Source organism: Micromonospora sp. DSM 45708, from assembly GCF_039566955.1.
Taxonomy (GTDB): Bacteria; Actinomycetota; Actinomycetes; order Mycobacteriales; family Micromonosporaceae; genus Micromonospora.
In genome coordinates this window covers 6,779,209-6,836,879 of record NZ_CP154796.1, presented here as the reverse complement: position 1 = coordinate 6,836,879, position 57,671 = coordinate 6,779,209, and the positions used below count along the sequence as shown (strand labels likewise).

Annotated in this window: 52 protein-coding genes, 2 tRNA genes, 3 rRNA genes and 1 other RNA gene (2 of these 58 only partly in view); 35 read left to right on the top strand and 23 right to left on the bottom strand. The window is 70.2% G+C overall.

Annotation, left to right across the window (positions count from 1 at the left end; translation table 11 throughout):
- The 5 genes from VKK44_RS30075 to ffs form a co-directional block, all read right to left on the bottom strand.
- On the bottom strand, positions 1–465 hold the 5' portion of the coding sequence (locus VKK44_RS30075) for an ABC transporter substrate-binding protein (RefSeq protein WP_343444548.1). Its footprint begins 1,209 nt before the window's first position; 465 of the gene's 1,674 nt are visible here — the first part of the coding sequence; its start codon is at positions 463–465; its stop codon lies off the left edge, out of view.
- Between the two features lie 184 nt (positions 466–649).
- The gene (gene recR, locus VKK44_RS30070) at positions 650–1,243 is read right to left on the bottom strand and encodes a recombination mediator RecR (RefSeq protein ID WP_343444547.1); all 594 of its coding nucleotides are present in this window, start codon (positions 1,241–1,243) and stop codon (positions 650–652) included.
- A gap of 8 nt (positions 1,244–1,251) precedes the next feature.
- A complete protein-coding gene (locus VKK44_RS30065; protein WP_269694699.1) occupies positions 1,252–1,560 on the bottom strand; it encodes a YbaB/EbfC family nucleoid-associated protein in 309 nt (102 codons plus the stop codon).
- Between the two features lie 192 nt (positions 1,561–1,752).
- Positions 1,753–4,404 (bottom strand): DNA polymerase III subunit gamma and tau, encoded by a 2,652-nt coding sequence (locus VKK44_RS30060; protein ID WP_343444546.1) that lies wholly within the window; start codon positions 4,402–4,404, stop codon positions 1,753–1,755.
- Between the two features lie 107 nt (positions 4,405–4,511).
- Positions 4,512–4,601: signal recognition particle sRNA small type (ffs, locus tag VKK44_RS30055), an RNA gene on the bottom strand.
- 81 nt (positions 4,602–4,682) lie between these two features.
- Here ffs and VKK44_RS30050 point away from each other — a divergent pair.
- The 8 genes from VKK44_RS30050 (at position 4,683) to VKK44_RS30015 (ending at position 14,093) form a co-directional block, all read left to right on the top strand.
- A tRNA-Ser gene (locus VKK44_RS30050) sits at positions 4,683–4,767 on the top strand.
- Between the two features lie 292 nt (positions 4,768–5,059).
- Positions 5,060–6,805, top strand: coding sequence for a glycosyl hydrolase (locus tag VKK44_RS30045; protein WP_343444545.1), 1,746 nt, complete (start codon positions 5,060–5,062; stop codon positions 6,803–6,805).
- Positions 6,806–7,116: 311 nt separating this feature from the next.
- On the top strand, positions 7,117–8,259 hold the full coding sequence (locus VKK44_RS30040; RefSeq protein ID WP_343444544.1) for a helix-turn-helix transcriptional regulator: 1,143 nt from the start codon (positions 7,117–7,119) through the stop codon (positions 8,257–8,259).
- Positions 8,260–8,279: 20 nt separating this feature from the next.
- Entirely contained in the window at positions 8,280–8,795 is a 516-nt protein-coding gene (locus VKK44_RS30035; RefSeq protein WP_343444543.1) for an NUDIX hydrolase, read from the top strand.
- Positions 8,796–9,100: 305 nt separating this feature from the next.
- Positions 9,101–9,715 (top strand): hypothetical protein, encoded by a 615-nt coding sequence (locus VKK44_RS30030; RefSeq protein ID WP_343444542.1) that lies wholly within the window; start codon positions 9,101–9,103, stop codon positions 9,713–9,715.
- Complete coding sequence (locus VKK44_RS30025; RefSeq protein ID WP_343444541.1) at positions 9,712–10,242, top strand: hypothetical protein; 531 nt, start codon at positions 9,712–9,714, stop codon at positions 10,240–10,242. The genes VKK44_RS30030 and VKK44_RS30025 overlap by 4 nt, the downstream gene beginning before the upstream one ends.
- A 138-nt stretch (positions 10,243–10,380) precedes the next feature.
- The gene (locus VKK44_RS30020; protein WP_343444540.1) at positions 10,381–12,819 is read left to right on the top strand and encodes a hypothetical protein; all 2,439 of its coding nucleotides are present in this window, start codon (positions 10,381–10,383) and stop codon (positions 12,817–12,819) included.
- Between the two features lie 293 nt (positions 12,820–13,112).
- Positions 13,113–14,093 carry an HNH endonuclease gene (locus VKK44_RS30015; RefSeq protein WP_343444539.1) on the top strand — a complete coding sequence of 327 codons (981 nt, stop codon included), beginning with the start codon at positions 13,113–13,115 and terminating at the stop codon, positions 14,091–14,093.
- A 35-nt stretch (positions 14,094–14,128) separates the two neighbouring features.
- On the opposite strand, the gene VKK44_RS30010 is transcribed toward VKK44_RS30015, so the two are convergent.
- The gene (locus VKK44_RS30010; RefSeq protein ID WP_343444538.1) at positions 14,129–14,941 is read right to left on the bottom strand and encodes a hypothetical protein; all 813 of its coding nucleotides are present in this window, start codon (positions 14,939–14,941) and stop codon (positions 14,129–14,131) included.
- 18 nt (positions 14,942–14,959) lie between these two features.
- A complete protein-coding gene (locus tag VKK44_RS30005; RefSeq protein ID WP_343444537.1) occupies positions 14,960–16,168 on the bottom strand; it encodes a hypothetical protein in 1,209 nt (402 codons plus the stop codon).
- Positions 16,169–17,171: 1,003 nt separating this feature from the next.
- Here VKK44_RS30005 and VKK44_RS30000 point away from each other — a divergent pair.
- The 15 genes from VKK44_RS30000 to VKK44_RS29930 all read left to right on the top strand — a co-directional run bounded on the left by VKK44_RS30000 (position 17,172) and on the right by VKK44_RS29930 (position 28,267).
- Positions 17,172–17,405: a DUF6284 family protein gene (locus tag VKK44_RS30000; RefSeq protein WP_343444536.1), complete on the top strand. Its 234-nt coding sequence runs from the start codon at positions 17,172–17,174 to the stop codon at positions 17,403–17,405.
- A gap of 68 nt (positions 17,406–17,473) precedes the next feature.
- Positions 17,474–17,680 (top strand): hypothetical protein, encoded by a 207-nt coding sequence (locus VKK44_RS29995; protein ID WP_343444535.1) that lies wholly within the window; start codon positions 17,474–17,476, stop codon positions 17,678–17,680.
- Positions 17,680–18,048 (top strand): RRQRL motif-containing zinc-binding protein, encoded by a 369-nt coding sequence (locus VKK44_RS29990; RefSeq protein WP_343444534.1) that lies wholly within the window; start codon positions 17,680–17,682, stop codon positions 18,046–18,048. The genes VKK44_RS29995 and VKK44_RS29990 overlap by 1 nt, the downstream gene beginning before the upstream one ends.
- Positions 18,049–18,160: 112 nt before the next feature.
- Complete coding sequence (locus VKK44_RS29985) at positions 18,161–19,048, top strand: DUF2637 domain-containing protein (protein WP_343444533.1); 888 nt, start codon at positions 18,161–18,163, stop codon at positions 19,046–19,048.
- 90 nt (positions 19,049–19,138) lie between these two features.
- Positions 19,139–19,600, top strand: coding sequence for a Pycsar system effector family protein (locus tag VKK44_RS29980; RefSeq protein ID WP_343444532.1), 462 nt, complete (start codon positions 19,139–19,141; stop codon positions 19,598–19,600).
- Positions 19,601–19,620: 20 nt separating this feature from the next.
- Positions 19,621–20,001, top strand: a complete 381-nt coding sequence (locus VKK44_RS29975) for a hypothetical protein (protein WP_343444531.1) — start codon at positions 19,621–19,623, stop codon at positions 19,999–20,001.
- A 129-nt stretch (positions 20,002–20,130) separates the two neighbouring features.
- Positions 20,131–21,954 carry a DNA/RNA helicase domain-containing protein gene (locus VKK44_RS29970; protein WP_343444530.1) on the top strand — a complete coding sequence of 608 codons (1,824 nt, stop codon included), beginning with the start codon at positions 20,131–20,133 and terminating at the stop codon, positions 21,952–21,954.
- 179 nt (positions 21,955–22,133) lie between these two features.
- Positions 22,134–22,355, top strand: a complete 222-nt coding sequence (locus VKK44_RS29965) for a hypothetical protein (protein WP_343444529.1) — start codon at positions 22,134–22,136, stop codon at positions 22,353–22,355.
- Between the two features lie 89 nt (positions 22,356–22,444).
- The gene (locus VKK44_RS29960; protein ID WP_343444527.1) at positions 22,445–22,966 is read left to right on the top strand and encodes a MazG-like family protein; all 522 of its coding nucleotides are present in this window, start codon (positions 22,445–22,447) and stop codon (positions 22,964–22,966) included.
- The gene (locus VKK44_RS29955) at positions 22,963–23,439 is read left to right on the top strand and encodes a DUF6197 family protein (protein ID WP_343444526.1); all 477 of its coding nucleotides are present in this window, start codon (positions 22,963–22,965) and stop codon (positions 23,437–23,439) included. The genes VKK44_RS29960 and VKK44_RS29955 overlap by 4 nt, the downstream gene beginning before the upstream one ends.
- 101 nt (positions 23,440–23,540) lie before the next feature.
- Entirely contained in the window at positions 23,541–24,455 is a 915-nt protein-coding gene (locus VKK44_RS29950) for a bifunctional DNA primase/polymerase (protein WP_343444525.1), read from the top strand.
- The gene (locus VKK44_RS29945; protein WP_343444524.1) at positions 24,452–25,708 is read left to right on the top strand and encodes a DUF3631 domain-containing protein; all 1,257 of its coding nucleotides are present in this window, start codon (positions 24,452–24,454) and stop codon (positions 25,706–25,708) included. The genes VKK44_RS29950 and VKK44_RS29945 overlap by 4 nt, the downstream gene beginning before the upstream one ends.
- 103 nt (positions 25,709–25,811) lie before the next feature.
- The gene (locus VKK44_RS29940) at positions 25,812–26,015 is read left to right on the top strand and encodes a helix-turn-helix domain-containing protein (protein ID WP_343444523.1); all 204 of its coding nucleotides are present in this window, start codon (positions 25,812–25,814) and stop codon (positions 26,013–26,015) included.
- A 13-nt stretch (positions 26,016–26,028) separates the two neighbouring features.
- The gene (locus tag VKK44_RS29935) at positions 26,029–27,249 is read left to right on the top strand and encodes a tyrosine-type recombinase/integrase (protein WP_343444522.1); all 1,221 of its coding nucleotides are present in this window, start codon (positions 26,029–26,031) and stop codon (positions 27,247–27,249) included.
- Positions 27,250–27,388: 139 nt separating this feature from the next.
- Positions 27,389–28,267 (top strand): DUF4231 domain-containing protein, encoded by an 879-nt coding sequence (locus tag VKK44_RS29930; RefSeq protein ID WP_343444521.1) that lies wholly within the window; start codon positions 27,389–27,391, stop codon positions 28,265–28,267.
- Positions 28,268–28,393: 126 nt separating this feature from the next.
- Here the strand turns inward: VKK44_RS29930 and VKK44_RS29925 are convergent.
- A tRNA-Ser gene (locus tag VKK44_RS29925) sits at positions 28,394–28,480 on the bottom strand.
- 75 nt (positions 28,481–28,555) lie between these two features.
- On the opposite strand from VKK44_RS29925, the gene deoD reads away from it, so the two are divergent.
- Positions 28,556–29,263: a purine-nucleoside phosphorylase gene (gene deoD, locus VKK44_RS29920; protein WP_343444520.1), complete on the top strand. Its 708-nt coding sequence runs from the start codon at positions 28,556–28,558 to the stop codon at positions 29,261–29,263.
- A gap of 109 nt (positions 29,264–29,372) precedes the next feature.
- Here the strand turns inward: deoD and VKK44_RS29915 are convergent, their stop codons facing one another.
- From VKK44_RS29915 to VKK44_RS29900, 4 genes are all read right to left on the bottom strand, one after another.
- The gene (locus tag VKK44_RS29915; RefSeq protein ID WP_343447948.1) at positions 29,373–29,816 is read right to left on the bottom strand and encodes a nucleoside deaminase; all 444 of its coding nucleotides are present in this window, start codon (positions 29,814–29,816) and stop codon (positions 29,373–29,375) included.
- Positions 29,817–29,994: 178 nt separating this feature from the next.
- Entirely contained in the window at positions 29,995–30,519 is a 525-nt protein-coding gene (locus tag VKK44_RS29910) for a tRNA adenosine deaminase-associated protein (protein ID WP_343444519.1), read from the bottom strand.
- A 122-nt stretch (positions 30,520–30,641) separates the two neighbouring features.
- Entirely contained in the window at positions 30,642–30,812 is a 171-nt protein-coding gene (locus tag VKK44_RS29905) for a hypothetical protein (protein WP_343444518.1), read from the bottom strand.
- Between the two features lie 72 nt (positions 30,813–30,884).
- Positions 30,885–31,181 (bottom strand): hypothetical protein, encoded by a 297-nt coding sequence (locus VKK44_RS29900; RefSeq protein WP_343444517.1) that lies wholly within the window; start codon positions 31,179–31,181, stop codon positions 30,885–30,887.
- 209 nt (positions 31,182–31,390) lie between these two features.
- On the opposite strand from VKK44_RS29900, the gene VKK44_RS29895 reads away from it, so the two are divergent.
- On the top strand, positions 31,391–32,155 hold the full coding sequence (locus VKK44_RS29895; protein ID WP_343444516.1) for a M23 family metallopeptidase: 765 nt from the start codon (positions 31,391–31,393) through the stop codon (positions 32,153–32,155).
- 57 nt (positions 32,156–32,212) lie between these two features.
- A complete protein-coding gene (locus VKK44_RS29890; protein ID WP_343444515.1) occupies positions 32,213–33,283 on the top strand; it encodes a PHP domain-containing protein in 1,071 nt (356 codons plus the stop codon).
- 4 nt (positions 33,284–33,287) lie between these two features.
- On the opposite strand, the gene VKK44_RS29885 is transcribed toward VKK44_RS29890, so the two are convergent.
- Complete coding sequence (locus VKK44_RS29885; RefSeq protein WP_343444514.1) at positions 33,288–34,265, bottom strand: DMT family transporter; 978 nt, start codon at positions 34,263–34,265, stop codon at positions 33,288–33,290.
- A gap of 144 nt (positions 34,266–34,409) precedes the next feature.
- Between VKK44_RS29885 and VKK44_RS29880 the strand changes: the two genes are divergently transcribed.
- Positions 34,410–36,080, top strand: a complete 1,671-nt coding sequence (locus VKK44_RS29880) for a DUF885 domain-containing protein (RefSeq protein ID WP_343444513.1) — start codon at positions 34,410–34,412, stop codon at positions 36,078–36,080.
- 65 nt (positions 36,081–36,145) lie between these two features.
- Here VKK44_RS29880 and VKK44_RS29875 read toward each other — a convergent pair whose 3' ends face one another.
- From VKK44_RS29875 to nudC, 3 genes are all read right to left on the bottom strand, one after another.
- On the bottom strand, positions 36,146–37,663 hold the full coding sequence (locus VKK44_RS29875) for a DUF6114 domain-containing protein (RefSeq protein WP_343444512.1): 1,518 nt from the start codon (positions 37,661–37,663) through the stop codon (positions 36,146–36,148).
- Between the two features lie 80 nt (positions 37,664–37,743).
- Positions 37,744–38,295: a DUF6230 family protein gene (locus tag VKK44_RS29870; RefSeq protein ID WP_343447946.1), complete on the bottom strand. Its 552-nt coding sequence runs from the start codon at positions 38,293–38,295 to the stop codon at positions 37,744–37,746.
- 448 nt (positions 38,296–38,743) lie between these two features.
- On the bottom strand, positions 38,744–39,667 hold the full coding sequence (nudC, locus tag VKK44_RS29865) for an NAD(+) diphosphatase (RefSeq protein ID WP_343444511.1): 924 nt from the start codon (positions 39,665–39,667) through the stop codon (positions 38,744–38,746).
- A 188-nt stretch (positions 39,668–39,855) separates the two neighbouring features.
- Here nudC and VKK44_RS29860 point away from each other — a divergent pair, with 188 nt between their 5' ends.
- Positions 39,856–41,670, top strand: a complete 1,815-nt coding sequence (locus VKK44_RS29860) for a VanW family protein (protein WP_343447944.1) — start codon at positions 39,856–39,858, stop codon at positions 41,668–41,670.
- A 55-nt stretch (positions 41,671–41,725) separates the two neighbouring features.
- Here the strand turns inward: VKK44_RS29860 and VKK44_RS29855 are convergent, their stop codons facing one another.
- The 5 genes from VKK44_RS29855 to VKK44_RS29835 form a co-directional block, all read right to left on the bottom strand.
- On the bottom strand, positions 41,726–42,352 hold the full coding sequence (locus VKK44_RS29855) for an NADPH-dependent F420 reductase (RefSeq protein ID WP_343444510.1): 627 nt from the start codon (positions 42,350–42,352) through the stop codon (positions 41,726–41,728).
- Between the two features lie 209 nt (positions 42,353–42,561).
- Positions 42,562–42,678: ribosomal RNA gene (gene rrf, locus VKK44_RS29850) — 5S ribosomal RNA — on the bottom strand.
- Between the two features lie 84 nt (positions 42,679–42,762).
- A 23S ribosomal RNA gene (locus VKK44_RS29845) occupies positions 42,763–45,873 on the bottom strand.
- Between the two features lie 378 nt (positions 45,874–46,251).
- Positions 46,252–47,766: ribosomal RNA gene (locus VKK44_RS29840) — 16S ribosomal RNA — on the bottom strand.
- The 16S, 23S and 5S rRNA genes sit together here, the layout of an rRNA operon.
- A gap of 714 nt (positions 47,767–48,480) precedes the next feature.
- Positions 48,481–48,726, bottom strand: a complete 246-nt coding sequence (locus VKK44_RS29835) for an SCO4848 family membrane protein (protein WP_343444509.1) — start codon at positions 48,724–48,726, stop codon at positions 48,481–48,483.
- A 339-nt stretch (positions 48,727–49,065) separates the two neighbouring features.
- Between VKK44_RS29835 and VKK44_RS29830 the strand changes: the two genes are divergently transcribed.
- From VKK44_RS29830 to argS, 3 genes are all read left to right on the top strand, one after another.
- Positions 49,066–49,509, top strand: coding sequence for a PRC-barrel domain-containing protein (locus VKK44_RS29830; protein WP_343444508.1), 444 nt, complete (start codon positions 49,066–49,068; stop codon positions 49,507–49,509).
- Positions 49,510–49,802: 293 nt separating this feature from the next.
- Positions 49,803–50,861, top strand: coding sequence for a tryptophan--tRNA ligase (gene trpS, locus VKK44_RS29825; RefSeq protein WP_343444507.1), 1,059 nt, complete (start codon positions 49,803–49,805; stop codon positions 50,859–50,861).
- A 278-nt stretch (positions 50,862–51,139) separates the two neighbouring features.
- Positions 51,140–52,858, top strand: a complete 1,719-nt coding sequence (gene argS, locus VKK44_RS29820) for an arginine--tRNA ligase (RefSeq protein WP_343444506.1) — start codon at positions 51,140–51,142, stop codon at positions 52,856–52,858.
- Between the two features lie 203 nt (positions 52,859–53,061).
- Here argS and VKK44_RS29815 read toward each other — a convergent pair whose 3' ends face one another.
- Positions 53,062–53,343, bottom strand: a complete 282-nt coding sequence (locus tag VKK44_RS29815) for an SCO0607 family lipoprotein (protein WP_343444505.1) — start codon at positions 53,341–53,343, stop codon at positions 53,062–53,064.
- Positions 53,344–53,391: 48 nt separating this feature from the next.
- Entirely contained in the window at positions 53,392–54,534 is a 1,143-nt protein-coding gene (locus VKK44_RS29810) for a glutathione-independent formaldehyde dehydrogenase (protein WP_343444504.1), read from the bottom strand.
- Positions 54,535–54,788: 254 nt separating this feature from the next.
- Here VKK44_RS29810 and VKK44_RS29805 point away from each other — a divergent pair, with 254 nt between their 5' ends.
- The 4 genes in view from VKK44_RS29805 to VKK44_RS29790 are tightly spaced (at most 34 nt apart) and all read left to right on the top strand, a layout consistent with a single transcriptional unit that may run on beyond the window.
- A complete protein-coding gene (locus tag VKK44_RS29805; RefSeq protein WP_343444503.1) occupies positions 54,789–55,208 on the top strand; it encodes a TOBE domain-containing protein in 420 nt (139 codons plus the stop codon).
- A 34-nt stretch (positions 55,209–55,242) separates the two neighbouring features.
- Entirely contained in the window at positions 55,243–56,040 is a 798-nt protein-coding gene (gene modA / locus VKK44_RS29800; RefSeq protein WP_343444502.1) for a molybdate ABC transporter substrate-binding protein, read from the top strand.
- An 11-nt stretch (positions 56,041–56,051) separates the two neighbouring features.
- Positions 56,052–56,876, top strand: a complete 825-nt coding sequence (locus VKK44_RS29795) for an ABC transporter permease (protein ID WP_343444501.1) — start codon at positions 56,052–56,054, stop codon at positions 56,874–56,876.
- Positions 56,873–57,671, top strand: the 5' portion of a protein-coding gene (locus VKK44_RS29790; RefSeq protein ID WP_343444500.1) for an ABC transporter ATP-binding protein. 263 nt of this gene lie beyond the right edge of the window; only the first 799 of its 1,062 coding nucleotides appear in the window; the start codon lies at positions 56,873–56,875; its stop codon lies off the right edge, out of view. The genes VKK44_RS29795 and VKK44_RS29790 overlap by 4 nt, the downstream gene beginning before the upstream one ends.

Sequence of the window (57,671 nt, the reverse complement as noted above, 5' to 3'; positions counted from 1 at the left end):
CTTGGCGAAGCCGCCGAACGTGTCCGAGTAGTAGATCATCTGCGACTGGGCCGCGGCACCCTTCATGTTGAACCAGCGGTCGAAGTTGAAGCAGACCGCGGCGGCGTTGAAGTCGGTGCCGTCGTGGAACTTCACGCCCTTGCGGAGCTTGAAGGTCCACACCTTGCCGTCCGGGTCGTGCTCCCAGCTCTCCGCCAGGGCACCCTGAAGCTCGGCGGTGCCGGGCTTGTTCTGCACGAGGGTGTCGTACATCTGGCGGATCGGCCGGAACGACTCACCGTCGTCGTTGAAGATCGGGTCGAAGTTCTTCGGGTCCCCGGCACCGGCGAAGACGAAGGTGCCGCCGCTCTTGGCGCCGCTCCCACCCTCGTCGTCCCGGTCGCTCTTGGCGCACCCGGACGCACCGACCGCCAGGGCGGCCGCGGCCGCGAGGGCCACGGCCGTTTTCAGCCTGCTCGCCTGCATCTCTCACCTCTGTCATGCGCATGTATTCACGCCGAGCTGTGACTCAGTCCGTGAGCCGGAGGTTATGGCATGTCACACAGAAGAGGAACGGGCGAAGGGCAATCGCTATCAAGCCGACACCTTCCGAGGCCGCCTCACATCACGGCCCGGTGGCGGGCAGACCGCCCACCACCGGGCCGGCGACTCAGACCGCCCGGCGCCCCTCGAAGGCGCGGCCCAGCGTGATCTCGTCGGCGTACTCCAGGTCGCCGCCGACCGGGAGGCCGCTGGCCAGCCGGGTCACCGCGATTCCCATCGGCTTCACCATGAGCGCGAGATAGGTCGCCGTCGCTTCGCCCTCGGTGTTCGGGTCGGTGGCGAGGATCAGCTCGCGGACCTCGCCGCCGCTCAGCCGGGTCATCAACTCCCGGATCCGCAGGTTGTCCGGGCCGATGCCCTCCAGCGGGTTGATCGCGCCACCGAGCACGTGGTAGCGCCCGCGGAACTCGCCGGTCCGCTCGATCGCCACCACGTCCTTGGGCTCCTCGACCACGCAGAGCACCTCATCGGTACGCCGTGCATCGCGGCAGATCCGGCACTGTTCGGACTCGGCCACGTTGTAACAGGTCGTGCAGAACCGGACCAGATCCTTGACCTTGCGCAGCGCGCCGGCCAGCCGGTTGACGTCGGCCGGATCCGCCGACAGGACGTGGAACGCGATCCGCTGGGCGCTCTTCGGGCCCACGCCCGGCAGCCGGCCCAACTCGTCGATCAGATCCTGGATGGCGCCTTCATACATCTGTCGGCTCAGAAACCGGGCAGGCCGAGGCCGCCCATCCCGCCCGCGACCGGGCCCATCTTCTTCTCGGTCAGCTCCCGGGCCGCCTCGGCGGCGTTGTGCACGGCGGCGACGACCAGGTCCTCCAGCGTCTCCACGTCCTCCGGGTCGACCGCCTTCGGGTCGATCTTGATCGCCTTCAACTCGCCGGTGCCGGCGACGGTGGCGGTGACCAGGCCGCCGCCCGCGGTGCCGGTCAGCTCCGCCTCGGCCAGCTCGGCCTGGGCGTTGGCGATCTGCTGCTGCATCTTCTGCGCCTGCTTCAGCATCTGCTGCATGTTCGGCTGTCCACCTGGGCGCACGGACCGCTCCTTCTCGCACTCGTCTGCTCGGCCGCCGATCAGCCTATCCGCTGACCGCCCCCGCCCCTGCGCGGCGGCCCGCCGTCGCACCCGACACGGTGGGACGGCCGGACGCGCCGCCGGGACGCTCACGAGGGCGGCGGGGTCCCGAGCAACCATCGGGGAGCCCTACCGGGCGTCCACCTCGTCGATCTGCTCGGCGCCGAACGCCTCACGGAGCAGCCGTACCGCCTGCTCCTGACTGGACTCACGCGCGGTCCGCTCGTCGATGACCTCGTCCAACGGCTCGTCGCCCGGGTCGAAACCCTCGAAGTTCGCCGTCGCCGGCGCCGCGCCGCCGGAACGGCCCGCGCCGCCGCGCACCGGGCCGTCGAAGTCCGGATCGTACGGCGGCTCGCCGGCCCACTCCGCGTCGGCCGTCTTCCGGGCCGCCGCCTGTCCGGTACGCGGGCCGCGTCCCGCCGCAGCCGCCCGGGCCGCCGCGATCGCACTGCTCACCGGCGGACCCTTGGGCGCGGCCGGCGCGGCCGGCGCGGCCGGTTCCGGTGCGGCCGGGGCCACGTGCGCCACCGGTGCGCCACCAACCGGCGTACCGGCCGGCCGGGCTGACGCCGGCTGCTCGTCCGCGCTCGTGGAACCGCCCGGGCGGGCCGGCTCGGGCCACTCGTCCGCGCTCGCGGCAGCACCACCCGGGCGGGCCGGCTCGGGCCAGTCCTCGACCACGTCGGCGGCGGTGGTCCCGCCGCGTCCCGCCTCACCAGCGCCGGGATCCGGCCGAACCGCACCGTTCCGGCCGCCCGCGCCACCTGTCCGACCCGATCCGCCCGGCTGCTGGCGGGCGGGCGTCTCCGACGGCGGAGATTCCGGGCGAGCCGGTGCGGCCGGACGGGACGGGCCACCGAGCGACACGCCGCCCCGCTCGCCGGCCACCTCGCAGCGGATCTGCCACCGACCGCCCAGCTCCTCGTAGAGCGCGTCGGTGAGCACCGCGGCGTGGTCCACCATCATCTTCGCCAGCACCGTCGACTTCACGGTCAGCACCAGCGTGTCGCCGTCCAGGTCACGCACCACGGCATCGCGCATCAGCGCGGCGATCCGCTTGTTGCTCCGGTTGACCTTGCCGACCACCTCCGGCCAGACCCGACGCACCGCGACGGCGTCCAGCGCGCCGGGGCTCGCCGCGCCCGGCCGGGGCGGCTCCGGCGTGGACGGGTCGGGCATCACCGCCGACGACGGCACCGGACGGCGGACCGGGGCGGCCGACTCCGGACCGACCCGCCGCTGGGAGCCAGCGCCCGGACCCACCGCCGAAGAGGGGAGATCCGCGCCGGCCGGCGCGGGAGAACCGTTCCGCGCGCCCGGACCCGCCGGCCCGGAAGAACCGGCGACCGCACCCGACCCGGACGAATCGGCACCCGTGCCCGGGTCCGCCGGCTCGGAAGCGCCGGTGCCCGCGGCCGGAGCGCCGGGGGTCGCCCTGGAGACGGCCGCCGCGGCGGCGGCACGGGCGACGGCCGGCCCGGTCGGGGCATCGGCAGCCGCCGGCGTGCCGGCGGTCGACGGGTGGACCGCGGCGGCAGCCGCGCCCGGGGCGGGAGCGGCTGGGCGTACCCCCGGGGTGGGGGTGGCGTGGGCGGACGGCGGCGGCTCGGCGCCGCCCAGCGTGAGCCGGCGTTCCATCCGCTCCAGCCGCTGGAGCAGGCCGCCGGACGAGTCGTCCGCGCCGGGCAGCAGCATCCGGGCGCAGATCAGCTCCAGCAGCAGCCGGGGTGCGGTGGTGCCACGCATCTCGACCAGGCCGTTGTGCACGATGTCGGCGCAGCGGGACAGCGTGGCCGGGCCGAGCCGGTGGGCCTGGGCGGCCATCCGCTCGATCTGGTCGGCCGGGCCGTCGATGAGCCCCTTGGCGGCGGCGTCCGGCACCTGCTGGAGCACGATCAGGTCGCGCAGCCGTTCCAACAGGTCGGAGGCGAAACGGCGCGGGTCGTGGCCGGCCTCGGCGACCCGGTCGACGGTGGCGTACGCGGCTGCGCCGTCCCCGGCGGCCAGCGCGTCGCACATCTCGTCGATCAGCGCGGAGTCGGTGACGCCGAGCAGCGCGGCGGCCCGTGCGTAGCCGACCCCCTCCGGGCCCGCGCCGGCGATGAGCTGGTCGAGCACGGAGAGGCTGTCCCGCGCGCTGCCGCCACCGGCGCGGACCACCAGCGGGAACACCGCCGGATCGACCTTGACGCCCTCGGCCTCGGTCAACTGCTCCAAATAGGGCCGGAGCACCTTCGGCGGGATCAACCGGAACGGGTAGTGGTGGGTCCGCGACTTGATCGTGCCGAGGACCTTCTCCGGCTCGGTGGTGGCGAAGATGAACTTGACGTACTCCGGCGGCTCCTCGACCAGCTTCAGCAGGGCGTTGAAGCCGGCCGACGAGACCATGTGCGCCTCGTCGATGACGTAGATCTTGAAGCGGCTGCGGGCCGGCGCGAAGAACGCCTTCTCGCGCAGCTCGCGGGCGTCGTCGACACCGCCGTGGCTGGCCGCGTCGATCTCGATGACGTCGATCGAGCCGGAGCCGTCGGTGGCCAGCGAGCGGCAGGACTCACACTGCCCGCACGGCTCGGGCGTGGGGCCCTGCTCACAGTTGAGCGAGCGGGCCAGGATCCGGGCGCTGGAGGTCTTGCCGCAGCCGCGCGGGCCGGAGAAGAGGTACGCGTGGTTCAGCCGGCCGCTGCGCAACGCCTGCGACAGCGGCTCGGTGACGTGCTCCTGACCGATGACCTCGGCGAACGTACGGGGCCGGTACTTGCGGTAAAGGGCCAGTGCCACCCGTCCCGCCTCCTCTCGACCGAGCCATTCTGCGCCGGTCGGCCCCGGGTGACCACCCACCACCCCGTGACCCGACCCGCGGCGACGTTACCCGGCCCCGGAGACAGAAAGGCCTCCCGTGCACCCGGCAGAGCTCGCTTATCCTTGCTGCCTTCCGGCCCTGGGGAGGTTCACGAGGTACCGCCGCACGGGAGGTGACGCCAAGCCTACCCGAAGGCTTGTGGATCTTCCGGGAGGGTGGGGTGGCCCGCCGTCGCGGGACCTGTATCCTGGCTCGCGGAGGATTCGCCTAGAGGCCTAGGGCGCACGCTTGGAAAGCGTGTTGGGTTTACACCCTCACGAGTTCGAATCTCGTATCCTCCGCGCTCTCGTGCGCAGGGCCGGCCCCGCTGGGGCCGGCCCTGCTGCCGTTTCCGGACCCCTCCCCTCCGGCCGACCATCGCCCTCTGGCGGGCCGAGTGTCGATAACGTTTTCTTTACCGGTTCATGGGGTTGATTGGCACATCAGCGCGTGATGGGGCATTGACAAAGTTAACCGGTTAAGCCGACCATCGTGGATATCTTCGCCGGGTCGACCGCCGGAAGGGCAACCGACGGTCCGACCCGTCCGGGCGGCGAGGGCTCCCCGCAACCATCACCCGTACGGGAGTTCCTCATGAACCAGCGCACCCGCACGCGGGCCTGCCTGGCCGGGGCGGCGGCAGCCGTCGCCGCACTGGCCACCACGCTCGCCACCACGCCACCCGCCCGAGCCGCCGCCGGCGCCTGCTCGGTGACCTGGCAGGTCACCAACGACTGGGGCGGCGGCGCCACCACCAACGTCACGATCACCAACACCGGCGCCGCCGTGAACGGCTGGACGCTGGGCTGGGCGTTCCCCGGCAGCCAGGTGATCGGTGACATGTGGAACGCGACGAAGACGCAGTCCGGCGCGAACGCCACCGCCACCAACGTCGCCTACAACGCGGGCGTCCCGACCGGCGGCACGGTCAGCTTCGGCTTCAACGTGACCTACAGCGGCACGAACCCGGCCCCGACCGCGTTCACGCTCAACGGCGAGGCCTGCGGCGACACCACACCGCCGAGCCCGAGCCCGACCGGCAGCCCGAGCCCCACCCCGGATCCGACCACCACCCCCACCGGCAACCTGGCGCTCAACCGGCCGGTCACCGCGTCGTCGACGGAGAGCCCGAACGCCGCCGCCCAGGCGGTGGACGGCAACGGCGGAACCCGCTGGTCCAGCCTCTACGCCGACCCGCAGTGGTTCCAGGTCGACCTGGGCGCCACGTACCCGATCAACACGGTGCGGCTGCGCTGGGAGGCCGCGTACGGCAGGGCGTACCAGATCCAGACCTCGACGGACGGCACCACCTGGACCCCGGTGTTCAGCACCACGACCGGCGACGGCGGCACCGACGACGTCACGCCGGCCGGGGCCAGCGGCCGGTACGTGCGGATGTCCGGCACCGCACGCGGCACCGACTGGGGTTACTCGCTCTACGAGTTCGAGGTGTACGCGGTCAGGCCGCCCACCCCGCCCGGCCCGGAATGCGGCCAGGCCCCGGCCGACCCGCAGGCGAACTCGAAGGCCCGCAACCTGATCTGCTACCTGCGCACGCACACCTACGTCAGCGGCCAGACCGACCTGCCGGACGCGGACAAGGTGCAGCAGTTGACCGGCCGCTACCCGGCGATCGTGGCGTTCGACTTCATGGAGTACACCCGGGGCAGCATCCAGACCCAGCAGGTCATCGACTGGGCCAGGGCGCGCAACGGCATCGTCGCGTTCCAGTGGCACTGGTACTGCCCGCGCGGCGGCAACTACTCCGCGCCCTGCGACTTCCAGCCCGACCTGGGCAACCCGTCGTCCAAGCTCTACCAGGACATCGACCTGGTGGTGCGCGAGCTGAAGAAGATGGGCGACGCCGGCGTGCCGGTGCTGTTCCGCCCGCTGCACGAGGCGAACAACAACTACATGTGGTGGGCGAAGAAGGGCCAGGACGCCTACAAGCAGCTCTGGCGACTGATCTACCAGCGGGCGCAGCTCGCCGGCGCGCACAACGTCGTCTGGGTGTTCAACGGCATGGCCAGCGGTCAGGGCACCTCGCTGGCGTCCTGGTACCCGGGCGACGGCTACGTCGACCTGGTCACCTCGGACTACTTCCAGAGCAGCAGCGACTTCGCCACCACCAAGGCGGTCAGCGGCGCGAAGACCACCGGCGTGGCGGAGACGTTCAGCCCGCTCAGCCCCAACTCCGACCCGGCGTGGCCGTACTACGTGGTCTGGGCGTCGCGGGACTGGAACGGCAGCGGCAAGGACGTGGCCGGGCTGTGGCGTACCGCGATGGCGAACCCGAGGACCATCTCGATCGACCAGCTCCCCGACATGTCCGCGTGGTGACGACCTGATCGTCAGGGGGCCGGCCCGTCGAGGTCCGGCCCCCTTCCGGGTACGCGCAGAGCCACCCACGTATACGCCGCTCGTATACCGAGCAGTCACGCAGCGGGTTGAATGAGCCGATGACCGCGATGTCGAGGCGAGCCGGTTGCGCCCGCTGCGGGGCCGACCTGGCAACGGACAACAACTCCGGGCGTTGCGCCCCCTGCCAACGGGCGGAGCGCGACCGCATCGTCGCAGCACCCGAGGTTCCGGCTGCCTTCTGGTCACACGAGCCGCTTCGGCGAGCGCTGACGGAACGGCACCTTGGCCGCGTGATCCGCGCCTACCGCCACCATCCCTACCACGGCCGACAGCCGCTGCCACAGGCCACGGTGGCCGGTTGGTTCGGGGTCACCCAGGCACAGCTCAGCCGCGTCGAGACCGGGCCGCCGATGGTGCACCTCGACCGGCTCGCCCAGTGGGCTCGGGTAATGGGGATTCCCGCCCACATATTGTGGTTTCGCCTCCCGCCCGGGCGGGACAACGTTCCGCCGCCCGTCGCCGGAGAAGCCGGTCCTCACCTGCTCAGCGCGCTTCGATGCGCCGACCGGCAGATCGGCGGACGAAACCTGTACCGCGCGGCGCTGGCGCACATCAGCGCGTTCTCCCAGCCCCCGGGACAATCGTCGGCTCTCCCCCGACCGATGCTGCTAGCGGGGGCGTCGCTGCACGAGATGGCCGGGTGGATGGCCCACGATTCCGGCGACTCGGCCACGGGCCGCCAGCACTTCCGTGACGCGCTGGCGCTCGCTGTCGACAGCGGTGACCACCTCCTTGTCGGTCAGATTCAGGGCAGTCTCAGCCATCTCGCATCTCACGACGGCAACGCGGAGGCGGCGCTCTCACACGCCGTGGCCGGGCTTCACGAAATAGCGGATAAAGAGGGCGGCACACGGGTTCGCGCACGGCTGTTCGCCCTACAGGCACGCGGCTTCGCGGCATCAGGACGCGCCACCGACTGTCACTCTTCTCTTCCATTGGCGGAGACCGCTCTCGCCCAGGTAGCAGCATCTCCCGCCGCCTGGTTGAGTCCGTTCGACCACATCTCACTCGATATCGAGCGAGCCCGGTGCCTGCTTCGGCTCGGCGACGTGACGGCTGCGCTGCAGGTACTCGACGACATCGTGACCGACGAGCCGACCCCCCGGGTACGCAGTCAAGCACTCGCCCGGACACTCCTGGTCACGGCGCTGGTTGGGCAGGCTCGGGTCGAGGAAGCGTGCCTGGTCACCCATCAGACCATCGACCTCACCCATGGGCTGGGTTCCGCCGTCGTCCTCGATCAGCTCCGGCATCTGGCACTACTGCTACGGTCGCATTCCGTCCACCTCCCCGACGTGCCGCAGCTGCTGGACCGGCTTCGTGACACGTTCCGGGAACGGAGTTGGATGGCGGTGCCACTGCCGATGGGATGAGACCCGCCGACAATGGCCTCATGGCCGACGAGCGTCCCCTGTACGAGCGAGATCCGGCAGCCTGGCACGCGCATCTGGCCGAGGGCAACGCCCGACAACCCCGCAAGCGGGTCGGGGCTGATGTGCTCCTGCGCAACGATCGCAGCGAGGTCCTGCTGGTCGATCCCCGCTACAAACCGGACTGGGACCTGCCCGGCGGCATGGCCGAGGCGAACGAGCCACCGCACGTCGCCGCCGCCCGGGAACTCCGCGAGGAGCTCGGGCTGGAGGTACAGGTCGGCCTGATGTTGGTGGTGGACTGGGTGGCCCCGCACGGCCCGTGGGACGACAGCCTGATGTTCGTCTTCGACGGCGGCATGCTGCCGTCCGTGGAACAGCTTCGGCCGACGGACGACGAGTTGGCCGAGGCGCGTTTCGTCGCACTCGATGACGCACGGGCGCTGCTCCGCCCGTACGTCTGGCAACGGTTGCGTCATGCGGTGGCCGCGCTCGCCGACGGACGCCCGAGATATCTCACCGACGGCGTCGCGACCTAACCGCCGTCGTGGACATCCTTAGGCTTGGCTGCCCATCAGAATCGGGCTAGCCCGATCCGTTCGGGCCGAGGAAGCCGGTCACCACCCCCGGCTGGTCTGGACACTCAGCCCGTCAACCGCGACCCGGCCGCCGTAGTGTCTGGTAGCCACGTAGTTCGATCACCCGGTGGACGGTAGGCAGCACCACCGGCACCCGGAAGCCGGCGAGCCTCCGGCTCCACCCGGGGGGTTCTCCGCCCCTCCAAGCCACCGAAAGCGCTCGTACACATGTTCTATCCACAGCCTGTGGACGCCGAGAGGACCGGATGAGTTACCAGCTCAGTGCCGTGGTCGCCGACGTGGAGCTGCTGCGCGAGCAGACCGCCGACCTGGACCACGCGGTGCTGGCCGCGCTCCGGCAGGACTTCGCGCTGCTGCCGGTCACCCCGCAGCTCGTGGCGGAGCTGACCGGCGAGCCACCGGACTTCGCGGCCGAGGAGCCGTGCGCGGTACGCCCGTTCCGGCTCGTCCTCTCACCGCCGCTGGCTGAGCTGCTGGCCCGCTGGTCGAGGCGCGGGCCGGTGGCGTACCTGGAGGCGGAGTTCGCCAGCGGGCTCGGCCATCAGGCGGCGGTGGTGTGGCTGGACGGCGACGTGAGCTGGGGCCCGCGCTACGACGGCGCGCTGGACCGGCCGCGGGCGCAGTGGCCGATCAACACGGCGCTGGCGCGGCTGGGCGCCGAGCCGGGCGCGTGGATCGACCCGTTCGCCGAGTTGGGCCTGCACCTGGAGCGGGACACGGCCGGCTGGCTGGCGCACGGCCGGCGCGGGTTGTCCGCCGACTACTGGGACGAGCTGGCCGAGGAGTGGGAACTACGCCAATCCGGCCCGCACCAGCAACCTCCGCGCCCCGGTCCCGTTGGGGACTGGGGGATTGCATGAAACTACGACAATTCGGCTTTATCGCTGCGCTGCTGGTCGCCGCTTCCGTCGCCGGGAGCGGCGTCCGTCCACAGGGGCCGGACGTGCCGGCCCGACCGGTCGGCGCCGCCGAGGTGGTCAGCCTGGACGGCCTGCGCAACGCGGAGTTCGGCGCCACCGAGGAGGACCTGACCCGGCGCGGCCTGCTGCGCACCGACGAGGAGGCCTGCGGACCCACGCTGGCCGGGCACGGCGCGGTCAGCCCGATCTTCGTCGACGATCGGCTCGTCCTGCTCTGGCTCGACGACCCGATGACCACGCCGGAGGGGATCAGCGCCGGCACGCCGGTCGGCGAGGTCCGCGCCGCGTACCCCGACGCCGCCGCGCTGCCGGTGCCGCCCGGCAGCCACCGCTTCGCCGGGCTGCTCGCCCGCGACGGCGACCGCGCGTACCTGTTCCTGCACGACGGCGTCACCGTCCGGAAGATCATCGCCGGGTACGCGGACTGGGCCCGCCGCCTCTTCGACGAGGGCTACGGCCCCTGCTGAACGACTGGTCGTCGCATCCCAGAAGCTGATTGTCCGCAGTCGATGCCCATGGAATCATCTCCTCGCTCGCGCAGGTCGCGCGACAGTTACGGGGGTTTGACCGTGAGTATCACCGTGCCCGATCCACTGTGGAGACGTTTGACGAGGTGGGCGGCCATCGCCGCCCTGAGCACCACGACGGCCGGTCTGCTGGCCGGTCCCGCCACCGCCGCCCCGGTGGCCGAGCCGTCGCCGGCCCCGGCGACCGGACCCGCCCGGCCGGCCGCCGAGCCGTCTCCGGCGGCACCCGCTCCCGCCGCTCCGAAGCCGGCCCGGACCACCGCCGCGCCGAAGCCGGTCGCCACCGCCGTCTGCGGCGGCAAGCTGCCGCTCGGCAAGGTCGTGAGCTGCGCCTCCATCACGGGCGGCGCCCGCCAGACCTGGACGATCACCTCGACCGTCGACCAGGACACCTTCTTCATCCGGCTCCGCGACGTGTCGGGTGACGGGGTCGGGGCGCAGGTCCACGGGTCCGACGGCACGCACGCCTGCTACGTCGGCCCGTACCTGACCGACTGCCGGCTGGGCGCCGCCGGCACCTACACGATCACCGTGGAGCTCGACTACGGCACCGGCAAGGGCGCCTACTCGCTGTCGGCGGAGTCGATGCGTTCGCCCTCCAACTGCGCGACGCTCTCCGAGAGCTTCTTCTCCTTCGCGTCGGCCGGACGCAGTGGCACGCTGCCCGCCGGCCTGGCCGCCCGCTGCTTCACGTTCACGCAGCCCACCGACACGGTCCTGCACCTCGCCGACCCGGGCGGCGCCGAGGACATCCAGGGCAACATCCTGGACGGACAGTTCCAGCCGATCTGCCCGGTGCGCTACCCCACCGAGTGCACGCTCAGCCAGCCCGGGCCGTACCGGCTCTTCCTGGAGGAGACCTACGGCACCAAGGCCGCCTACACCCTGAAGATGCCCCGGATCTCGCGGTCGGTCGGCTGCCCGGCCCTGCCGCTGACCGCGTTCGGTGACCCGGGCGCGGCGGTCGGGACCGGCACCGTGCCGCCGAGTGAGGGGATCGGCTGCCAGAAGCTGCGGGTCGCCACTCCGGGCCCGGTGGTCGTCCGGATCGACCAGTACGCGAACCAGCACCTCTACTGGCAGGTGTACGACGACGCCGGCCGGGTGGTGTGCACGGAGTACGAGTCCTGGCGTTCCTGCGTGACGCCGACCGCCGGCTCCTACACCCTGCTGATGCGGAACTCGAACTGGGAACCGGTCACCTACCGGGTAGCGGTGGCGCGACTCGACCGGGCCGACGGCTGCGCCGGCCCGACCGGGCTCGCCTGGGACCAGCCGAGCCTGACGGTGCACCAGACCTCGGCCCTGCAGACCAACTGCCAGCCGTTCCACGGCGAGGCCGGCGAGCGGGTCACGGTCTACCGGGCCCCGGACCGCTACAACGACCTCTACTCCTGGCTCGTTGACGAGCAGGGTGCCGTGCTGTGCACCGACTGGTCGGAGGAGGACGGCTGTGTGCTGCCGTCGACCGGCAATTTCCGCGTCGTCTCCTACCTCTCCCGGTGGGAACCGGCGGACACCGACCTGACCTACCGGCTGCAGATCCGGGACCTCGGCGATGCGACCGGCTGCCCGACGGTCACGCCCGGCGCGTACAACGCCGCACCGGCCGGCGCGCTCGGCGGCATCCGCTGCCGCATCCTGGACCTGCCCGAGGGCACCTTCCGGGTCAAGGCTGCCAGCGAGGACAACTACCGGCAGTACGCAACCGTCTACGACGACACCGGGCACAAGGTGTGCACGGACGTGCGGTGCGCGATTCCCGCCGCCGGGCGGTACACCCTGGTGCTCAGCGGCAGCGCACCCGAGGCGGTGATCGACAACAGCCTGCGGTACCAGCTCGCGGTGCTGCCGTGGATGCCCTCCGACTGCCGGCCGGTGTCCGACACCGGTTGGCAGGACGCGCCGGTGCGGGGCCGACTGAGCACCCCGGCACAGTTCGACTGCCTCCAGCTGAGCAGCCCCGCCGGCGCGCTTGTCACCGGGCTGTTCCCGGGCGACGCCACCGGAGCCGGCTGGCCCGAGATGACGGTGATCGACGCCACCGGGGCCGCCGTGTGCGACGAGTACTCGTTGCGGCAGTACCACTGCGAGCTGACCGGCCAGGCGCCGTTCCGCGTCGTACTCAACTCGGGCAACGGCGACGCGGACGGGCCGTACTCCCTCGCCTTCGCCCGCACCGACGGCCCGCCGGCCTGCCCGGCGCTGCCGGCCGGCGTGACGGGGGCCACGGTGACCACGGGAGCGGACCGGTTCGGGGTCTGCCTCTCGATCCCGGCCGACGCACGCGCGGCCACGGAGTCGATCACCTGGAAGCGGACCAGCGGGACCGGCGACGCGCGCCTGTCGGTCTTCGACTCGGCCGGCCATCGCTACTGCGGGCCGACCGGCTATGCCGTCGAGCGGACGGTCGCCTGCACGCTGCCCGCCGGCCCGGTCACGGTGATCCTGGAGGCGGACGCGATCGACGCCACCTATCAACTCGCCCACCGGGACGCGAGTCAGCCGGCGAGCTGACCGGCGGCCCCGAACGGAGAACGCCCGGTCGATCCTCACGGATCGACCGGGCGTCCTCGTTGTTCACGAGCGGTGGCGGCGGGATTTGAACCCGCGGAGGGCGTAAACCCTCACACGCTTTCGAGGTCTGCCGGTCAGCGTCCGCCGACAGCCGACACCGTCCGTGACCTGTGGAAATAGGCGACTGCCGAACGATGGCAGACGACCTCGAACGCCCCTGAATGAGACGACGAGTGAGACGAACGCGGGGCACGGGCCGCCCGACTGTCGCCCCGGGGCCGTATGGTCCCAGCGTGACCCTTGCCGAGATCACGCGCGCCGCGGTACTTGAAGCCATCGCAGAGTTCGACCGTCTGGGACGCGATGAGTTTCTTCGTTCAACCGGGTTCGGTCGCTCAAGGTCGTACTATCTCCAATACCGCGGTCGGCTCTACGACTCCAAAGCCATAGCCGGTTACGCGCACGGAGTGAGCACGGGAACCGCGCTTACCGCCGCCGACTTCTCCGGTGGAGACAAGACGGTAGCTCAACGGCTGGGCGCACTTGGGTTCGACGTTCGTTACCTGCCTAACCCTGACTGGACGCGCGATGAGATTGTTCTAGCGTGTGCGCTAGTAGAGGCGAACGATTGGAAGCAGCTCGACCGGATGGATGGACGAGTAAAGGACCTGTCGGAACTCCTCCAAACTCCTGCAATCCACTCGATGGACCACCGCGGTCCAGATTTTCGAAACTCAGCCGGTGTTGCCCGCAAGACTGCGGACATCGCTACGTCCCACCCGGCTTACCTTGGCAAGAAGACCAACGGCAACCGTCTTGATCGGGAGGTCTTGGATGACTTCCTTGCTCGACCCGCCGAGATGCATGCTCTCGCCGCCGCAATTCGAAGCGCTCTCGGCAACGCAGAGAACTACGAGGCTGGGCCAGACCCGGACGTCGCCGAGCTAACGGCAGACGAAGGTGGCGTACTTCTTCGGCAGCACCTGCGGCGCGAACGTAACCCAAAGATCAGACGCGCGAAAATCGCCGACGCCAAACGGCGAGGCATGCCCATCGCCTGCGAAATCTGCGGTTTCGACTTTGCCCGCACTTACGGCCCTCGCGGCACTGATTACATCGAATGCCACCACCGGACGCCGCTGCACGTCTCCGGCCCCACGAAGACCCGCCTGGAAGATCTCGCGCTTATTTGCTCAAACTGCCATCGAATGATCCATCGAACCAAGCCGTGGCTCACGGTAGAGGAGCTGCGTCACATTGTCACGACACGGTAAGTGATCGCGCCGACGCAGGACTAATCTGCCTCCAGCTATTGCGGCTTCGGTAGAAACTGGGCGAGCGAAGCGTCATCATGCCGCTTGGTGCGGGGATACTGGTCGCCGTACGGATCATCCGATTCGATCGATCGGACGTGGGCGATCAGACCAGCAGGGCCGAGCTTGTCGAGCAAGTCCAGATACTCCGGCCAGCCGTAGATATCCATTTGGTCAACCGGTCGCGTCGTACCGTCAGAAAACGCAGAAGCCCGATGCATCGCGCCTGCGGCATAAGTGGCTACCTTGGCGTATTGAGCCGCATTCGGGTCGGCGGCTGCCACCCACCACCCGTCGGGCCGATTCCGGGTGGCAGTCTGCCGGGCCACAAGTGCGGTCAAAGCCTCTGCATGCTCGGGCGTGCCGAAACGCATGCCCACGACGGCGGCGGGCTCGGTGCCGCTGATTTCTTCGATCGATAGGTCACAGGTGACCTCTGGGCCGGTGTCGAGGTCGACCACAACGCTCACGTCAGAAAGCGCCAGCGTGTCGACCCGCTCGGTTCCGATCCGGAGGATGCCTACCGCCGCACACGGCGTACCGGGATCCGACAGGTCGCAGGTATCGGCGTGCAGCGCTGCCACGGCGGCGATGCCCTCGGCCAAGCCCTCCGCAAGTGGCATGTCCGGCGCGGTGACCAGTGCGGCCAAGGTCCGGACGCCGAGTTGACGCGCGTACCAGGCCACGCCGTGGTGGCAGCCGCCGAACGGGATGCCCGCCCCGTCCACCACCACCGCCAGGTCGGCGGAGGCGATGACGAAATCCTCGTTGGGGCGTCCGGGCGCGGCGTCAGTTGCTAGCGAGAACAACGGCGATTGCCTCTCTGGTCAGGTGGCAGCGGTCAGCAGGTCACGCAGCCTGGCTACGGCCGGGGAGGATGCCCATGGCCGTAGCTGGCCGAGCAGAACACGTAGGTCGTTGAGGGTGCGAGACGATCCGGTCGTGACCGCGATGGCAAAGGATTCCTCTGCGCACGCGCACGCCTCGTCCGGGCTTCCTGCAAGGACGTACGCCTGCGCGAGTCGGGCGAGGTACTGGCCACGGTCGCGATGGTAGTCCGGCGGCAACGTGTCGAGCACAGTGGTGAAGGCCGAGACCGCGGCTGATGCCCGGCCAAGTTCCAGGTGGCACTTGGCTCGGGAGATGCTGAGGTAGAGACGCAGGTCGCAGTAGCGTCCATCAGACGGGTCGCCTTCCGCCGGAGCGTCGCCACCGCCTCCGTCAAGCAGCAGCTCGGCCACGTCAAGGGCGCGGTCGGCGTCGCTACCTGCCCCGTGTACGGCGTGCCCCAGCGCCTCCGTCTGCGCCGCGATGGCGCGAATCCGCAGCGTCTCTGGCCCTCGGTCCCGCTGAGCAGCGTTAGCCAACCGAGCGGCGTGCGCGCCGTTGCGAGCGCTGATCGACTGAACCGCCCGCCGGGTGAGCACGAACGCGGCCATCCGGTCATCCTGGCCCGCTTCCGCCCACTCCAGCGCCCGCCGGTACCAGGCCGTAGCCGCCTCCGCGTCGCCCGCGTCCTGGTGGAGCCAGCCGGCGAACTCGGCGTAGCCGGCCCCGACCTGTAGCAGATCGTCCAGCGATCGTCCGGAGGCGTTACGGGCCATCTGCTCGATGGTGTCGGCGTGGGCGGTGATGACCGGCAGCAACGTACGAGGACCAAGCAGGTTGTCGGCCGTGTAGTGGTCCCGGAGAGCGCGACGCAGCGACCGGAGCAGGTCCGGCGTCACCTGTCGGGGCGGGCTCACCCTCGGCAGCGGCCGAACCGGTGCCGCTTCGGGCTCGGGAGTTCTGACCGGCTCCGCCGGCTCTTGAAGGAACTGCCCGAACCGCGCCCTTGCGTCGTCGTCCGCCCGCTTCAACGCCACGTCAAGGAGCTGCTGGGTACGCATCGCCAGTTCCACGTCCGGCTGCGCTTCCCACTTCGTCACGCCACGGGTCGACACGCCCAGGTGCGCGGCGAAGTCGTCGAAGGTCATGCGCAACGCCAGCCGCAGTGCCCGCGCTCGCTGCCCGGTCCACGTGGCAATGACATGCATGCGCCACCTCCCCGCAGGCTGTGCTTGCAGGGAGTCTAACGGCCAACTTCAATCAGTTACGCGACCGGAGTGCCACGCTCGTGCATCGCGGGTTCCATACCAGTCCATGTGCGGTCGAGCCTTGCTCACGTTGACTAGAACCCATGAAGAACACGGAACGAAGCAGAGGCCGACCCGCGCTGGTCAGCGGCTGTCAGACCTCAATCGAACCCTTACGGGGGCGGGAAGCCTGCCACTGCCGGACGGCATCCGGCCGCCAGGCGGGCGACCGGCCGAACATGCGATCCGGGGCGGGTGCCTGCCCCCGGGAGACGTAAGAAGCCCAGGTAGCACGGCTGACCGGCGCTCCCGCTGACTCCAGGAACGCCAGCACGTCGGTAGTCGTCCACCAGTCGGTCGGTAGCTCGCCCGTCGTCTCAGACATCAACAGCGAGCGTACGCCACCACTCCCCCAACACGCCGCGCCGATTGCGAGCCACCCCTTGCGCGAATACAACGTCGCGCTGTAACGTCCGCTCCATCGAATACAACGTCGAGTTGTAGTCGATCTGGGTCAGAGGACCGAGGAAGGCAGCACTAGTCGCTGCGCGCCCACGGCCTGCTGAGCCGCTCGTTCATTGAGAACTCCAAAGCAGAAGCGCCGCGTAGATCCGTCTACGGTATGCCCGCCTTGAGCCACACGGTGGCCGACCCCGGTACGTCCCGGGCGAGCGGGCCGAGTGGACGGGTCCGGCGCGCGGTACCGCTTCTGCCACTGATCCATCAGCCACGGCTGTCCGCCGCCCCGGCGTGCTTCCTGCCCTGGCTGCCTTACCCGATCTGACTCTGGGAGAGGTGATCCCGCTATGTCCGTGCTTGCCGCGTGTGCGCGTGTCACGACGAAGTCCAGCGCCGTGTGGCGCACCTGCCTCGGGTGCGGAGACCTCGCCCCGCTGGCCCCCGATGAGTGCCGTTGCCGGCCGTGCCGGCAGCCGGCCCGCCGTACTGGAAGGAACCGAGCGAAGTGAACCACGACCAGCACGGGCCGTCGTCCGCCGACCTGGCCGCGATCGATGCCGAGTGGCCGCTGATCGCCGCCGAGCTGGACCTGCTCGATGCCGAGATCAGCCTGATCTACGCCGAGGATCACGGTGGCCCGTCCCCGTTGGACTGGCGTCGGGTCCGACGAGCTGAGGCCCGCGTGACCCGCGCCGCCGCCGACCTCACCGGCAGCGTCGAGCCCCGCCAGGCCGCGTGATGGCGGCACCGGAGTCCGACCGATACCGGTACACCGCGCGGGACTTGGAGCGTGTGCCGCCTCGTGAGGTGCGCGTCGGTGACCTGATCGCCCACGCCGGGCGGCCCGGCTCGGGTCTGTTCTCGGTTGACCGGGTGACCGCGGTCGGTTGGGCCGGCACGGACCCTGCTCTGAAGGTCGACACGTGGCGGATCGAGTACCGCTCCCCGTGGGGGGATCTGTACTTCGTCAACCCCGACACCTTTCCGGTCTACCGGCTCAAGGTGGCGACCTGATGTCCCGCGTCCGCGCCGCCTACCACGATCCGGACGGGTCGCGGTACGGCATCCCTACTTACTGGTGGCGGGGCGCACCGCCCGGTTACGCCACCCGCCGCCAACTGCGTGCCGCCGGGTTGCGGCCCGCCGGTCAGCCGGTGGCCGCTCAGATCCTCTGGCGCGGCGTCGGCGGCACCCGTACCGCCTACCTCTACCGCGTCGACCTGGCCAGGCCGAAGCGCACCGCTACCCCCGCTCAACGCGCCGCCATCGGCAAGGCGTTGACCGCCCGCCGCACGTGCCGGGTGTGCCGGCAGGTGCGCCCTTACTGCATTCCGCGCTCGCTGGGCGAGTGCCTGAACTGTGCCGAGGGAGGCACCCGATGACCGTGCTGTTGCTGCTGCTCATCGTCCTGGGTGGCAGCGCCGTGATGCTCGCCCCGTTCGCCATCGCCCACGCCCTCAACAGTGAGGCCCCGACCACGAAGGAGACCCTTCGATGACCGCTCCCGCCAGCATCCACCCCCGTAGCGTCGACGACCTGTATCCCGGGGCGTTGGCACTGACCGACCAGCTCGGTGAGGTGCCCTCGCGTAACCGGCTTCAGAAGCAGTTCAAGATCGGCGCTCCGAAGGCCACCGAGCTGCGCGAGCGGCTGTTGGCTCGTACCGCCGACCCGGTTGTCACCCCGGATCCGGCGACCGCCGCTGAGCTGGTGGTGCCGGATTATCCCGAGCCGATCGGCCCGGTGCCCGCCCCGACCTCGGACCCGGAGCCGACCTCGGACCCGGTTCCGGTGCCGGTCGACCCGGAGCGCGTTGAGGTGTCCGAACCGCGTCGGGGGTGGTTTCGCCGCCTTCGGACCGAGAGTGAGTCGCCGCAGCTCCGGGTGGACGGACACCCGGGTCTGAAGACCAGCCCCACCCCCGACCCCGACCCCGACCCGGAGCCGGAGCCGGTGCCGGAGGCGGGTGGGGTTGGGCAGGTCAAGCAGTTCAAGCGCATCCGGTGGGCGGTCCGGTTGGTGCTTGCTCTCGGGGTGGCCGCGTCGATCGCTGGGAACGTGCTGCACGCCCGGGATGAGCTGATCTCGCAGGTCATCTCCGCGTGGTCGCCGTTGGCGCTGCTGCTGACCATCGAGCTGATCTCCCGGGTACCGGTGCACTCACGCCGGCTGGCGATCGGCCGGTGGGCGGCAACGGCGCTGATCGCCGGCATCGCCGCGTGGGTGTCCTACTGGCACATGGCCTCGGTCGCCGCCCGCTACGGCGAGACCAACGGGTCGCAGTACCTACTCCCGCTGTCCGTCGACGGCCTCGTCGTCGTCGCCTCGATCTGCCTGGTCGAACTCGGCGGGCGGATCGCCGCCAACAACCACCGCCGTTGACCCCGCCCGGCGGCACAGCCCCTGGCTCGCAACCTGTGCTGTGCCGCCGGTCCGGTCACCCAACCCCCACGAGAGAGGAGGGCACCTTTGATGGTGCCAGATACCACGTTCCTGACCGCCGAACTGGCCACCGTGCGCGCCGAGCTGGTCCGCGTGGACGCGAAAGCCTCGACGCTGCTCACGCTCGCCGGCACCGCCCTCACCATCGGCCTCGCCGTGCTGGCCCGCGCCGACCTGCCCGCCCCCGCCCTCGCCACCGGATCGGCCACGGTCGCAGTGATCGGTGCGGCGGTCGGATTGCTGGCCTGCGCGGTCCGCCCATCCCTCGGCGGGAGCCACGGACTCGTGCGCTACGCCACCAGCGCACCGGGGGACCTGATGACCGACGCCGCGCTACCGCCGCTGAGCATGGCCTCCCTGCGAGCGCACGAGCTGGTGTGGCTGTCGCGCACTGCGGTGCGCAAGTACCGGCGGGTCCGCACCGCCGTCGATCTGCTGCTGGCCGGTCTGGCCGGTACCGCCGTAACTGCCCTGCTCACCGCCCTCGCCTGACTGCTCGAAGGAGACATTTCGTGTCGAACACCAACCCGCCCTCGGGCCGCACGCTGTTCTCCGGTGCGGACTCGCTGACCGACAACCACGCATTGATCGAGTGGTGCGAGAGCACCCGCCGCATCCTGCACGCCGCCGCCCTGGAACTGGGCATCACCGCCAGCGAGTTGGACGCCCGCCTGCGGCGCGTCGGTGGTGGGGTCGTCGTGGTCGGTGGCCTGACCGCCAGGGCGCGTGCCCGTCAGGTGGCCAAGCCGATTCAGCAGGCCAGTGAGGCGCTGGTCGTCGCCAGTCAGTACATCATCACCGCGAACAACCGGTTCGTCACCGCGTACATGCCGGAGCTGGAGCAGGTCGGCTACCGGGGCAGCCGCAAGCCCGACTTCAAGTTCACCGCCTGAGCACGGAAGGGAGGAGAGATGACGAAGACACGAATGCCGAAGCACGGTGGCCTTGCCACCGACGGCATGGCGAGCGTGCACACGGTGAAACTGCCGCTGTGGCCCTACCTGGTCACCCCGACCGGCTCGGTGGGGCTGGCGGTGGCTACTGGGCTGGCGCACTGGCGGTGGGCCGACGACCCGAGCCAGGTAGGCGCGGCTGCGGCCGGGCTGACCCTCGCGGGCACGGCGCTGAGCGCACTGACGTGGCGGGCGTCCGCCGCGCGGGGCATCGTCCGCCGGGCGGTAGCCACCACGACCTGTGTGGCGGGGTCGGTATGGGCGATCGGCGCGACGATCGGCGCGCCCTGGTCGTCACCGTGGTCGGACATGTGGCTGATCGGTGCCCCCACCGCATCCATCGCCATGGCGGTGGTGCGGGTACTGCGCAACGGCGACGGCGACGACCCCGCCGCCGGTGGTGGGCTGGCCGATGCGGTCAAGAGCCTGCGCAACGCGACGGTGTCTCGACCCACGATCAACGGCGCGAAAGCGTCAGCCGCGGTGACCCTGGACGCGGGCACATCGGTGCGGGAACTGGCCGCCGACCGGGGCGCGCTCGCCTCGGCGCTGGACGTGCCGGAAACGGCGGTGCGGGTCATCCCCAACCCCGACTCGGCGCGGCGAGGTCGGGTGGAGGTCGTACCGGTCGACCAACTCCGAGCCATGATCCCCTGGCCGGGCCTGTCCGCCCCAGGCCGCTCGATCGCAGAGCCAATCGTGCTCGGCGTGATGGAAGACGGAGAGCCGCTGATGCTGTGGCTACCCGGCGACCACCACGCAGGGCGCAACGCTGCTCACTTCCTGATCGTGGGCATGTCCGGTGCGGGCAAGACCGAGGTCATCCTCAACATCGCCGCCGAGGTCATCTCCCGACACGATGCTGAGCTGTGGCTGGCCGACCCGCGTAAGGGCGACCAACTCCCCACGTGGGCGCGCAACGGCGCGGCCCGGGTCGCGTTGAGCGAGGACGACACCAACGACATGTTGGAAGACCTCTCCACCGACATCACCGGCCGCGCCCGACAGATCGGCGCACACGGCCACAAGCAGTGGACGAAGGGCTGCCGCCAGTGCCCCCGCTACCGGGTGGTGATCGTCGACGAAGCCGCCCAGGTCGCCGCCGGCAACCCCTTGGTCACGGAGCTGACCGAAGCCGCCCGCTCCGCTGGTATCTCGCTGCTGTTCGGGTTGCAGCGCGCATCACATGACCGGTTCCCCACCAGCGCGCGAGCGAACATCCCCGGGTCGATCTGCCTCGGCGTCGACAAGGACGTCGACGCCGGCATGGCCCTGTCCGAAGCCACCCTCGACGCCGGAGCTATGCCCTGGGCGTGGAAGAACACCAAGCCCGGCTACCTCTACGCCGAAGTCCCCGGCACCGACACGACCCGCTGGACGATGCCCTGCCGCTCCTTCGTGGCCGACGAAGACCACCGCGCGGCGGCCATCGCCCCCTACCTCGGCGGACAACCGACCACCGAGCCCGCCACCCCGCAGCCGGGCCGCCCGGCATCCCGCCCTCGCCAGGAGCCGGACATGAACGACGACGAGCGCGACAACGAGCCCACCGAGCCGAACCGGGCCATCAACCCCAACGACCCGCCCGACGACGTCGACCCCGCCGAGCCGATCCGCATCCCGCCCGGCATGCCCCGCATCCCCCTCGGACTACGCCAGCCGCCCATGGCCAGCGACGAGGCATACGAACACCTGCGCGGGCACCTGATCGACCTGCATGACGCCGGTGTCGATGTTGTGCGCCCCGGCGACCTCGGAGACGTCATCTCCGCCACCGGTCTGTCCGGCGACTGGGTTCGTAAGGCGCTCGGCCGTCTGTCCACCGGCCCGGACGCCATGCTCCGCAAGACCGATCGGGGCACCTACAAGATCCGCATTCCCGAGCCGGCGTAACACACCGTCACCGCAAGGCGGCCCGTCCGGACGGTCCGGACCGTCCGGACGGGCCAGCCAGGGTCCAAGTAGGTAGCCGTCCGGACGCCACCGTCCGGACGGTCCGGACGGCTACCCGAATCTCCACTCCGTCACAGCCCGTATCTGGCGCTGCCCGCGCCACCCTGCATCGGAGACCCATGAAGTTGACCTTTGCCGCGCTCGCTGTAGGCGTTCTGCTCGGTGTGATCATCGGCGTGCCGCTCGGCCGCCGCGTCGAGCGGGTCGCCTGGCACGCCGACGCGACCCTCGCGCGTGCCCGCGTTACCGGCTGGCTCCTACGCGACCTCACCGGCTGGCTCCTCGCCGCCGCGCTGATCGCCGCCGTCGCCGTGTTCGTCGTCTGGGCGCTCACCCGCTAGAAAGGCGCGCTTCGCGCGCTCACTTCCTGATGGCCAGTGCCCGCCCGGCGCTGGCCATTCGTTCGCCCCGCCAGGAAAGGCGTTCCCTGATGACCGTCACCACACCCGCCCTGTTCGACATCGTCGCCAAGGTTGCTGCCCGCCTCGACGCGATCAATGGCCGCAGCCGCGAGGAAACCGGGCTGCGCATCCTGAAGGTCACCGAGGAAGCGGGAGAGGTCGCCGCGGCGTGGATCGGCACCCTCGGACAGAACCCGCGCAAGGGCGTCACCCATACCAGCGATGATGTGGCCGCCGAGCTGGCCGATGTGGTGCTCACCGCGCTGGTTGCCATCGCAAGCCTCGGCCACGACCCGCAGCAGGTGATAGCCGCCTGCGTCGCCAAGGTCACCGACCGTCTTGACGGCTCTCACCGCACCCCGCCGCCGGCCCGCGATCCGGTCACCGACCCCGTCGCCGTCGACCCGGCCGCCGTCGTGCGCTACGGCGACCAGCTCCACGAAGCGGTCCACGGCATCGGCTGCGACTGCCGGCCACAGGTACGCCGCCAGTTCCGCAGCTACACCAAAGCGATCATGGCGTGGCTGGCCGCCGACGGTCGCCTCTCATGACCAGCGGCCTACCGCAGTCCACGACCGATATCCTCTGCGCCGCCGCCGGCTACCTGCGCCGGCACGGCTGGCACCCCGGCCCCGGCCTCTACGACCCACACGACGGCTGCACCTACAGCCGCTGTCGAGTGGTCCGCTCCGGCATGTACCCCGCCAGCATCTACGGCGCGATCCGCGCCGCCCTCCTCGGCCGACCACGCTGGTACGCCATCACCGACCCCACCACCGCCGAGAAGTACGCCGCCGCCGTCGACCACCTCACCCGCCACCTGCGCACCCGCACGATCGTCGACCTGCACGCGGCCATCCTGCCCTGGGAACGCGCACCCGGCCGCACCCGGCAACAAGTCATGACCGTGCTCCTGGCCGCCGCCGACACCGCCCCCACCACTCCGGCTCCGGCGGTGCGGCTGGCCCCGATCATCCCGCTGGACACCCGTCGCCGCGACGTACAGCCGCGCCGCATCGCTTAACCCCAACTGCCTGATCGGCGCGCTTCGCGCGCTCACCACCGGTGGCCAGCGTCCATCCGGCGCTGGCCACCAATCCGCCCGCGCCAGGAAGGAGACACCACATGCCCGACCTGCTCGCCGCCGCCCTCGACTACGCCGCCCACGGCTGGCCGGTATTCATGCTCGCCCGGTCGAAACGACCCGTCGCCAACTGCCCCACCTGCACCGACACCGGCCCGGACCATGACCGGGAAGCCTGCCCGTGCCTGACCTGCCACGGCTTCTACGCCGCCACCACCCACCCCGACCGGATCACCGCGATCATCGACACCGTCCCCGCCGGGCAACTCGCCCTGCGTACCGGTGCCCCGTCAGGGACCGTCGTGGTCGATGTCGACCCCGCCCACGGTGGCCGCGACACCATGAACGCGCTCATCGAGCGCGGGCTGTTGCCGCCGACCGCGTACGTGGTGACCGGGTCCGGTGGCCTGCACCTGTACTACCGGCACCCCGGACAGCCCGTGACGTGTAGCCAAGGCAAGTCCGGTCAAGGGCTCGGCCCCGGCGTCGACGTCAAGGGCGATGGCGGATACGTGGTGCTGCCTCCGAGCATCCACCCGCGCACGGGCCGCCCGTACCGGTGGGCACCGGGCCGGGAGATGGAGGAGATGCCCCCCGCGCTGGTAACGGCCTGCCGACCGGCACCGCCGGCACCGACCTGCCGACCGGCACCGCCGGCACCGACCCCGGTCCCGGCACACACCCCGACCAGCACCCGCCCGGCGGGAGGCATCTCCTTCCCCGACCGGCTCCTCGCCGCACACCTGCAAGCGGTGGCCAACGCCCCCGAAGGCACCCGCCGCCCCACCCTCTACGGCGCGGCACGCGGCGTGGCCCGCATGGTCCTCGCAGACGCGATCAGCCGCGACGACGCAGAAGCCGCCCTCACTACCGCCGGCCGCCAGGCAGAGCAAACCGACCGCGACATCCGCGCCGCCATCCGTGACGGCTTCCGCGCCGAAGGGCTCGCCGCATGAACTCACCCGCCAGCACCACCGATCAGCCCGACGACGGCGCAACCATCCTCGACGCCCTGCACGCCTGCCTCACCAACTACGTCATCCTGCCCTGCGCGGAGGCGGTCGACGCCGTGGCGTTGTGGGTGGCCGCGACCCACGCCCAACCCGCGTGGGCGCACGCGCCCCGCCTGGTGATCCGGGCACCCGAGAAGCGGTGCGGGAAGTCCCGGCTGTTGGATGTGGTCGAAGCAACCTGCTACGCGCCTCTGATCACCGTCAACGCGTCCCCTGCCGCCGTCTACCGCGCCATCGGCACCGACGACCCGCCAACCCTGCTCGTAGACGAAGCCGACACCATCTTCGGTGCCGCCGCCGAAGCGAACGAAGACCTACGCGGCCTGCTGAACGCCGGACACCAACGCAACCGACCGGCGATCCGGTGGGACGCCGCCGCGCAGAAGGTCGAGAAGATCCCCACCTTCTCCATGGCCGCGCTCGCCGGTATTGGTGCGATGCCCGACACCATCGAGGATCGCGCCGTCGTGATCCGGATGCGCCGCCGCGCGCCCGGAGAGCAGGTCGCCCCCTACCGGCATCGCCGCGACAGCCCTGCCCTGCGCGCACTCGCCCGGCAACTCACCGGCTGGCTACGAGCGAACATGCGCGACCTGGAAGCCGCGGAACCTGCCATGCCCGTCGAAGACCGGGCCGCCGACACCTGGGAACCCCTCGTGGCCGTGGCCGACCTCGCCGGGGGCACATGGCCCGACCGGGCGCGACGCGCGTGCGAAATTCTCACCGCCGAACGCGATGGCAGCGCCGTGCCATCCGACCGGGTTCGTCTACTGGCCGATTGCCACTCCGTGTTCCGCGCTGTCGGGGTGCTCGACAACCAGGGACGCCGGGCGGTCCCGAGCACCGTCCTGCTCGACAAACTCCGTGCCGACCCCGAAGCTCCCTGGGCCGAGTACGGCAAGAGCGGCACCGGACTCACCGCGATGAAACTCGGTCAACTGCTGGCCGAATACGAGATCCGCTCCACCAACATCCGGTTCGGCCCTCCGTACGGGCAGGTCAAGGGCTATTACCAAGCTGACTTCACCGACGCTTGGCGACGCTACTGCCCCGGCCCGGAGGTCGTGCCCGAGGGGGAAGCGTCCCAGCCGTCCCAGCCGTCCCCGCCCAGCTCAGCCCCGGGACGGGTCATTCCTCTGGGACGGCTTAAGCCGTCCCAGCCCACCGACCCGACCCCCACCGCTGGGACGGCTTAAGCCGTCCCGCCTCCCAAGCCGTCCCGGCCCTGACCTGCAAAGGGACGGCTGGGACGGCTGGGACGGCTACCCCCACCCCCATCCTCACGACCGGAAGGAAGCCGTGACCACCGCCGACAACCGCATCGTGCTGACCATCGAAGAAGCCGCCCACCGCCTCGGCATCGGCCGCACCACCATGTACGCCCTGATCAAGAACGGCGAAATCCGCACCGTCACCATCGGCCGGCTCCGCCGCATCCCCGTCGGCTGCCTTGACGAGTACGTGAGCAACCTGCTCGACCAGCCTCTCAACCCCGCGGCATGAGGAGACCAGCAACTTGCCACGCAAACCCAACGGCGCATCCAGCATCTACAAGGGCAGCGACGGCTACTGGCACGGCCGGGTCACCGTCGGCGTCAAGGACGACGGCAAACCGGACCGACGGCACGTCAGCGGCAAGACCGAAGCGGCGGTCACCAAGAAGGTTCGTCAGCTCGAACGGGAGCGCGACGACGGCACTGTCCGGAAGCCAGGCCAGCGCTGGACGGTCAAGACCTGGCTGACGCACTGGGCCGAGAACATCGCCGCGCCGTCGGTGCGAGAGAACACCATCGCCGGCTACCGGGTGGCCGTGTACCGGCACCTCATCCCCGGCCTCGGCGCGCACCGGCTCGACCGCCTGGAGCCCGAGCACCTGGAACGCTTCTACGTCCGCATGCAGGAGAAGGGAAGCGCAGCGGCCACCGCCCACCAGGCGCACCGCACCATCCGTACGGCGCTCAACGAAGCGGTGCGGCGCGGCCACCTGTCGCGCAACCCGGCGACGCTGGCCAAGCCGCCCCGCCTCAGTGACGACGAGATCGAGCCGTACACCGTCGAGGAGGTGCGGCGCCTGCTGGCCGTCACCCGAGGGCGACGGAACAGCGCGCGGTGGGCGGTGGCGCTGGCCCTGGGTCTGCGCCAGGGCGAAGCGCTCGGCCTCAAGTGGGCCGACGTCGATCTGAGCGCGGGATCGCTGGTCGTTCGGCGTGGCCGACAACGCCCCCGGTGGCGGCACGGGTGCGCCGAGCCCTGCGGACGGAAGTTCGGCGGGCACTGCCCCGACCGGCAGGCGACCCGCGCCGAGACAGCAGAGACCAAATCACGCGCCGGTCGCCGAACCATTGGCCTGCCCGACGAACTGGTGGAACTGCTCCGGCGGCACCGCCGGGAGCAGGAGAAGGAACGTGAGACCGCCGCCCAGCTTTGGACCGAAGGAGGTTGGCTCTTCGCCACCCCGACCGGCGAACCGGTCAACCCGCGCACGGACTACGACGAGTGGAAGCGGCTGCTCAAGCTAGCCGGGCTACGGGACGGCCGACTGCACGACGCCCGGCACACCGCCGCCACAGTGCTGCTGATCCTCGGCGTGGCGGAACGCGCGGTGATGGGCATCATGGGCTGGTCGACGTCGGCGATGGCGGCCCGGTACCAACATCTCACAGCCCAGGTTCGCCGGGACATCGCCCAGCAAGTTGGTGGGCTTCTCTGGAATAGCGGGGGCACCAGCACCAGCTAGCCGACGGGCCGGGGAGCCGAGGTGACAAGCCGCCCGGGTCACGTCGGCTCCCTGTGCACACCCTCAACGCAAAAGCAATGTCGATAAAGTGACGCCGCCTCACCTTGCCTTCTCGATTGGGTAATCATAGCGTGACGCCATGTGGTCGAGGCTGTCGCAACTGTGGGCGAAAAGAAGTGGCACCACGAACGAGGAGAACTGGAACCAGGTCATTAGTGATGGCTCCAAGAGCTGGCACCCCGATCATGTACGCAGTCTAATTCTCGATGCCGAGGAAAAGCTCCACCTTCAAGGTCTGTGGCGTAAGGTTGGAATCGCCTGGATCCTCATAGGCAACATCACTCTTATCGCGATGGCAGCAGTCGCCACGTTCTCCGAACTCGGACAGGTCAACCGCTTCTCCACACAACTCTACGCAGCATGTTCCGTTTCGCTTCTCGTTTCGCCAGCACTGGCCTACTGGCAGTACAAGCGCATGAGAAGAACCCGCATCATCCTCAAGAAGCTACATGTAGTCCGCCGACGAACCCAAGCTGACCTAGACACGAGCACCAGCAGCGGAGGCGACTCGGCACTGCTAGCGCAGAAGCGCTACAGGGACGACGTTCCCGACCTGATCGCACAGTATCGTGAAGATGCGGGGAGAACCCGGGGGATTCATAACCGCTTTCAGAGCGTGATCATTATCGGATCGGTAGCTACGTCCGCAATCGCCACAGCATCGGTTGCCTTTAGCCAGGCAAGATGGCTCACCGTGGCAGCAAGCGCTGCCGTAGGTCTAGCGGCCGGATTCACTGGCTACTTCAAGTATCACGAGCGCAGCTTCAACTCGCAGCAGACAGCCGATGCGATCGAGCGCGAATACGAGGCGGTTGAACTCCGCGTGGGCAAGTACACAGGCCTAGATGAGGCAAAGGCATACGCCGCCTTTGCTGACGCCGTCGAGAGGCTTCGTGACGAGCAGAACAAGCGGCAGCAGCAGCTCGACCAGCCCGCCGAGGTCAAGCGCGAAGAGTGACAAGGCGCTCACGGATGGCAGCCGACCTGCATCGTGTTGCCGACGACTGAGACCAGAACTGAGACTAGAGCCAGAACGCCCGGTCGGTCCATCATGGACCGGCCGGGCGTTCTCGCATCTCACGAGCGGTGGCGGCGGGATTTGAACCCGCGGAGGGCGTAAACCCTCACACGCTTTCGAGGCGTGCTCCTTAGGCCACTCGGACACGCCACCGCCGACGAGGGTACAGGACCACCGGTACGGACGCCGAACCGGTATCCCGTCGGCCGGCCTGGCAGGATCTTTGCCATGAGTACGCATATCGGCGCTGAGCCGGGAGAGATCGCCGAGCGGGTCCTGATGCCGGGTGACCCGCTGCGGGCCAAGTGGATCGCGGAGACCTACCTCGAGGAGGCCCGCTGCTACACGACGGTGCGCGGCATGCTGGGCTTCACCGGGCGGTGGAACGGCGTCGACGTCTCCGTCCAGGGTTCCGGCATGGGCATGCCGTCCGCCTCCATCTACGCGCACGAGCTGATCAACGAGTACGGCGTGAAGACGCTGATCCGGGTCGGCTCGTGCGGTGCCCTGACCGAGGACCTGCAACTGCGGGACGTGGTGGCGGCGATCGGCTCGTCCACCGACTCGAACATGAACCGGATGCGCTTCGACGGGCTGATCGACTACGCCCCGGTCGCCGACTTCGGGCTGCTGCGCACTTCGGTCGAGGTGGCCGAGCGGCGCGGCATCACCATGCGGGTCGGTCCGATCCTGGCGGCGGACGCGTTCTACACCGACCGGCCGGACCTGTACGACACGCTCGCCGACTACGGCGTGCTGGCGGTGGAGATGGAGTCGGCGGCGCTCTACACGATCGCGGCCCGGTTCCGGGCCCGCGCGCTGACCATCCTGACCGTGAGCGACCACATCAAGACCGGCGAGAAGACCACCTCGCAGGAGCGTGAGCAGACGTTCGGCCAGATGGTCGAGATCGCCCTCGATACCGCCATCGCCTGACCGTTTCCTTCACCGCCGCCCCGCCCCCGTCGCCATCCCGGTGCCGGGGGCGGCGGCTCGTTGAGAAGGGGCCCCTTCTATACCGGAGGCGTTAACAGGGGGCCCGGCCTTACCGGAAGAACGCGCGCAGCAGCGCGGCGCTCTCCGTTTCCAGGACGCCGGCGTAGACCTCGGGGCGGTGCGTGACCCGGCGGTCGCGCAGCACGTCCCAGAGCGAGCCGACCGCGCCCGTCTTCGGCTCCCACGCCCCGAACACCACTGTCGAGACCCGGGCCAGCGCGATCGCGCCGGCGCACATGGTGCACGGCTCCAGCGTGACCACCAGCGTGCAGCCGTCCAGCCGCCACCGGCCCAGCCGCTGTGCGGCCCGGCGCAGCGCCAGCACCTCGGCGTGCGCGGTCGGATCTCCGGTCAGCTCCCGCTCGTTGCGCCCGATCGCCAGTTCGACGCCGTCGGGTCCGTAGAGCACCGCGCCGACCGGCACGTCGTCGGCGCCCTCGTCGGGCGTCGGCCCGTCCGGGCCGGTCGCCGCGATGTGCAGGGCGCGGCGCATCCACAGCTCGTGCCGCTGCCGCCGCCCGACCGCACCCGGGTCGGCCAGCGCCTCGTCCGCGCCGGGTCCCGCGCGGCCGGCCCGGCCCGGCGTCGGCTGTCCGGGACGCAGGGTTTCCAGCGCCGGGTCGGTGGCGTCGGCCGGCTCCACGGCGCCGGGCGTCACGGACTCGCCGGGCTCAGACCTCACGCAGCTCCTCGACCTCGTCCGCGCAGCCGAGCACCTGGCAGATCTCGGCGGTCACGTCGGCCGGCATGTTGCCCTCGTGCGCGCAGAGCGCGAGCAGCTTCGGCGCCGGGACGCCCAGGTCGGCGAGCAGGTCGGCGTCGCCCACCGGGTCGGCCTCCGGGTCCACGGCCGGCTGCTCGGTGTCGTCGTCGCCGGCGGACGGACGCGGCTCGTCGACGTCCTCCAGGCCGGTGACCGAGGTCTTCAGGTCGCCGACGAGGAGCGCGCCCAGCCGGGACTCCTCGGCGTACGCCGAGTCGGATCCGAAGACCCGCAGGTCCTCCCCCTCGTCGAGGCGCAGGACGACCAGGTACGTGTCGTCCGCCTCGACGAACAGCAGGGAGAGGTCGGCGTCCGGCTCGACATCGCGCAGCCGGTCGGCGACCTCTTCGATGTCGGTGACGCCCCGCAGGCTCACCTCACCGGCGGTCCAGCCGCCGTCGATGCGCGCCACGGCAGCAGCGAAGTACGACACGGTCCCCCCAATTTGGCCTCGGCAGCACGCCGACATGTCACGCGATGCACGTTAACCGGTCGGGTCGGCGGGCGACCGGTCAACGCCCCGACCGGGGCCGGTCGTTCCTGGAGAAAGTCGCCTCAGCCGGTCACGCGGCGGCGGGTGGCGATGAGCTGGCGCAGGCGTTCGCTGCGCGCCCGCTGCGGCCGTTCGCGCTGCTGTACCGCACGGGCACCGGCCAACTCGGCGAGGAGTTGCAGGCGACGGCGGCTCCGATCGGGGTCGAGCCGCGGCGGTGTGGTCCAGGCCATACGGCGAGCGTGAACCGTCACCGCGCGTACGTCAAGATGGTCTTCGCTACGCAGCGAAAGCGGCACGCAAGGTCACCAGAGTGGCCAGTCGCCGCTCTGCGCCCACCGCACCGCGACGATCGCCGCGGCGATGCTCCAGCCGCCCGCGGTGACGATCGCCACCCCGGTCGCCACCCCCCGGTCCCCGTAACGGACCAGCACCGCGGCGACCACCCAGGCGACGCCGCCGGCGAGCAGCGTCCACCAGGCGTAGCCGGGCACATCGTGGCCGACCAGGCCGAACAGCAGCAACCAGGCGAAGGTGACCACCGCACCCAGCGCGACGCCGGCGCCGGTCACCGGGAACGGCTCGCGGTAGCTGGGCCGCATCGGCCCACCGGACGGGAAGAGTCCCGACGGGGTACGCGGCGGCGCGTGGAAAGCCCCCGGACCGCTCCCCCCGGCTCCGCCGTGCCATCCGTTCGTCACCGCTGCTCCCCTCCCCGATCCACCGGCCCGACGTGACCCACCGTGACCGGCCGATGCGACCGGGTCCGGCGCGTTCGTTTCCCACGGTAGTGGTCTGCCAGGATGATCGGATGCGCTCGCCATCGATCGGACGCCGCGCGCGTCCGGCGTACCCGGTCCTGTTGCTCGTCGCGGCGTTGGCCGCCGGGTGCGACCGGCCCGCGACGCCCGCGGACGCCTGGCAGGACCCGAGCCCGATGGTGACGGCGGCGCAACCGGCCGAGCCGACGGCGAGCCCGGCGCCACCGGCCGCCTCCTCCGCCCCGGCCGCCACCGTCGCCCCGACACCGTCGCGCACCGCGGCGCGGCGTGTCTTCCCGGTCCGGGCCGGCAACGTCGACTACCACCCGACGCACGGCGGCTATCCGGGCACCGATCTCTTCGCCGACTGCGGCGAGCCGGTGGTGGCGGTCACCGACGGGGTGGTGCTGGAGGTGAGCCGGGTGGACCGGTTCGACAGGCGCGGGCCGTTGGGGCCGAACAACGGCGGGCTCTCGGTCTCGCTGCTCGGCGACGACGGGGTGCGCTACTACGGCTCGCACCTGAGCGCGATCGCGTCCGGCGTCGACGCCGGCGTCCGCGTCCGTGCCGGGCAGCAACTCGGCAAGGTGGGCCGCACCGGCAACGCCAACAACGTGTGTCACCTGCACTTCGGGCTCTCCCCGAAGTGTTCCGGCCACGACGACTGGTGGATCCGCCGGGGGGTGGTCTGGCCGGCGCCCTACCTGAACTCCTGGCGCAAGGGCGGCAACCGGTCCCCGGTCGCCGAGGTCACCGCCTGGCAGCGCGAGCACGGCTGCCCGGCGTCGCCGGGCCGGTCCGCGGCGGGCGGCTGACCCGACGCGCGGTCCGGCGGTGCACGGCGGGCGGTCGGAGCGCGTAGGTTCCACTGCATGACTGCCCGGGATCCCCTCGCCGACCTCCGCCGGATCGCGTTCCTGCTGGAACGCGCCAACGAGGCCACCTACCGGGTCCGGGCGTTCCGATCGGCGGCCACGGCGCTGGGCGCGCTGCCGGCCGGCGAGGTGGCCGAGCGGGCCCGCACCGGCAAGCTGACCGAGCTGGCCGGCGTCGGCGACGTCACCGCCCGCTGCGTGGCCGAGTCGCTGGCCGGCGAGGAGCCGGTCTACCTGCGTCGGCTGCTGGCCACCGAGGGCACCGACCTGGACGAGGAGGCGGCGAAGCTGCGGGACGCGTTGCGCGGCGACTGTCACACCCACTCGGACTGGTCGGACGGCGGCTCACCGATCGAGGAGATGGCGCTGGCCGCGGTCGAGCTGGGGCACGAGTACCTGGTGCTCACCGACCACTCGCCCCGGCTCAAGGTGGCGCGCGGTCTGACCGCGGACCGGCTCCGCCGGCAGCTCGACCACGTGGCCGCCGTGAACGAGGCGCTGCCGAAGGGTTTCCGCATCCTCACCGGCATCGAGGTCGACATCCTCGCCGACGGCTCGCTCGATCAGACCGACGACTTGCTCGCCCGGCTGGACGTGGTGGTCGGCTCGGTGCACAGCGGCCTCAACGACGACCGGGCGAAGATGACCCGCCGGATGCTGACCGCGATCGCCAACCCGCACCTGGACATTCTCGGGCACTGCACCGGCCGGATGGTGTCCTCCCGGCCGGCCGGCGTGACCGGGCCGGGCGACAAGGGGCACCGGCCGCGTACCCGCAAGGAGAGCGAGTTCGACGCGGACGCCGTCTTCACCGCCTGCGCGGAACACGACGTGGCCGTCGAGATCAACTCCCGGCCGGAGCGGCAGGACCCGCCGAAGCGGCTGATCCGCCGCGCGCTGGAGGCGGGCTGCCGGTTCGTCATCGACACCGACGCGCACGCTCCCGGGCAGCTCGACTGGCAGCGCTTCGGCTGCGAACGGGCCGCGCGCTGCGGCGTACCGGCCGACCGGGTGATCAACACGTGGACCGCCGACCGCCTGGTGAAGTGGGCGGCGGCCCGGGGCTGAGCGGTCAGGCCCGGGCGGCCGGCTCGACCGGGCGGGCGGCGGGTGCCACCGGCGCCGGGGCGGGCCGACGCCGGCCGAACAGGCCCTGCGCGACCGCCACCCCGACCAGCACGATCAGTGCGCCCACCGGCTGGTGCCAGTTCATCCGCTCGCCGAGCACCACGGCACCGACCACCACCGCGAAGACCGGGACCAGGTACGTCACGGTGGACGCGGTGCTCGCCCCTGCCAGTCGGATGTTGCGCATGTTGATCACGAAGGCGAGCCCGGTACCGAGCGCGCCGAGCGCGAGCACGCTGGCCACCACCCGGGGCGACAGGTCGGTCGGCACCGGCGGCGCACCGGCCACCAGCGGCGCGACCAGCGCGAGCTGCGCGGTCGCCACGAGCAGTTGCGCCGCCGACAGCGACAACCCGGAGTACGCGCGGCCCGCGATGAACTTCTTCTGGTACGGGATCGCCAGCCCGTAGCAGGCCGCCGCGCCGAGACACATGAGCTGGCCGGTGAAGTGGGCGCCGCCCACGCCCGCCCAGACGCCGAGCACCACCAGCACGCCGACGAAGCCGAGCGCCAGCCCGACCGTCCGGCGCGCGGTCAGCCGCTCGGTGCGGAACACCAGCACCGCCAGCGGCAGCACGATCAGCGGCGTGGTGGCGTTCCAGATGCCGGCCAGCATGGACTCGACCCGCTGCTCGCCGTAGCCGAACAGGGTGAACGGCAGCGCGACGCCGAACGCGGCGACCACCAGCAGGTGGGCCCAGACCGCCGGCTCGCGGGGCAGCCGGTCGCGCAGCACGACCAGCACCACGAGCAGTGTGGCCGCGCCGGTGGCCACCCGGTAGAGGGTGAGGTGCACCGGGTGCAGCTCGCTGACCCCCACCTTGATGAAGAGGAAGCTGGAGCCCCAGATCGCGGCCAGTGCGACGAACCCGGGCAGCCAGCTCCGCAGCGGTGCCCGGTCAGGGGCGGTATCCACGTTCACCCCTGACACTCTGCCCCTCGGGCACGACAAAGTCGCGCGGATTTCGGACGTCGTGTCGACCGCCACAGCTACCTGCCGATCCTCCACCCTGAACACGGTAAACACGTTCGACACCGGGGTGACCGGGTCACGTAGGGTCGCCCCGTGGGACGAATCGATGACCTCGCGAACCGGTACGTGGCGGAGTGGGCTCCGCTGAGCCCGACCGGCGCCACCTACGTCGGCATCGCCGGCTACGACGACCAGCTCGACGACCTCTCCCCCGAGGGTTACGCGGCCCGCGCCGACCTGGCCCGGCGCACGCTGGGCCAACTCGACGTGACCGAGGCGGAGACCGAGGCGGAGCGGACCGCGCAGGAGGCGATGCAGGAACGCCTGGGCCTGGAACTCGCCCGGTACGACAGCGGCGAGACCGCGAGCGAAGTCAGCGTGATCACGAGCGGGCTGCACGAGCTGCGGATGGTCTTCGACCTGATGCCGACCGACGGCGAGGAGGCGAAGGCGAACGTCGCCACCCGGCTCAACCGCTTCGCGTCCGCGCTGGAGGGCTACAAGCGCACCCTGCGGGAGGCAGCCGCGGCCGGCCGGGTCAGCTCGCAGGTGCAGCTCGTCGAGGTCGCCAAGCAGTGCGACATCTGGGTCGACCCGGACGGTGACAACTTCTTCCACGGCCTGGCCGAACGCCTCGACGCGGGCGGCACGCTCGGTGCCGAGCTGCGCAAGGGCGCCGCCGCGGCGACCGCGGCGACCGCCGAGTTCGGGCAATTCCTGCGCACCGAACTGGCCCCCGGGGGGCGGCAGAAGCAGGCCGCCGGCCGGGAGCGCTACGAACTGGCCTCGCAGTACTTCCTCGGCGCGAAGGTCGACCTCGACGAGACGTACGCCTGGGGTTTCGCGGAGCTGGCCCGTCTGGAGGCCGAGATGCGGGCGGTGGCCGCGCGGATCGTCGGGCCCGGCGCCACGGTCGACGACGCGGTCCGTGCGCTCGACGCCGACCCGGCGCGGACGGTCCGGGGCAAGGAGGCGTTCCGCGACTGGATGCAGGCGCTCGCCGACCAGGCGATCAGCGAGCTGGACGGCACCCACTTCGACATCCCGGAGCAGGTCCGCCGGATCGAGTGCTGTCTGGCGCCGACCAGCGACGGCGCGATCTACTACACCGGCCCGAGCGAGGACTTCTCCCGGCCGGGGCGGATGTGGTGGGCGGTGCCGCAGGGCATCACCGAGTTCTCCACCTGGCGTGAGGTGACCACGGTCTACCACGAGGGCGTGCCGGGCCACCACCTCCAGGTCGCACAGACCGCCGTCCGCGCCGACCTGCTCAACCGCTGGCAGCGGCTGCTCTGCTGGGTCTCCGGGCACGGCGAGGGCTGGGCGCTCTACTCGGAGCGGCTGATGGACGAGCTGGGCTACCTGGCCGACCCGGGGGACCGGCTCGGCATGCTCGACGGGCAGGCGTTGCGGGCGGCCCGGGTGATCGTCGACATCGGCATGCACCTGGAGCTGGAGATCCCGGTGGACAATCCGTTCGGTTTCCACCCGGGTGAGCGCTGGACGCCGGAGCTGGGTTGGGAGTTCATGCGGGCGCACTGCCGGGTGCCGGACGAGACGCTGCGCTTCGAGCTGAACCGCTACCTCGGCTGGCCGGGGCAGGCCCCCTCCTACAAGGTGGGCGAGCGGATCTGGTTGCAGGCCCGGGAGGAGGCGAAGGCCCGCAAGGGCGCGGACTTCGACCTGAAGGAGTTCCACCGCCAGGCGCTCGACCTGGGTGCGCTGGGGCTCGACCCGCTGCGTCGGGCGCTGGGCCGGATCTGAGTGACGACGGTGGCCGGGCGCCGGAGGGACCTCCGACGCCCGGCCGTTTCCGTGGTGCGCCGGGGTCAGGCCAGGTCGACCTGGAGCACCGGCTTGGCGGTGAGCGAATTCGAGTGCTCGTACGCCAATTCGATCACCGGGTCGTCGAAGCTGATCGGGATCGGCGAGGTGATCGGGATGCCGTCCGGGAAGGGCAGGTCCGGCGTCAACGTGATCTTGATGCCGAGCAGGTGCCCGACGAACCGGGTGGCGTAGAACGCGACGTCACCCTGCACGGTGAGCCGGTCGGTGACGTACCGCTGCTTCTTGCCCGCCGGGCCGTTGGCCAGCAGCGTGAAGTCGTCGGTGACCGCCTTGTCCATGGTGAACTTCAGGCACTTGAGCTTGCCCCGGTAGGTGGGCAGCTCGACGATGCCCTCGAAACGCAGCCCGGTCATGGTCACCTTGGAGCCGGTGAGCAGGGAGGGCGGGTCGGCCACGAGCGGCTGGTCGGGGTCGGCGGCCAGCTTGGGCAGCGGCTTGCCCTCCTCGACCGGCTTGGGCTTGGTCGGGGCCGGGTCGGCGTCGCCGCAGTCGGCACCCGGCTTCGCCGGCGCCGACGGCTTGGCGCTGCCGCCGGGCTTCGGCGTGCCGCTCGCGTTCGGCGTGGCGGCAGCGGCGGATGCCACGGCCGACGGTGACGGCTCGGCCTTTTCCTCCCCGCCGGTGAACAGGTCGGTGATGCCGTCGACGAGATCGGTCAGCAGGTTGCCGTCCGAGCCCTCCGCCGGTGGCGGCGTCGTGGCGGTGGCGCTCGGGCTGGCCGACGGGGACGCCGGGGCGGTCGTCGAGGCGGACGGCTTCGGTGCCGGCGCCGTCGTGGTCGGGCAGGCCGCCGGCGCGGCGACCGCCGGCCGCTGGTCGCGGAGCGCGACCAGACCGGCCAGGGAGACCGCGAGAACCAGCAGGATCGCGTACGCCCGGGGCGGGTACCCCGACCCGCGGGACCCGTCCGGCGCGGCGGGGTCGACGGGCGACGCCTCGCGCAGCGGGTTACGCGGCTCCGGCAACGTGTCGGTGAGGACGCCGGTGGCGTCGTCCTGCCGCTGCCGGGGCGGCAGCAACTCGTCGACCAGGGCCGGCTCCGGCTCCTCGTCCGACTCGGCCGCCGGCTCGTCGACCGGCTGGGCCGGCGTCGGGTCGGTGGCGGCCTTCTTGCTCGGCACCCAGGCGAAGCCGAGCGCGCTGCCGACCATGCCGAGCAGCAGGCCGATGAAGAAGCCGCCGAGGTTCACGCCGATCAGCGAGTAGAGCGCGGTGATCGCCGCGACCACCGCGTAGAACATGCGCTGGGCCGGGCTGAACCAGAGCAGCATGCCGCAGGCCACGAGGATGGTCGGGATGAGCCAGGACAGGAACCCGGTCGGCCCCATCTGGAACGTGAGGCCGTTGAGGCTCATCTGGGTGGTGGCGAAGATCTCCAGACCGGCCAGCGCGGTGAAGAGCCCGCCCCAGAACGGTCGTGCCCGGCGCCACCGGCGGAAGCCACGCCACGCCTGGCCGGGCCGACCCGGCCGGGCCTGCTGCGTCTCGGCGGTTGTCACGTACTCCTCCTGGCGGTGCTGACGGGGTGAGACATGGTCGAGGCCCGCGGAGGGCGCCCTCCGCGGGCCTCGCCCTCAGATCAGAAGCATTCCTTGGCGTCCTTGCCCACGTTGACCTTCAGCTTCAGGCCGTTGAGGGTGAAGACGCCGGCGCTGGTGGAGCGCGCCACCTGCTCCAGCTTCGTGATGGTCACCACGTCGGCGCTCTGCCCGAACCCGCCCGGCTGACCCTGCTTCGGGTTGAGGTCGTTGGCGTCGCGGCCGATCTGGATGTTCTCGAACGTGGCGTCGCCCTCGAGCGACTCCATGTCGATCAGCAGGTTGGTGGCGGTGGCCGGCTTACCGCCACCGCCGGCGTTGATGGTCAGCACGATCGGGATGCCCGGCAGGCTGGCGTTGACCGACTGGCAGAGGTCGTAGAGCTTGGCGTCGGCGATCTCGGAGACGGCCACCGGGTGCTTGGTGCCGCCCTTCTCCTCGACCATGCCGCCGTACTGCTTGAAGCCGTTGCCGACCAGCTTCGAGGCGCCGACCTTGAAGGTCTGGCCCGACACCGCGAACGAGGCCGCGACGGCGCCGTTGGCCATGCCCAGCACGATGCCGCCGGCCACGACCGTCGCCGGCACCATCATCGCGGCGAAGCGCCGCCAGCGGGTGCCGCCACTCGGCTGACGGTTCTCCGATTCACTCACAAGGTCCTCCTCGACGGGGGTGCGTCTCCGGACGCGGGACGCGACGCGGGACGGGAAAGCTGCGGGGCGGCGCGGATGCCGTCGTGCCGAACGGCCGCGCGGTCGCGGATTGGATGCTCTCGCGAAGCGACAGACCTCACAAGCCCCAAGCTACTGACGGGTAACACACTCGTGATATCAAGATCGTCGCTGGTTACCAACCGTTAACGTGCGCCCGACAACGAGGCCGGGGCAAACCAGCCTGATTACGACAGGATGGCGAACCGGTTTCACCTGTGGTAACCGCCACTGCCAAACATCACAGTTCGGTAACGCCGAGCTGGCAAGGCGCTGTGGGTGAGGCTCCCCTCACCCGTCCGGTCGGGCCGCGCCACCGACCGGAGCCGCCTCAGCCCCGCCCGTCCAACCACGAGGCCAGCAGGTGGCGGTCGATCGAGTCGATCCGGCCGAGGGGACGCCCCGCGGCGACCCGCGCCCGCAGCTCCGCGCGGGTGAACCAGCGCGCCTCCACCAGCTCCTCGCCGTCGACCCGGACCCGCGTCGACGCCGCCGTCGCCCGGAACCCGACCATCAACCCGGCCGGGAACGGCCACGCCTGCGAACCCTGGTAGGTCACCGCACACACGGACACGCCGGCCTCCTCGGCCAGCTCCCGCCGGACCGCGTCCTCCAGGCTCTCGCCGACCTCCACGAAACCGGCCAGCAACGACCAGGAATCCTCCGCCGCCCCGCGATGCCGGCCCAGCAGGCAACGCGCCGGCTCACCGGGCGCCTCGACCACCACGATGACCGCCGGCTCGATCCGCGGGAAGAACAACCGCGCGCAGCCCGCCCCGGTGCAGGAACGGACGTGCCCGCCGGACCCGGCCACCGTCGCCGCGCCGCAGGCGCCGCAGAACCGCTGGCCCCGATGCCAGTGCAGCAACCCCTTCGCGTACGCCTGGATCGCCGCCTCGGCCGGCGTCAGCGCGCCCACCAGGGCCCGGACGTCCACCGCCTCGACCGCGCCGGCCAGCTCGTGGGCCTCGCTCCCCGCCCGGCCGGACAGGTCGGCGGCGAACACCGCCCGGCCCGCGTCCAGCCCCAGGAAGACCGTCTCGTCGGCGGCGGCGAGCAACCCGGCCGCGCCCGCCACGGCCGGCCGCACCGGCACCCGCTCGGCGTCCACCAGGCACCGGTCCCGCCACCACGGCAACACCACGCTGGCCGGATCGGTCAGCCGCTCGGCCAGCCAGTTCGCGTCGCCGCGCAGCTCCGCCGCCCGGTCCAGCCAGCCACCGCCGTACGCCAACCCCCGCTCGTCCGCCCGCACCCGCCCACCGTGTCACGATCGGAGCGTCGACGGGGCCCCGAAACGGGTGATCGGTGCGACACCGCCACCCGCCCGACACGACCGCCCGGCCGGAGACTCCCGACCGGCCCGAGCGTTGGTTACCGTAGGTGTCTCCCGCGGGGGAAGCGGTCCCCGCACGTGTACTTCCGATCGAGGTTGCAGTGACGATGTACGGCGAGAAGTTGCCGGCCGCCGACGACCGCCCCACCATCAAGGTGGCCGCGGTGAGCTGGCCCGGGGTCGAACTGGAGCCGGTCGCCACACCGCCCACCGGCGACCCGGGGAAGCCACCGCGCTCCCGGCGTGCCCGGCTGCTGCTGGCCGGCGGGATCGCCGCCGTCGTGCTCGCCGGTGGCGTCGGCGTCGGTGCCTACGCGTACGCCGGTGACGTGCCCCGCGGCACCACGGTGCTCGGCACCGAGCTGGGCGGCCGGAGCCGGGCAGAGGCGGCCCGCGCGCTGCGCACCGAGCTGGAACGCCGCGCCGACGCGCTGAACGCCCCGATCACCGTGACAGTGGGCGAGAAGAAGGTCGAGCTGAAGCCGGCCGACGTCGGGCTCACCGTCGACGTGGACGCCACGGTGGCCGCAGCCGCCGACGCCGACGCGCACGCGGTGAGCCGACTCGTCGGCTCCCGCGCGGTCGAGCCGGTGGTCACTGTCGACGCCGACCGGCTGGCGGACGCCCTGCGCAAGGCGGTCGGCGACCAGAGCCGCGAGATGACCATGCCGACCATCATCTGGACCGGCACCACCCCGAAGCCGGTCTACCCGAAGCCGGCGCTGACCGTCGACACCGCCGCCGCGACGACGGCGGTCACCTCGGCGTGGCTGGCCGCCCGCCCGGTCACCGTGCCGCTGGTGGAGAAGTGGCCGGCGACCACCCGGGAGGAGGTCGACCGGCTCGTCACCGAGCTGGCCCGGCCGGCCGTCGCCGCGCCCGTCACGCTCACCACCGACGGCGGCTCGGTCACCATCCCGCCCGCCGCCCTCGCCCGGTCGCTGCGCTTCCCGACCGACGACTCCGGCAGGATCACTCCCCGGATCGACGTCAAGCGGCTCCGCGCCGCGCTCGGCGGCAAGCTGGCGACGCTGGAGGTGGAACCGCGCGACGCCGGGCTGACCATCAGTGGCGGCAAGCCGAAGGTGGTGCCGAGCCGGGCCGGCCGCCAGGTCGACGCCGCCGCGCTCGGGCCCGCGTTGCTCGCGGTGCTGCCGAAGCCGACCGGCCGCGCGGTGACCGCCGAGCTCAAGCCGGCCGCGCCGGAGCTGACCGAGGCCAAGCTGGCCGAGCTGGGCATCAAGGAACGGGTCTCCACCTTCACCACCCGGTTCACCGGCGGCCTCTCCTCCCCGCGCAGCCAGAACATCGTCCAGGCGGCCAAGGACGTGGACGGCACGATCGTCAAGCCGGGGGAGACGTTCTCGCTCAACGCGCACACCGGCGAACGCGGCTACGACCAGGGCTACCAGGACGCGCCGACGATCGTGAACGGCAAGCTGGTGCCGGGCGTGGGCGGCGGTGTCTCGCAGTTCACCACCACGCTGTTCAACGCGAGCTACTACGCCGGGCTGGAGGACGTCGAGCACAAGCCGCACTCGTTCTACTTCAGCCGCTACCCGGCCGTCATCGAGTCGACCATCTACTGGCCGCAGCTCGACTTCAAGTTCCGCAACAACACGCCGCACGGCGTGCTCATCGACACCTCGTACACGGGCAGCTCGATCACCGTGTCGATCTGGAGCACGAAGATCTACGACAGCGTGAAGACCGAGTACGGCCCGCGCCGCAACGTCACCCAGCCGAAGACGGTCTACCTGAAGCCGGGCCCGGACTGCATCTCCGCCGCCGGTGGCGTGGGGTTCGCCCAGGACGCGTTCCGGGTGATCAAGAAGGACGGCAAGGTCATCAAGCGGGAGAAGTTCAGCTGGCGTTACGACGCCGAGCCGCGCTTCATCTGCGCCCCCGATCCGGGGGCCTGACCCCGCACAGCAAGAAGGCCCCGCACTGCGGGGCCTTCTTGCGTGCGTGACGCGCTCAGGGCCGCGCCGCGGCCAAGCCCTCCCGTACGCCGTCCACGTCCCGGTCGGTGCCGTAGACCGGGGTGTCCGGCTGCTGCCGCCAGCTCTCGTCGAGCGTGCCCGCGTCGACCGGGTCGAAGCCCAGCTCGTCCACGATGCCCATGACGACCCGCTTGGCGTCCGCGTCGTCGCCGGCGACCGGCAGCCCGATCCGGCCCGGTGCCCCCGCCGGCTTGCCCTCGTCCATCAGGTGCGCCGCCTGGATGTTGTTGAAGGCCTTCACCACCCGGGCGCCCTTGAGGTGGTCGGCGGTCCACCGGCTGGAGCTGAGACTGCGGTCCAGCAGCTCGGCCACGTCACCGTCGCGCTGGGGGTAGTAGTTGTTCGCGTCCACGACGAGCTTGCCGTCGAAGAGCGACGCCGGCAGTTGCGGCACCGCCTTCAGCGGGATCGCGATGACCACGAGTTCCGCGCCCTGGACCGCCTCCTCCAGGCTCACGGCCCGCGCGCCGGTCTCGGCAGCAAGGTCGGTCAGGCTCTGCGGGCCGCGGGAGTTAATTACCGCGACGTCGTGGCCGAGTGAACTCAGTCGACGGGTGAGGGTGCCCCCGATGTGCCCCGACCCGATGATTCCGATCTCCATGACCACTCCTGTACCCCGACCGGTCCGTACCGATCCCGAACCCGCCGTACGTCACGTCACGTTCTTACGAGTCCGCCAGGTCGGCGGGGGACGCGCGGGGCGGTCCCGGCTCGACGGTACGAGACGCGGCGGGTCCGTCGTGGTGATTCCCGTCGGTTGGGTGAAACGCAGTCAGGGCCACCCCGAAGGGTGACCCTGACTGAAAGATTGTCCGGCGGTGTCCTACTCTCCCACACCCTCCCGAGTGCAGTACCATCGGCGCTGGAGGGCTTAGCTTCCGGGTTCGGAATGTAACCGGGCGTTTCCCCTCCGCCATGACCGCCGTAACTCTATGAACATATCAACCAACAACCCACACACAAGGGGTCTGGTGTTTGTTCAGAGTTGCACAGTGGACGCGTAGCAGCTTAGTAGTCAAGTCCTCGGCCTATTAGTACCGGTCAACTGAACCCGTTACCGGGCTTACATTTCCGGCCTATCAACCCAGTCGTCTAGCTGGGGGCCTTACCCACTCAAAGAGTGGTGGGATACCTCATCTTGAAGCGAGCTTCCCGCTTAGATGCTTTCAGCGGTTATCCCTTCCGAACGTAGCTAACCAGCCGTGCCCCTGGCGGGACAACTGGCACACCAGAGGTTCGTCCGTCCCGGTCCTCTCGTACTAGGGACAGCCCTTCTCAAGTATCCTACGCGCACGGCGGATAGGGACCGAACTGTCTCACGACGTTCTAAACCCAGCTCGCGTACCGCTTTAATGGGCGAACAGCCCAACCCTTGGGACCTGCTACAGCCCCAGGATGCGACGAGCCGACATCGAGGTGCCAAACCATCCCGTCGATATGGACTCTTGGGGAAGATCAGCCTGTTATCCCCGGGGTACCTTTTATCCGTTGAGCGACACCGCTTCCACATGCCAGTGCCGGATCACTAGTCCCGACTTTCGTCCCTGCTCGACCTGTCAGTCTCACAGTCAAGCTCCCTTGTGCACTTGCACTCAACACCTGATTGCCAACCAGGCTGAGGGAACCTTTGGGCGCCTCCGTTACCCTTTAGGAGGCAACCGCCCCAGTTAAACTACCCACCAGACACTGTCCCTGAACCGGATAACGGTCCGAAGTTAGATACCCAAATCAACCAGAGTGGTATTTCAAGATTGCCTCCACCCATACTGGCGTATGGACTTCACCGGCTCCCACCTATCCTACACAAGCTAATTCAAATACCAATGTCAAGCTATAGTAAAGGTCCCGGGGTCTTTCCGTCCTGCCGCGCGTAACGAGCATCTTTACTCGTAATGCAATTTCGCCGGGCCTGTGGTTGAGACAGTGGGGAAGTCGTTACGCCATTCGTGCAGGTCGGAACTTACCCGACAAGGAATTTCGCTACCTTAGGATGGTTATAGTTACCACCGCCGTTTACTGGCGCTTAAGTTCTCCGCTTCGCCCCGAAGAGCTAACAGGTCCCCTTAACGTTCCAGCACCGGGCAGGCGTCAGTCCATATACATCGAATTACTTCTTCGCATGGACCTGTGTTTTTAGTAAACAGTCGCTTCCCCCTGCTCTCTGCGGCCATACAACGCTCCACCCGCGCGGGGCTTCACGTCTCCGGCCCCCCTTCTCCCTAAGTTACGGGGGCAATTTGCCGAGTTCCTTAACCACAGTTCGCCCGATCGCCTCGGTATTCTCTACCTGACCACCTGTGTCGGTTTGGGGTACGGGCCGCTAAGAACTCGCTAGAGGCTTTTCTCGGCAGCATAGGATCACTGACTTCACCTGAATCGGCTCGGCATCACGTCTCAGCCTACATGCGCCACGGATTTGCCTATGGCACGGCCTACACGCTTACCCCGGCACAACCACCGGCCGGGCTCAGCTACCTTCCTGCGTCACCCCATCGCTTGACTACTACCCGCCAGGTTCCCACGCTCACCACCATCAGTCCGAAGACCTCCAGCAGCTCGGATGGTTAGCACAACGAGGTTCGTCAGGGTCGCTCTTTCGCGGGTACGGGAATATCAACCCGTTGTCCATCGACTACGCCTCTCGGCCTCGCCTTAGGTCCCGACTCACCCAGGGCGGATTAGCCTGGCCCTGGAACCCTTGGTCATCCGGCGGAAGGGTTTCTCACCCTTCTTTCGCTACTCATGCCTGCATTCTCACTCGTGCCGCGTCCACGACTGGGTCACCCCGTCGCTTCACCCCCGGCACGACGCTCCCCTACCCATCCACACACCTGCACCCGATATCAAGACCGGGCGAAGTAAAAATGTGAATGCCACAGCTTCGGCGGTGTGCTTGAGCCCCGCTACATTGTCGGCGCGGAACCACTTGACCAGTGAGCTATTACGCACTCTTTAAAGGGTGGCTGCTTCTAAGCCAACCTCCTGGTTGTCTATGCGACCCCACATCCTTTTCCACTTAGCACACGCTTAGGGGCCTTAGCTGGTGATCTGGGCTGTTTCCCTCTCGACTACGAAGCTTATCCCCCGCAGTCTCACTGCCGCGCTCTCACTTACCGGCATTCGGAGTTTGGCTGATTTCGGTAAGCTTGTGGGCCCCCTAGACCATCCAGTGCTCTACCTCCGGCAAGAAACACGCGACGCTGCACCTAAATGCATTTCGGGGAGAACCAGCTATCACGGAGTTTGATTGGCCTTTCACCCCTAACCACAGGTCATCCCCCAACTTTTCAACGTTGGTGGGTTCGGCCCTCCACGCGGTCTTACCCGCGCTTCAGCCTGCCCATGGCTAGATCACTCCGCTTCGGGTCTAGAGCATGCGACTGAATACGCCCTATTCAGACTCGCTTTCGCTACGGCTCCCCCACACGGGTTAACCTCGCCACATGCCACTAACTCGCAGGCTCATTCTTCAAAAGGCACGCCGTCACCCCGTAAGGCTCCGACGGATTGTAGGCGAACGGTTTCAGGTACTATTTCACTCCCCTCCCGGGGTACTTTTCACCATTCCCTCACGGTACTTGTCCGCTATCGGTCACCAGGAAGTATTTAGGCTTACCAGGTGGTCCTGGCAGATTCACGGCAGATTTCAGGAGTCCGCCGCTACTCGGGAACACCCACAGAAGACCAGCAGCTTTCACCTACCGGACTATCACCGTCTACGGTCAGCCATTCCAGACTGTTCGACTAACCACTGGCTTTGTAACTTCTCCAACAGATGTCAGTCTGTTGAGCAGGGTCCCACAACCCCGACCACGCAACCCCTGACAGGTATCACACGCAACCGGTTTAGCCTCAATCCGCTTTCGCTCGCCACTACTCACGGAATCACTATTTGTTTTCTCTTCCTGCGGGTACTGAGATGTTTCACTTCCCCGCGTTCCCCCCACACACCCTATGTGTTCAGGTGCGGGTGACATCACATGACTGATGCCGGGTTTCCCCATTCGGACACCCTGGGATCACAGCTTGGTTGACAGCTCCCCCAGGCCTATCGCGGCCTCCCACGTCCTTCATCGGCTCCTGGTGCCAAGGCATCCACCGTTCGCCCTTGACAACTTGACCACAAAGATGCTCGCGTCCACTGTGCAATTCTCAACAAACAACCAACCCACAACCCTCAAGCCCCACACCAAACCCGACAACCGCCGGCGGTATGCGAGACCAGGCCATGCCTGGCAACCTTCACGGACTCCCGCCCGCACAAGGCTCCGAAAAAACAACCCACAGGTTGTTCCTTCAGGACCCAACAGGGTGCTCTACGCCATCCCCCAGCCGCACCAGGGACTCCGTTCCCACCACTCCCGAAGAAGCAGCTGTACTAGAAGAACCCCGGCCGTTGCCGAAGAAAAACTCACCAGTGTCTCCGCCATCTGAGCACCCCGACCCGACATTCGCGGGCCGCGGGCTCCATACCAGCTTTCGCCGGATGGTGCTCCTTAGAAAGGAGGTGATCCAGCCGCACCTTCCGGTACGGCTACCTTGTTACGACTTCGTCCCAATCGCCAGCCCCACCTTCGACGGCTCCCTCCACAAGGGTTGGGCCACCGGCTTCGGGTGTTGCCGACTTTCGTGACGTGACGGGCGGTGTGTACAAGGCCCGGGAACGTATTCACCGCAGCGTTGCTGATCTGCGATTACTAGCGACTCCGACTTCACGGGGTCGAGTTGCAGACCCCGATCCGAACTGAGACCGGCTTTTTGGGATTCGCTCCACCTCACGGTATCGCAGCCCATTGTACCGGCCATTGTAGCATGCGTGAAGCCCTGGACATAAGGGGCATGATGACTTGACGTCATCCCCACCTTCCTCCGAGTTGACCCCGGCAGTCTTCGATGAGTCCCCGCCATAACGCGCTGGCAACATCGAACGAGGGTTGCGCTCGTTGCGGGACTTAACCCAACATCTCACGACACGAGCTGACGACAGCCATGCACCACCTGTGACCGCCCCCGAAGGACCCCCCATCTCTGGAGGTTTTGCGGCCATGTCAAACCCAGGTAAGGTTCTTCGCGTTGCATCGAATTAATCCGCATGCTCCGCCGCTTGTGCGGGCCCCCGTCAATTCCTTTGAGTTTTAGCCTTGCGGCCGTACTCCCCAGGCGGGGCGCTTAATGCGTTAGCTGCGGCACAGGGAACCGGAGAGGCCCCCCACACCTAGCGCCCAACGTTTACAGCGTGGACTACCAGGGTATCTAATCCTGTTCGCTCCCCACGCTTTCGCTCCTCAGCGTCAGTATCGGCCCAGAGACCCGCCTTCGCCACCGGTGTTCCTCCTGATATCTGCGCATTTCACCGCTACACCAGGAATTCCAGTCTCCCCTACCGAACTCTAGCCTGCCCGTATCGACCGCAGGCCTGGGGTTGAGCCCCAGGTTTTCACGGTCGACGCGACAAGCCGCCTACGAGCTCTTTACGCCCAATAAATCCGGACAACGCTCGCGCCCTACGTCTTACCGCGGCTGCTGGCACGTAGTTGGCCGGCGCTTCTTCTGCAGGTACCGTCACTTACGCTTCGTCCCTGCTGAAAGAGGTTTACAACCCGAAGGCCGTCATCCCTCACGCGGCGTCGCTGCATCAGGCTTTCGCCCATTGTGCAATATTCCCCACTGCTGCCTCCCGTAGGAGTCTGGGCCGTGTCTCAGTCCCAGTGTGGCCGGTCGCCCTCTCAGGCCGGCTACCCGTCGTCGCCTTGGTAGGCCATCACCCCACCAACAAGCTGATAGGCCGCGAGCCCATCCCAGGCCGAAAAACTTTCCACCACACACCATGCGATGCGAGGTCATATTCGGTATTAGCCCCCGTTTCCGAGGGTTATCCCAAAGCCTAGGGCAGGTTGCTCACGTGTTACTCACCCGTTCGCCGCTCGAGTACCCCGAAGGGCCTTTCCGCTCGACTTGCATGTGTTAAGCACGCCGCCAGCGTTCGTCCTGAGCCAGGATCAAACTCTCCAACAAAAACTTTGTCGGACACAATGTCCTGGCAACAAAAGTGTTGCCAAAGGAATCCCGACCAGACAGACCAAAGCCTGACCAGTCCGGGGTATAAAACAATTGGCACTGGCTTATCAAGCACCCTGTTGAGTTCTCAAAGAACAACCACACACCACACCGGAAACCCCCACCAGGAGGCCCCCGACCCGGGGCATTTCGTTCACATCCCCGCCGCTCTCGCGCCGGGCACTTTTACTACGTTACCTCACCGTCTCCGCCGTGTCAAACCGTGTGTCCCGGTCTGTCGTGCTTCGTACGGGTTGGCACCGCTGAACCCGCGCAGCAGCGGACCGCTGCGCTTGATCATCGGATTTGGCAGGCCGGCCGCTGCGGTTTCCCGCAAGCTCGCCCGGTTCCCTACCGGTCGACAACCTTACCCGGTCGGTTCCGCTCCGCCAAATCCGCCCTGCGGCGTTTCGGGGAGCCCCACCCGGACCGCATCCTCGCGAGGCTGTTGAGACCCCGTCCGGACCCGGTGCCTGCTCGGATCGGCGCTCCGGGCTTTCATCCCGTTTGCCCCGTTCCGCGCTGGCAGAGAGAAAGTTACGCGTCTGCGGGTTTGATCGTCAAATCCGGGGGTAGCGTCCCGCGTCACATCATCATCGCCACACTATCTCCGCAGCTCACACGCTCGGGACCCGTCCGGTGGGGACGAGCCGGGACGAGCCGGCCCGGTCGTCACCGGCGGCGCGTCGCCAGCCAGCCGCGTACGCCGAGGACGCCGGCCGTCGTTCCGATCGCCAGGGACGCGGCGATGAGCAGGGCGTGCACCCAGAGGAAGCCGGTCGGACCGCCCTCCCCGACGGCACCGGCCGACCAGGCCCGCGGGTCGTTCCAGATCGCGACCGCGAACCTCGGCCAGATCACCCAGGTCCACACCCCGACCCCGACCAGGAACAACGACCAGCCACGCGACAGAACCATGGTCGGCCAGTATGCCAGCGGCACCACCACCGAGGTCGACACGGCGCGGCACCGGCCCTGCCGTTCGCCGACACGCCGTCCCTCGGACAGGCACCGCCGTCCCGGGCCGACACCGCCGCCCCTCGGACAGGCACCGGCGTCACCGCGCCCCGGCCGCTGGCGCGCCCGGGCCGGCACCGGCGGGTGACGCCGGCCTACGCCCGCGCGGGTGTCCTCCAACCGCGGCCGGTCCGGCCCACCGGACCGCCCATCGGACAGCACCAGCGGAACGCCCGAGTTTCGCCGATCGCCGCCCGGGCACTGTGCACGGTGTCGAGACGACACTGCGGAGGTGCCGGCATGAAGCAGTTCAATCCGTGGGCCTGGCGCGATCCGTCCGCGCTCGCCGGGGGCTACACCCAGACCGGCCCGGACGACGTGCCGCGGCAGCGCTCCGAGGGGGCGGACGACCGCCTCGACGCGCCCGGTCCGGGCACCCCGATCGACCTCACCGGCTACCGGGTGGAGGCGACCGACGGGCGCATCGGCACGATCGACGAGGCGAACGAGGAGGCCGACGCCCGCTACCTGGTGGTGGACACCGGCCCGTGGATCTTCGGCAAGCGGGTGCTGCTGCCGGCCGGCACCGTGGCCCGGGTCGACCACCTGGACCGGGTCGTGCACGTGGACCGGACCCGGGAGCAGGTGAAGGAGTCGCCCGCGTTCGACCCGGACGACTTTGCGCACGCCGACTACCGGGAGCGGGTCGGCACCTACTACTCCGAGAGCTACCGGCAGGGCTGAGGCGGGCCGGGCGGCGGAGGGGCAGCCGGATCCCCCGCCGGGCCGCTACGGTGTGAGACATGGACCGGCCGTGCACCCGTGCCCCGGGGACCGCTGCCGGTCTCCCGGGTCGTGCTGACGACGGCCGGGAGCAGATTCTCGACGTACTTCGTGCCGGTGGGCTGCGGTTCCGCGCCGGCGGGCGATGGCGGCGCTCGTTCTGACGAGCCCGCTCCACCGATCCGGGTCGGTCCCCGGGTCGTTCCCGCGCGTCCGCGCGTCCCGCCAGCGAACGGCACGAAAGGCACACCGTCATGTCCTCAGCACGCATGCTCACCGGCGACCGCCCGACCGGGCGGCTGCACCTCGGCCACTACGTGGGCAGCATCGCCAACCGGGTGCGGCTGCACCAGCGCCACGAGAGTTTCTTCATCATCGCCGACCTGCACATGCTCACCACGCGCAACAGCCGCGCCGACATCGAGCAGGTCGCGCACAACGCCCGCGAGATGGTCACCGACATCCTCGCCGCCGGTGTCGAGCCGGAGCGGGCCACGTTCTACCTCCAGTCGGCGATCCCCGAGGTGGGTGACCTGAACACGCTGTTCCAGAACCTGGTCACGGTGCCCCGGCTGGAGCGGGTGCCGTCGCTCAAGGAGATGAGCCGGGACGCCGGCAAGGACGAGATGCCGTACGGGCTGCTCGGCTATCCCGTCCTCCAGGCCGCCGACATCCTCTGCGTGAAGGGGCAGGTGGTGCCGGTCGGGAAGGACAACGCGGCGCACGTGGAGGTGACCCGGGAGATCGCCCGCCGCTTCAACCACCTCTACGGCGACGTCTTCCCGGTGCCCGAGCTGATCATGTCGGAGACGTCGACGCTGGTCGGCACGGACGGCGCCGGGAAGATGAGCAAGAGCCGGGGGAACGCGATCGCGCTCTCCGACGACGCGGCGACCGTGCGCCGCAAGGTGATGGGGATGTACACCGACCCGAACCGGATCCGCGCCGACGTGCCGGGGACGGTCGAGGGGAATCCGGTCTTCGCGTACCACGACGTGTTCAACCCGGATCAGGCGCAGGTCGAGGCGTTGAAGGCACGGTACCGGGCCGGGCGGGTCGGCGACGTCGAGGTCAAGGAGGCGCTGGCCACCGCGCTCAACCGGTTCCTCGACCCGGTGCGGGAGCGCCGGGCCCGGTTCGAGGCACAGCCCGGCCTGGTCGACGAGCTGATCGCCGCCGGCACCGAGCGGACCCGGGACGAGGTGCGGCGCACACTCGTCGAGGTCCGCCGGGCGATGGGCCTGACCAGCGTGTACACCCAGGTGCGGCGGAGGGCCGAGCGCTACCGCAAGGCCGCCGCCCGACCGGCCTGACGACCGGGGTACGCCGACGGCCGGTCCGGGTAGGCGATTGCGCCGACCCCGGGCCGGCCGGTTACGCTGCGGCCATGAGCAGTTCGCAGGCGTACCCGACGGCGTCCCCCGACGTCCGGCTCGGCGCGCTGCGACGCCGGCGGTCCCGCGACCGCCTGCGCTGAGCCTTCTTCTCCTGCGACCGGCGGATCGAGCCGCCGGTCGTCGTCGACCCTGCTCGCTCCGCCGCCTTCCCATCCGGTGATCCGCGCGGCGGATCGAGCGAGATCGGCGTACCCATGGATCTTGAGAAGTTGCTGACCGACCGGCTGGCGCCGGCCTTCGCGGCGGTGGCCGGCGGGCCGGTGGACCCGGTCGTGCGGCGCTCGCAGCACGCGGACTTCCAGTCCGACGCGGCGCTCGCGCTGGCCCGGCGGCTCGGCCGGCCGCCGCGGGCCATCGCCGAGGAGGTACGGGAGCGTGCGGAGCTGGCCGACCTCTGCGCGGCGGTCGAGGTGTCCGGGCCGGGCTTCCTCAACCTGACGGTGGCCGACCGGGCGCTCGGCGCGCTGGTCTCCGCGCTGGCCGCCGACCCGCGGCTGGGGGTGCCGGTGGCCGCCGGGCCGGAAACCGTGGTGGTCGACTACTCGGGGCCGAACGTGGCCAAGGAGATGCACGTCGGCCACCTGCGCTCGACCGTGATCGGGGACGCGGCGGCCCGGCTGCTGGAGTGGCTGGGGCACCGGGTGCTGCGGGCCAACCACCTCGGCGACTGGGGCACACCGTTCGGCATGTTGATCGAGCACCTGGTGGACCTGGGCGAGGCCGGGGCGGCGCAGGAACTGTCGATGGGTGACCTGGACGCGTTCTACAAGGCCGCGCGGGAGAAGTTCGACGACGACGCGGCGTTCCGGGACCGGTCCCGGCTGCGGGTGGTGGCGTTGCAGGGGGGCGACCCGGCGACGCTGCGGCTGTGGCGGCTGCTGGTGGCGCAGTCCGAGAGCTACTTCCTGACCGTGTACGAGCTGCTGGACGTGACGTTGTCCGGGGCCGACTTCCGGGGCGAGAGCAGCTATCACGACCTGCTCGCGCCGACGGTCGCGGAGCTGGACCGGCTCGGGCTGCTGCGGCGCAGCGACGGCGCGGACTGCGTGTTCCCGCCGGGTTCGGTGGGGCGGGACGGCGAGCCGTTGCCGTTGATCGTGCGCAAGTCCGACGGCGGGTACGGGTATCCGGCGACCGATCTGGCCGCGCTGCGGCACCGGACCGGCACGCTGGGCGCGACCCGGCTGCTCTACGTGGTCGGGCTGCCGCAGCGACGGCACTTCGAGATGGTCTTCGCGGCTGCCGCGCAGGCCGGCTGGCTGGCCCCGCCGGCACGGGCCGAGCACGTCGGGTTCGGGTCGATCCTCGGGCCGGACGGGCGGATGCTGCGCAGCCGGGCCGGTGGCTCGGTGAAGCTGGTCGACCTGCTGGGCGAGGCGGTGGAGCGCGCCACCGCGCTGGCCCGGGAGCGCAACCCGGACCTGGGGGACGCGGAGGCGGCCGAGGTGGGGCGCGCGGTCGGCATCGCCGCGATCAAGTACGCCGACCTCGCCGGCGACCGGCGCAAGGACTACGTGCTGGACTGGGAGCGGATGCTGTCGCTGGACGGCAACACCGCGCCCTACCTCCAGTACGCGTACTCCCGGATCCGGTCGATCTTCCGGCGGGCCGGCGCGGCGGCGCGGCCCGGCGCGGACGTCGCGCCGGTCGAGTCGGCGGAGCGGGCGCTCGCGTTCGAGCTGGTCGGCTTTCCGGCGGTGGTCGACGCGGTGGCCGGCAGCCTGGAGTTCCACCACCTGGCCGGCTACCTGCACCGGGTGGCGGTGGCGTTCAGCGCGTTCTACGAGCGGTGCCCGGTGCTGCGGGCCGACGGTCCGGTGCGGGAGAGCCGGCTGGCGCTGTGCGACCTGACCGCGCGGGTGCTGGGGCAGGGGTTGTACCTGCTCGGCATCCGCACCCCGGAGCGGCTGTGAGCCGGCCGGGTCAGCGGGCCGGCCAGGACTGCACCTCGGCCAGGTTGCCCTCGGGGTCGCGCAGGTAGGCGGAGCGGACGCCCCCGCCGGGACGGTCGGCCGGTTCGGCCACGACCGTCCCGGCGGGCAGCCCGACACCGGCACCCGGCCGCCTACTCGTACCGCTACGAGTGGCGCGTGGTGGACGGCGGGGTGACCACCGGTCAGCGCTCGATGATCGTGCCCTTCTCGTCGATGCCGTGGGTACGCCAGTAGACGTCCCACTCGTCGTCGACGTGCTGCGGGACCTTGCCCTCCGGGTAGCGCACGTAAGGCGCGGTCGGCTCCTGTCCGTCCGGGAAGCAGGCGCTGCCGCCCTGCCCGCCGACCGCGATGGCCGGATATTCGCCGTCGCCGCAGATCGCCTCCTCGAACGAGCAGCCGGTGGTGAGCATCAGCCCGCTCAGGCCGACCGTGGTCAGGGCGATCAGGATTCGGGTTCGCATGGGGAGAATTCTGGTCGCCCCGGCCGCGCCTGCCATCCGTACCCGTACTCAGTCGTTGGGGTGCAGCAGCACCTTCGTCCAGCCCTGCTCGCGCCGGTCGAAGTGCTCGTACGCCTCGGGCGCCTCGGCCAGCGGCAGCTCGTGCGAGACCAGGAACGACGGCCGGGCGCGGCCGGCGATGATCAGGTCGCGGAGCTGCCGGTTGTAGCGCATCACCGGGGCCTGGCCGGTGCCCATCCGCTGGCCCTTGGTGAAGAACGTGCCGTACTGCCAGCCGATCCGGCCCTCCCGCGCCCGCTTGTCCGGACTGTTGGGGTCCTGCGGCACGTAGACGCCGACCACGCCGATCCCACCGGTGGAGCGGACCACGTCGACCAGGTTGTCCAGCACCAGCTCCGGGTGCTCCTTGCCGGACGGGTCGTGGGCCTGGTAGCCGACCGCCTCCACGCCGCAGTCGGCGCCCACCCCGCCGGTGGCCTCCATGATCTGCTGCACCGGGTCGCCCTCGCCGAAGTTGACCGGCATGGCACCGATCTTCTCGGCCATGGCCAGGCGGTCGGTCTCCTTGTCGACCACGAACACCCGGTCCGCGCCCTTGATCAGCGCACTGTGCGCGGCCATCAGCCCGACCGGGCCGGCGCCGAACACGGCGACCGTGTCACCGGGGGCCTGCCCGGCGAGTTCGGTGCCGTGCCAGCCGGTCGGGAAGATGTCCGACAGCATGGTGAAGTCGTTCTCGTGCTCGGTGCCGGGTGGCAGGCGCAGCAGGTTGAAGTCCGCGTACGGCACGCGCAGGAACTGGGCCTGCCCGCCGTCGTAGGGGCCCATGTTGGCGTAGCCGTAGGCCGCGCCGTCTATCCCCTCGGTCGGGTTGGTCCGCAGGCAGAAGCTGGTCCAGCCGTGCAGGCAGTTGCGGCAGGTGCCGCAGGCGATGTTGAACGGCACGGACACCCGGTCACCGACCTTGATCCGGGTGAGCGCGTCGCCGACCGCCTCGACCACGCCCATGTTCTCGTGGCCGAGGATCTTGCCCGCCTCCACCGCGGTGCGTCCCTCGTACATGTGCAGGTCGGAGCCGCAGATGTTGGTGGTGGTCAGGCGGATGATCGCATCGGTGGGGGCCTGGATGGTGGGGTCGGGCCGGTCCTCGACGGCGACGTCACGGGGACCGCGGTACACGAGAGCTTTCACGGTGGGTCTCCAGATCTGGCGTTTCCCGATTTCGGCAACGTGACTCCTTCCCCTCACCTTTCACCCCGGGACAGCCGGGAGCCGGCGGAACGGAAAAACGGGCTGACCGCCGGGTCAGGGAGCGCAGCGAGCGGCGGCGCGGAACGCCAGCGGGCTTCCGCCGCAGGTGCCGTGTGTTCCGGCGGTCAGCCATCGCACCTGCCAAACACGATGACAACTTCTCACCGCAGATGCGTACGGGTACGATGCCCGACGTGACGGTGTTCCGGATCGGGGAGGCGGCGGAGCTGCTCGGCGTCAGCGCGGACACGGTGCGCCGCTGGGTGGACGCCGGCCGGTTGCCCGCGTCCCGCGACGAGCAGGGCCACCGGGTGATCGACGGCGTCGAACTGGCCGGGTTCGTCCGCGAGCAGGCGGGCGAGCCGGACGGCCGGTCCGAGGAGTCCTCGGCGCGCAACCGCCTGCGGGGGATCGTCACCGCGGTCGCCAAGGACACGGTGATGGCACAGGTGGACATCCAGGCCGGGCCGTTCCGGATCGTCTCGCTGATGAGCCGGGAGGCGGTCGAGGAACTGGGCCTGCGGGTCGGGTCGGTGGCGGTCGCGGTGATCAAGTCGACCACGGTGGTGGTGGAGCGGTCCGCCCCGGCGCACCGACCGCGGGCGGGCGCGTGAGCGCGGCCGGGCGAGCCACCGGGAGGAGACGCTGATGGGTGCACGTGTGGTCCGCGCCGCGCTGGCCGGGGTGACCGCCCTGGCGATGGCGGGCCTGACCGGCTGCGGTGGCGGCACCGGTGCCTCACCGGCCGGCTCGGCCTCCGGTTCCGCCGTGAGCGGCACGGTGACGGTGTTCGCGGCGGCGTCGCTGACCGAGTCGTTCACCCGGATCGGCAGGGAGTTCGAGGCCGCCAACCCGGGCGTGACGGTGCGGTTCAACTTCGCCGGCAGCTCCGCGCTGGCCAACCAGATCAACCAGGGCGCACCCGCGGACGTGTTCGCCTCCGCCGCGCCGAAGAACATGCGGTCGGTCACCGACGCCGGCAACGCCGACGGCTCCCCGACCACGTTCGCGCGCAACCAACTCGTCATCGCGGTGCCCAAGGGCAACCCGAGGCGCATCGACGCGCTGGCCGACCTCACCGGGCCCGGGCTCAAGGTCGCCCTCTGCGCCGAGCAGGTGCCCTGCGGCGCGGCGGCGACCACGGCCCTGAGCGCCGCGCGGGTGACGCTCCGGCCCGTCACGCTCGAGCAGGACGTCAAGGGGGCCCTGTCGAAGGTGAAGCTCGGCGAGGTCGACGCCGCGCTTGTCTACCGCACCGACACCAGGGCTGCCGCCGCCGACGTGGACGGCGTGGAGTTCCCCGAGTCCGCCGGCGCGGTCAACGACTACCCCATCGTGGTGCTGCGGAACGCGGCCAACCGGGCCGGCGCGCGGGCCTTCGTCGCCTACGTACGCTCCGAGCGGGGCACGGCCGTGCTGACCGGTGCCGGCTTCCAGGCCCCGTGACCTCGGCCGAGGTGCCCACAGCGGCCCCGGGCGGGCCGCCGCGCCGCCGCCGGGCGCAACGGGTGCCGGCGGCCCTGCTGGTGCCCGCCCTGGCGGGCCTGCTGTTCCTGGTGCTGCCGCTGGCCGGGCTGGTGGTCCGCGCGCCGTGGGCCAGCCTGCCGCAACGCCTCACCGAGCCCGGCGCGCTGACCGCGCTCCGGCTCTCGGTGCAGACCGCCACCGCCGCCACGCTGGTGTGCCTGCTGCTCGGCGTACCGCTGGCCTGGCTGCTGGCGCGTACCCGGTTTCCCGGCCGCCGGTTGGTCCGCGCGCTGGTCACGGTCCCGCTGGTGCTGCCGCCGGTGGTCGGCGGCGTGGCGCTGTTGCTGGTGTTCGGGCGCCGGGGCCTGCTCGGCGGGTGGCTGGACGCCACGTTCGGTTTCACGCTGCCGTTCACCACCACCGGCGTGGTGGTCGCCGAGGCGTTCGTCGCGATGCCGTTCCTGGTGATCGCCGTCGAGGGCGCGCTGCGCGGGGCGGACGCCCGCTACGAGGAGGCCGCCGCCACGCTCGGCGCCGGCCGTTGGACCACGTTCACGCACGTCACCCTGCCGCTCGTGGCACCGGGCGTCGCCGCCGGAGCGGTGCTGTGCTGGGCACGGGCGCTGGGCGAGTTCGGCGCCACGATCACGTTCGCCGGCAACTACCCGGGCGTCACCCAGACCATGCCGCTGGCGGTCTACCAGACCATCGAGGGCGGCGACCTGGACGGCGCGGTCGTGCTCAGTCTGGTGTTGCTGACCGTGTCGGTGGCGATCCTCGCCGGCCTGCGGGACAAGTGGATCACCAGCGCATGAGCCTCCCCGTCGTGGACGCGCACCTGGTCGTCGACCGGGGCGCCTTCCGCCTGGACCTGCCGCTGCGCATCGACGCCGGTGAGGTGGTCGCCCTGCTCGGCCCGAACGGCGCCGGCAAGACCACCGCCCTGCGCGCCCTCGCCGGCCTGCAACCGCTGAGCGCCGGTCACCTGACCCTCGCCGGGCGGCCCGTCGACCGGCCCGACCAGGGCCTCTGGACACCCGTCGAACAGCGCCCGATCGGCGTGGTCTTCCAGGACTACCTTCTCTTCCCGCACCTGAACGCGCTGGACAACGTGGCCTTCGGGCCGCGACGCCACGGCGCCGACCGGCGCACCGCGCGGCGTCGGGCCGCCGACTGGCTCGACCGGGTCGGGCTGGGCGACCGGGCGCGCAGCAAGCCCCGGCAGCTCTCCGGCGGGCAGGCCCAACGGGTCGCGCTCGCCCGCGCGCTGGCCGTCGACCCGGTGCTGCTGCTGCTCGACGAGCCGCTCGCCGCGCTCGACGCCCGTACCCGGCTCGACACCCGCGCCGAACTCCACCGGCACCTCGGCGACCATCCCGGTGCCACGCTGCTGGTCACCCACGACCCGCTCGACGCGCTCGTCCTGGCCGACCGGCTCGTCATCGTCGAGGACGGCCGGGTCGTGCAGGACGGCGACGCCACCGACATCACCGCGCGGCCCCGCACCGACTACGTCGCCCGGCTCGTCGGCCTCAACCTCTACCGCGGCACCGCCGACGGCCGGACGGTACGGGTCGGTGACCGGCTCACCCTCACCGTCGCCGATCCCC

What these genes read in the sequence shown, in the direction of transcription:
- recR (WP_343444547.1), bottom strand. Translation starts at nt 1,243, where the DNA reads ATGTATGAAGGCGCCATCCAGGATCTGATCGACGAGTTGGGCCGGCTG.
- VKK44_RS30065 (WP_269694699.1), bottom strand. Translation starts at nt 1,560, where the DNA reads ATGCAGCAGATGCTGAAGCAGGCGCAGAAGATGCAGCAGCAGATCGCC.
- VKK44_RS30045 (WP_343444545.1), top strand. Translation starts at nt 5,060, where the DNA reads ATGAACCAGCGCACCCGCACGCGGGCCTGCCTGGCCGGGGCGGCGGCA.
- VKK44_RS30035 (WP_343444543.1), top strand. Translation starts at nt 8,280, where the DNA reads ATGGCCGACGAGCGTCCCCTGTACGAGCGAGATCCGGCAGCCTGGCAC.
- VKK44_RS30030 (WP_343444542.1), top strand. Translation starts at nt 9,101, where the DNA reads ATGAGTTACCAGCTCAGTGCCGTGGTCGCCGACGTGGAGCTGCTGCGC.
- VKK44_RS30025 (WP_343444541.1), top strand. Translation starts at nt 9,712, where the DNA reads ATGAAACTACGACAATTCGGCTTTATCGCTGCGCTGCTGGTCGCCGCT.
- VKK44_RS30005 (WP_343444537.1), bottom strand. Translation starts at nt 16,168, where the DNA reads ATGCATGTCATTGCCACGTGGACCGGGCAGCGAGCGCGGGCACTGCGG.
- VKK44_RS29990 (WP_343444534.1), top strand. Translation starts at nt 17,680, where the DNA reads ATGTCCCGCGTCCGCGCCGCCTACCACGATCCGGACGGGTCGCGGTAC.
- VKK44_RS29985 (WP_343444533.1), top strand. Translation starts at nt 18,161, where the DNA reads ATGACCGCTCCCGCCAGCATCCACCCCCGTAGCGTCGACGACCTGTAT.
- VKK44_RS29980 (WP_343444532.1), top strand. Translation starts at nt 19,139, where the DNA reads ATGGTGCCAGATACCACGTTCCTGACCGCCGAACTGGCCACCGTGCGC.
- VKK44_RS29965 (WP_343444529.1), top strand. Translation starts at nt 22,134, where the DNA reads ATGAAGTTGACCTTTGCCGCGCTCGCTGTAGGCGTTCTGCTCGGTGTG.
- VKK44_RS29960 (WP_343444527.1), top strand. Translation starts at nt 22,445, where the DNA reads ATGACCGTCACCACACCCGCCCTGTTCGACATCGTCGCCAAGGTTGCT.
- VKK44_RS29955 (WP_343444526.1), top strand. Translation starts at nt 22,963, where the DNA reads ATGACCAGCGGCCTACCGCAGTCCACGACCGATATCCTCTGCGCCGCC.
- VKK44_RS29950 (WP_343444525.1), top strand. Translation starts at nt 23,541, where the DNA reads ATGCCCGACCTGCTCGCCGCCGCCCTCGACTACGCCGCCCACGGCTGG.
- VKK44_RS29945 (WP_343444524.1), top strand. Translation starts at nt 24,452, where the DNA reads ATGAACTCACCCGCCAGCACCACCGATCAGCCCGACGACGGCGCAACC.
- VKK44_RS29930 (WP_343444521.1), top strand. Translation starts at nt 27,389, where the DNA reads ATGTGGTCGAGGCTGTCGCAACTGTGGGCGAAAAGAAGTGGCACCACG.
- deoD (WP_343444520.1), top strand. Translation starts at nt 28,556, where the DNA reads ATGAGTACGCATATCGGCGCTGAGCCGGGAGAGATCGCCGAGCGGGTC.
- VKK44_RS29915 (WP_343447948.1), bottom strand. Translation starts at nt 29,816, where the DNA reads ATGCGCCGCGCCCTGCACATCGCGGCGACCGGCCCGGACGGGCCGACG.
- VKK44_RS29905 (WP_343444518.1), bottom strand. Translation starts at nt 30,812, where the DNA reads ATGGCCTGGACCACACCGCCGCGGCTCGACCCCGATCGGAGCCGCCGT.
- VKK44_RS29900 (WP_343444517.1), bottom strand. Translation starts at nt 31,181, where the DNA reads ATGCGGCCCAGCTACCGCGAGCCGTTCCCGGTGACCGGCGCCGGCGTC.
- VKK44_RS29895 (WP_343444516.1), top strand. Translation starts at nt 31,391, where the DNA reads ATGCGCTCGCCATCGATCGGACGCCGCGCGCGTCCGGCGTACCCGGTC.
- VKK44_RS29890 (WP_343444515.1), top strand. Translation starts at nt 32,213, where the DNA reads ATGACTGCCCGGGATCCCCTCGCCGACCTCCGCCGGATCGCGTTCCTG.
- VKK44_RS29870 (WP_343447946.1), bottom strand. Translation starts at nt 38,295, where the DNA reads ATGATGGTGCCGGCGACGGTCGTGGCCGGCGGCATCGTGCTGGGCATG.
- VKK44_RS29860 (WP_343447944.1), top strand. Translation starts at nt 39,856, where the DNA reads ATGTACGGCGAGAAGTTGCCGGCCGCCGACGACCGCCCCACCATCAAG.
- VKK44_RS29855 (WP_343444510.1), bottom strand. Translation starts at nt 42,352, where the DNA reads ATGGAGATCGGAATCATCGGGTCGGGGCACATCGGGGGCACCCTCACC.
- VKK44_RS29835 (WP_343444509.1), bottom strand. Translation starts at nt 48,726, where the DNA reads ATGGTTCTGTCGCGTGGCTGGTCGTTGTTCCTGGTCGGGGTCGGGGTG.
- VKK44_RS29830 (WP_343444508.1), top strand. Translation starts at nt 49,066, where the DNA reads ATGAAGCAGTTCAATCCGTGGGCCTGGCGCGATCCGTCCGCGCTCGCC.
- trpS (WP_343444507.1), top strand. Translation starts at nt 49,803, where the DNA reads ATGTCCTCAGCACGCATGCTCACCGGCGACCGCCCGACCGGGCGGCTG.
- argS (WP_343444506.1), top strand. Translation starts at nt 51,140, where the DNA reads ATGGATCTTGAGAAGTTGCTGACCGACCGGCTGGCGCCGGCCTTCGCG.
- VKK44_RS29815 (WP_343444505.1), bottom strand. Translation starts at nt 53,343, where the DNA reads ATGCGAACCCGAATCCTGATCGCCCTGACCACGGTCGGCCTGAGCGGG.
- modA (WP_343444502.1), top strand. Translation starts at nt 55,243, where the DNA reads ATGGGTGCACGTGTGGTCCGCGCCGCGCTGGCCGGGGTGACCGCCCTG.